The sequence below is a fragment of the Glycomyces sp. NPDC050141 genome (genome assembly GCF_055586545.1).
This window is the reverse complement of sequence record NZ_JBVJHZ010000040.1, coordinates 1-53,430: the sequence shown is the minus strand read 5'-3', so window position 1 is coordinate 53,430 and position 53,430 is coordinate 1. Positions and strand designations below refer to the sequence as shown.

53 protein-coding genes, 2 pseudogenes and 1 riboswitch are annotated in these 53,430 nt (G+C 69.3%); of the genes and pseudogenes, 31 read left to right on the top strand and 24 right to left on the bottom strand.

The features are described from left to right. Positions 1–122 precede the first annotated feature (122 nt). From ACZ60M_RS20780 to ACZ60M_RS20745, 8 genes and pseudogenes are all read right to left on the bottom strand, one after another. Entirely contained in the window at positions 123–2,048 is a 1,926-nt protein-coding gene (locus ACZ60M_RS20780; protein WP_465420437.1) for a protein kinase domain-containing protein, read from the bottom strand. Positions 2,049–2,131: 83 nt separating this feature from the next. After that, the gene (locus ACZ60M_RS20775; RefSeq protein ID WP_465420435.1) at positions 2,132–3,367 is read right to left on the bottom strand and encodes a metal-dependent hydrolase family protein; all 1,236 of its coding nucleotides are present in this window, start codon (positions 3,365–3,367) and stop codon (positions 2,132–2,134) included. A 109-nt stretch (positions 3,368–3,476) separates the two neighbouring features. Then, positions 3,477–3,629: a hypothetical protein gene (locus ACZ60M_RS20770; RefSeq protein WP_465420433.1), complete on the bottom strand. Its 153-nt coding sequence runs from the start codon at positions 3,627–3,629 to the stop codon at positions 3,477–3,479. Between the two features lie 252 nt (positions 3,630–3,881). Beyond that, on the bottom strand, positions 3,882–4,769 hold the full coding sequence (gene sucD, locus ACZ60M_RS20765; RefSeq protein WP_465420431.1) for a succinate--CoA ligase subunit alpha: 888 nt from the start codon (positions 4,767–4,769) through the stop codon (positions 3,882–3,884). Between the two features lie 4 nt (positions 4,770–4,773). Then, positions 4,774–5,952, bottom strand: a complete 1,179-nt coding sequence (sucC, locus tag ACZ60M_RS20760) for an ADP-forming succinate--CoA ligase subunit beta (protein WP_465420430.1) — start codon at positions 5,950–5,952, stop codon at positions 4,774–4,776. 679 nt (positions 5,953–6,631) lie between these two features. Then, positions 6,632–7,036: pseudogene (locus ACZ60M_RS20755) on the bottom strand (cobalamin B12-binding domain-containing protein); the annotation flags it as partial. 115 nt (positions 7,037–7,151) lie between these two features. After that, on the bottom strand, positions 7,152–8,171 hold the full coding sequence (locus tag ACZ60M_RS20750) for a hypothetical protein (protein WP_465420428.1): 1,020 nt from the start codon (positions 8,169–8,171) through the stop codon (positions 7,152–7,154). Between the two features lie 126 nt (positions 8,172–8,297). After that, positions 8,298–8,720, bottom strand: coding sequence for a MarR family winged helix-turn-helix transcriptional regulator (locus ACZ60M_RS20745; protein WP_465420426.1), 423 nt, complete (start codon positions 8,718–8,720; stop codon positions 8,298–8,300). Between the two features lie 86 nt (positions 8,721–8,806). Between ACZ60M_RS20745 and ACZ60M_RS20740 the strand changes: the two genes are divergently transcribed. Then, positions 8,807–10,252 carry an MFS transporter gene (locus ACZ60M_RS20740; RefSeq protein ID WP_465420424.1) on the top strand — a complete coding sequence of 482 codons (1,446 nt, stop codon included), beginning with the start codon at positions 8,807–8,809 and terminating at the stop codon, positions 10,250–10,252. A 75-nt stretch (positions 10,253–10,327) separates the two neighbouring features. On the opposite strand, the gene ACZ60M_RS20735 is transcribed toward ACZ60M_RS20740, so the two are convergent. The 3 genes from ACZ60M_RS20735 to ACZ60M_RS20725 form a co-directional block, all read right to left on the bottom strand. Continuing rightward, a complete protein-coding gene (locus tag ACZ60M_RS20735; protein ID WP_465420422.1) occupies positions 10,328–12,799 on the bottom strand; it encodes an ABC transporter permease in 2,472 nt (823 codons plus the stop codon). 169 nt (positions 12,800–12,968) lie between these two features. Then, positions 12,969–13,736, bottom strand: coding sequence for an ABC transporter ATP-binding protein (locus ACZ60M_RS20730; protein ID WP_465420420.1), 768 nt, complete (start codon positions 13,734–13,736; stop codon positions 12,969–12,971). After that, positions 13,733–13,957 carry a hypothetical protein gene (locus ACZ60M_RS20725; RefSeq protein WP_465420418.1) on the bottom strand — a complete coding sequence of 75 codons (225 nt, stop codon included), beginning with the start codon at positions 13,955–13,957 and terminating at the stop codon, positions 13,733–13,735. The genes ACZ60M_RS20730 and ACZ60M_RS20725 overlap by 4 nt, the downstream gene beginning before the upstream one ends. Before the next feature lie 182 nt (positions 13,958–14,139). Between ACZ60M_RS20725 and ACZ60M_RS20720 the strand changes: the two genes are divergently transcribed. After that, positions 14,140–15,447: a sensor histidine kinase gene (locus ACZ60M_RS20720; RefSeq protein WP_465420416.1), complete on the top strand. Its 1,308-nt coding sequence runs from the start codon at positions 14,140–14,142 to the stop codon at positions 15,445–15,447. Then, a complete protein-coding gene (locus ACZ60M_RS20715; protein WP_465420414.1) occupies positions 15,435–16,082 on the top strand; it encodes a response regulator transcription factor in 648 nt (215 codons plus the stop codon). Before ACZ60M_RS20720 ends, ACZ60M_RS20715 begins: the two co-directional genes overlap by 13 nt. 34 nt (positions 16,083–16,116) lie before the next feature. On the opposite strand, the gene ACZ60M_RS20710 is transcribed toward ACZ60M_RS20715, so the two are convergent. Next, entirely contained in the window at positions 16,117–16,554 is a 438-nt protein-coding gene (locus ACZ60M_RS20710) for a thermonuclease family protein (protein ID WP_465420412.1), read from the bottom strand. A gap of 115 nt (positions 16,555–16,669) precedes the next feature. Between ACZ60M_RS20710 and ACZ60M_RS20705 the strand changes: the two genes are divergently transcribed. From ACZ60M_RS20705 to purH, 6 genes and pseudogenes are all read left to right on the top strand, one after another. Beyond that, positions 16,670–18,058, top strand: coding sequence for a cell division protein PerM (locus ACZ60M_RS20705; protein ID WP_465420410.1), 1,389 nt, complete (start codon positions 16,670–16,672; stop codon positions 18,056–18,058). Further along, positions 18,045–18,656: a phosphoribosylglycinamide formyltransferase gene (gene purN / locus ACZ60M_RS20700; protein WP_465420408.1), complete on the top strand. Its 612-nt coding sequence runs from the start codon at positions 18,045–18,047 to the stop codon at positions 18,654–18,656. Before ACZ60M_RS20705 ends, purN begins: the two co-directional genes overlap by 14 nt. 75 nt (positions 18,657–18,731) lie before the next feature. Next, complete coding sequence (locus ACZ60M_RS20695) at positions 18,732–19,016, top strand: hypothetical protein (RefSeq protein WP_465420406.1); 285 nt, start codon at positions 18,732–18,734, stop codon at positions 19,014–19,016. Further along, positions 19,013–19,312 carry a ribbon-helix-helix domain-containing protein gene (locus tag ACZ60M_RS20690; protein ID WP_465420404.1) on the top strand — a complete coding sequence of 100 codons (300 nt, stop codon included), beginning with the start codon at positions 19,013–19,015 and terminating at the stop codon, positions 19,310–19,312. Before ACZ60M_RS20695 ends, ACZ60M_RS20690 begins: the two co-directional genes overlap by 4 nt. A gap of 32 nt (positions 19,313–19,344) precedes the next feature. Further along, a pseudogene (locus ACZ60M_RS20685) lies at positions 19,345–19,785 on the top strand (VanZ family protein); the annotation flags it as partial. Between the two features lie 132 nt (positions 19,786–19,917). Further along, positions 19,918–20,081: riboswitch (ZMP/ZTP riboswitch) on the top strand. A 26-nt stretch (positions 20,082–20,107) separates the two neighbouring features. Beyond that, a complete protein-coding gene (gene purH, locus ACZ60M_RS20680; protein WP_465420403.1) occupies positions 20,108–21,685 on the top strand; it encodes a bifunctional phosphoribosylaminoimidazolecarboxamide formyltransferase/IMP cyclohydrolase in 1,578 nt (525 codons plus the stop codon). 47 nt (positions 21,686–21,732) lie between these two features. On the opposite strand, the gene ACZ60M_RS20675 is transcribed toward purH, so the two are convergent. Further along, positions 21,733–22,062, bottom strand: a complete 330-nt coding sequence (locus ACZ60M_RS20675) for a hypothetical protein (RefSeq protein ID WP_465420401.1) — start codon at positions 22,060–22,062, stop codon at positions 21,733–21,735. Positions 22,063–22,256: 194 nt separating this feature from the next. On the opposite strand from ACZ60M_RS20675, the gene ACZ60M_RS20670 reads away from it, so the two are divergent. After that, positions 22,257–22,613 carry a TFIIB-type zinc ribbon-containing protein gene (locus tag ACZ60M_RS20670; RefSeq protein WP_465420399.1) on the top strand — a complete coding sequence of 119 codons (357 nt, stop codon included), beginning with the start codon at positions 22,257–22,259 and terminating at the stop codon, positions 22,611–22,613. A 60-nt stretch (positions 22,614–22,673) separates the two neighbouring features. On the opposite strand, the gene ACZ60M_RS20665 is transcribed toward ACZ60M_RS20670, so the two are convergent. After that, positions 22,674–22,934: a hypothetical protein gene (locus tag ACZ60M_RS20665; RefSeq protein ID WP_465420398.1), complete on the bottom strand. Its 261-nt coding sequence runs from the start codon at positions 22,932–22,934 to the stop codon at positions 22,674–22,676. Continuing rightward, positions 22,931–23,956, bottom strand: a complete 1,026-nt coding sequence (locus ACZ60M_RS20660; RefSeq protein ID WP_465420396.1) for a hypothetical protein — start codon at positions 23,954–23,956, stop codon at positions 22,931–22,933. The genes ACZ60M_RS20665 and ACZ60M_RS20660 overlap by 4 nt, the downstream gene beginning before the upstream one ends. 474 nt (positions 23,957–24,430) lie before the next feature. Here ACZ60M_RS20660 and ACZ60M_RS20655 point away from each other — a divergent pair, with 474 nt between their 5' ends. From ACZ60M_RS20655 to ACZ60M_RS20635, 5 genes are all read left to right on the top strand, one after another. Continuing rightward, positions 24,431–24,871, top strand: coding sequence for a YbaB/EbfC family nucleoid-associated protein (locus ACZ60M_RS20655; RefSeq protein ID WP_465420394.1), 441 nt, complete (start codon positions 24,431–24,433; stop codon positions 24,869–24,871). Continuing rightward, the gene (locus tag ACZ60M_RS20650) at positions 24,871–25,227 is read left to right on the top strand and encodes a hypothetical protein (protein WP_465420392.1); all 357 of its coding nucleotides are present in this window, start codon (positions 24,871–24,873) and stop codon (positions 25,225–25,227) included. The genes ACZ60M_RS20655 and ACZ60M_RS20650 overlap by 1 nt, the downstream gene beginning before the upstream one ends. After that, entirely contained in the window at positions 25,227–25,946 is a 720-nt protein-coding gene (locus tag ACZ60M_RS20645; protein WP_465420391.1) for a WXG100 family type VII secretion target, read from the top strand. The genes ACZ60M_RS20650 and ACZ60M_RS20645 overlap by 1 nt, the downstream gene beginning before the upstream one ends. A 320-nt stretch (positions 25,947–26,266) precedes the next feature. Continuing rightward, the gene (locus ACZ60M_RS20640; protein WP_465420390.1) at positions 26,267–26,800 is read left to right on the top strand and encodes a hypothetical protein; all 534 of its coding nucleotides are present in this window, start codon (positions 26,267–26,269) and stop codon (positions 26,798–26,800) included. Between the two features lie 3 nt (positions 26,801–26,803). Continuing rightward, positions 26,804–27,169 carry a hypothetical protein gene (locus ACZ60M_RS20635; RefSeq protein WP_465420388.1) on the top strand — a complete coding sequence of 122 codons (366 nt, stop codon included), beginning with the start codon at positions 26,804–26,806 and terminating at the stop codon, positions 27,167–27,169. Positions 27,170–27,665: 496 nt separating this feature from the next. Here the strand turns inward: ACZ60M_RS20635 and ACZ60M_RS20630 are convergent, their stop codons facing one another. Beyond that, complete coding sequence (locus ACZ60M_RS20630) at positions 27,666–28,244, bottom strand: 2'-5' RNA ligase family protein (RefSeq protein WP_465420386.1); 579 nt, start codon at positions 28,242–28,244, stop codon at positions 27,666–27,668. Continuing rightward, positions 28,244–29,260: a tryptophan--tRNA ligase gene (gene trpS, locus ACZ60M_RS20625; RefSeq protein WP_465420384.1), complete on the bottom strand. Its 1,017-nt coding sequence runs from the start codon at positions 29,258–29,260 to the stop codon at positions 28,244–28,246. Before trpS ends, ACZ60M_RS20630 begins: the two co-directional genes overlap by 1 nt. 118 nt (positions 29,261–29,378) lie before the next feature. Here trpS and ACZ60M_RS20620 point away from each other — a divergent pair, with 118 nt between their 5' ends. From ACZ60M_RS20620 to galK, 4 genes are read left to right on the top strand one after another with little or no spacing between them, the layout of a single operon-like run. Then, a complete protein-coding gene (locus tag ACZ60M_RS20620) occupies positions 29,379–30,209 on the top strand; it encodes a DeoR/GlpR family DNA-binding transcription regulator (protein ID WP_465420383.1) in 831 nt (276 codons plus the stop codon). Next, positions 30,206–31,300: a galactose-1-phosphate uridylyltransferase gene (gene galT / locus ACZ60M_RS20615; RefSeq protein WP_465420381.1), complete on the top strand. Its 1,095-nt coding sequence runs from the start codon at positions 30,206–30,208 to the stop codon at positions 31,298–31,300. Before ACZ60M_RS20620 ends, galT begins: the two co-directional genes overlap by 4 nt. Continuing rightward, a complete protein-coding gene (galE, locus tag ACZ60M_RS20610; protein WP_465420379.1) occupies positions 31,297–32,268 on the top strand; it encodes a UDP-glucose 4-epimerase GalE in 972 nt (323 codons plus the stop codon). Before galT ends, galE begins: the two co-directional genes overlap by 4 nt. Next, complete coding sequence (gene galK, locus ACZ60M_RS20605; RefSeq protein WP_465420377.1) at positions 32,255–33,451, top strand: galactokinase; 1,197 nt, start codon at positions 32,255–32,257, stop codon at positions 33,449–33,451. The genes galE and galK overlap by 14 nt, the downstream gene beginning before the upstream one ends. A gap of 19 nt (positions 33,452–33,470) precedes the next feature. Here the strand turns inward: galK and ACZ60M_RS20600 are convergent, their stop codons facing one another. Beyond that, complete coding sequence (locus ACZ60M_RS20600; protein WP_465420375.1) at positions 33,471–33,983, bottom strand: hypothetical protein; 513 nt, start codon at positions 33,981–33,983, stop codon at positions 33,471–33,473. A gap of 132 nt (positions 33,984–34,115) precedes the next feature. Between ACZ60M_RS20600 and ACZ60M_RS20595 the strand changes: the two genes are divergently transcribed. From ACZ60M_RS20595 to ACZ60M_RS20565, 7 genes are all read left to right on the top strand, one after another. Further along, the gene (locus ACZ60M_RS20595; protein ID WP_465420373.1) at positions 34,116–34,463 is read left to right on the top strand and encodes a hypothetical protein; all 348 of its coding nucleotides are present in this window, start codon (positions 34,116–34,118) and stop codon (positions 34,461–34,463) included. 210 nt (positions 34,464–34,673) lie between these two features. Further along, positions 34,674–35,771, top strand: a complete 1,098-nt coding sequence (locus ACZ60M_RS20590; RefSeq protein WP_465420371.1) for a BMP family lipoprotein — start codon at positions 34,674–34,676, stop codon at positions 35,769–35,771. 30 nt (positions 35,772–35,801) lie between these two features. Beyond that, complete coding sequence (locus tag ACZ60M_RS20585) at positions 35,802–37,382, top strand: ABC transporter ATP-binding protein (RefSeq protein WP_465420369.1); 1,581 nt, start codon at positions 35,802–35,804, stop codon at positions 37,380–37,382. Further along, a complete protein-coding gene (locus ACZ60M_RS20580; protein ID WP_465420367.1) occupies positions 37,379–38,662 on the top strand; it encodes an ABC transporter permease in 1,284 nt (427 codons plus the stop codon). Before ACZ60M_RS20585 ends, ACZ60M_RS20580 begins: the two co-directional genes overlap by 4 nt. Before the next feature lie 5 nt (positions 38,663–38,667). Next, positions 38,668–39,942, top strand: coding sequence for an ABC transporter permease (locus ACZ60M_RS20575; RefSeq protein ID WP_465420366.1), 1,275 nt, complete (start codon positions 38,668–38,670; stop codon positions 39,940–39,942). A gap of 2 nt (positions 39,943–39,944) precedes the next feature. Then, entirely contained in the window at positions 39,945–40,331 is a 387-nt protein-coding gene (locus ACZ60M_RS20570; protein WP_465420364.1) for a cytidine deaminase, read from the top strand. A gap of 87 nt (positions 40,332–40,418) precedes the next feature. Beyond that, positions 40,419–41,693, top strand: a complete 1,275-nt coding sequence (locus ACZ60M_RS20565) for a thymidine phosphorylase (RefSeq protein WP_465420362.1) — start codon at positions 40,419–40,421, stop codon at positions 41,691–41,693. Positions 41,694–41,747: 54 nt separating this feature from the next. Here ACZ60M_RS20565 and ACZ60M_RS20560 read toward each other — a convergent pair whose 3' ends face one another. The 3 genes from ACZ60M_RS20560 to ACZ60M_RS20550 all read right to left on the bottom strand — a co-directional run bounded on the left by ACZ60M_RS20560 (position 41,748) and on the right by ACZ60M_RS20550 (position 45,731). Further along, positions 41,748–42,179, bottom strand: a complete 432-nt coding sequence (locus ACZ60M_RS20560; protein WP_465420360.1) for a hypothetical protein — start codon at positions 42,177–42,179, stop codon at positions 41,748–41,750. A gap of 88 nt (positions 42,180–42,267) precedes the next feature. Then, entirely contained in the window at positions 42,268–45,348 is a 3,081-nt protein-coding gene (locus ACZ60M_RS20555; RefSeq protein WP_465420359.1) for a caspase, EACC1-associated type, read from the bottom strand. Further along, entirely contained in the window at positions 45,348–45,731 is a 384-nt protein-coding gene (locus ACZ60M_RS20550) for an effector-associated constant component EACC1 (RefSeq protein ID WP_465420357.1), read from the bottom strand. The genes ACZ60M_RS20555 and ACZ60M_RS20550 overlap by 1 nt, the downstream gene beginning before the upstream one ends. 201 nt (positions 45,732–45,932) lie before the next feature. Between ACZ60M_RS20550 and ACZ60M_RS20545 the strand changes: the two genes are divergently transcribed. From ACZ60M_RS20545 to ACZ60M_RS20530, 4 genes are all read left to right on the top strand, one after another. Beyond that, the gene (locus ACZ60M_RS20545; protein ID WP_465420355.1) at positions 45,933–46,811 is read left to right on the top strand and encodes a peptidoglycan-binding domain-containing protein; all 879 of its coding nucleotides are present in this window, start codon (positions 45,933–45,935) and stop codon (positions 46,809–46,811) included. A gap of 121 nt (positions 46,812–46,932) precedes the next feature. Continuing rightward, positions 46,933–47,565, top strand: coding sequence for a hypothetical protein (locus ACZ60M_RS20540; RefSeq protein ID WP_465420353.1), 633 nt, complete (start codon positions 46,933–46,935; stop codon positions 47,563–47,565). A gap of 92 nt (positions 47,566–47,657) precedes the next feature. Next, positions 47,658–48,356, top strand: coding sequence for an NADPH-dependent F420 reductase (locus tag ACZ60M_RS20535; protein ID WP_465420352.1), 699 nt, complete (start codon positions 47,658–47,660; stop codon positions 48,354–48,356). A 113-nt stretch (positions 48,357–48,469) separates the two neighbouring features. Beyond that, positions 48,470–49,279 (top strand): CPBP family intramembrane glutamic endopeptidase, encoded by an 810-nt coding sequence (locus tag ACZ60M_RS20530; RefSeq protein WP_465420350.1) that lies wholly within the window; start codon positions 48,470–48,472, stop codon positions 49,277–49,279. A 54-nt stretch (positions 49,280–49,333) separates the two neighbouring features. On the opposite strand, the gene ACZ60M_RS20525 is transcribed toward ACZ60M_RS20530, so the two are convergent. Continuing rightward, positions 49,334–50,695: an MFS transporter gene (locus tag ACZ60M_RS20525; RefSeq protein ID WP_465420348.1), complete on the bottom strand. Its 1,362-nt coding sequence runs from the start codon at positions 50,693–50,695 to the stop codon at positions 49,334–49,336. Positions 50,696–50,758: 63 nt separating this feature from the next. Here ACZ60M_RS20525 and ACZ60M_RS20520 point away from each other — a divergent pair, with 63 nt between their 5' ends. Beyond that, entirely contained in the window at positions 50,759–51,391 is a 633-nt protein-coding gene (locus tag ACZ60M_RS20520) for a TetR/AcrR family transcriptional regulator (protein ID WP_465420346.1), read from the top strand. A 49-nt stretch (positions 51,392–51,440) separates the two neighbouring features. Here ACZ60M_RS20520 and ACZ60M_RS20515 read toward each other — a convergent pair whose 3' ends face one another. Then, entirely contained in the window at positions 51,441–51,812 is a 372-nt protein-coding gene (locus ACZ60M_RS20515; RefSeq protein ID WP_465420344.1) for a lactococcin 972 family bacteriocin, read from the bottom strand. Between the two features lie 178 nt (positions 51,813–51,990). After that, positions 51,991–53,220 (bottom strand): S8 family peptidase, encoded by a 1,230-nt coding sequence (locus ACZ60M_RS20510; protein WP_465420342.1) that lies wholly within the window; start codon positions 53,218–53,220, stop codon positions 51,991–51,993. Between the last annotated feature and the right edge of the window lie 210 nt (positions 53,221–53,430).

Genomic DNA, 53,430 nt, shown 5'->3' with positions numbered 1-53,430 from the left:
CCCCCCCCCCCCCCCCCCCCCCCCCCCCCCCCCCCCCCCCCCCCCCCCCCCCCCCCCCCCCCCCCCCCCCCCCCCCCCCCCCCCCCCCCCCGCCGTCGTCGTCTGCGCGGTTCGGCCCAAGGTCAGTCGAGTTGCCACACTCTGACAGTGCCGTCGTCGTATCCGACAATCGCGGTGCGGCTGCCCGGGACGGAGGCCAGTGCGACCGGCCGGGGTTCGCCGGTCGCGTCGAGCCGCATGCGGTCGCCTGTCGCGGTGCTGATGACGGTGGCCTGCTCGTCGTCGATGGCGAGTATCGACTTGTCGGGCAGGAGGCGGATGTCGTGGGCCGCGTCGGTCGGCGCGAGCGGCGCCGGTTCGCCGATCGGGGAGTAGGTCCACAGGTCGAGTTGGTAGTAGCGCTGGTCGGTGTCGTTGTAGACGAGTCCGCGCGGGCCGCCGTCTTCGCCTTCGGCGAACCAGAGGCCGCCGGTGCGGGCGGTTTCGGGGTCCCATTCGGGGTGGGGCGGGACGCGGCCGATGACGGTGCCGTCGGCGGGGTGGTGGAGGGCGACGGAGCCGTCGGGTTCGGCGTGTGCGACGGCGAGTTCGCCCCGGTTGGGGCCGAGGACGGCGTGGTCGATGAAGCCGGGCTGGAAGACCATGCCCTGGCCGGTGACGCCGGTGTCGAGGTCGACTGTGGCGCAACCCATCGGGGTCATGGCGGTGAGGAACGTGGATTCGTTGTGCTGGTGGGGTGCGTATGCGGCGGCGACGGCGTCGAACGTGCCGGTGCCGATCCAGGTGAGTCCGGCGGCGTCGGCGATGTGGACGCCTGACGTGCGGTCGACGGCGATCACGCGTTCGCCGCCGCCCGGGGCGGGCGCGAGGAGCAGGGCGATGACGGGCTGCTCGGTCTCGGTCGATCCGATGGCGGTGCCGTCGGTGAGGTCCCATTGCCGCAGTTGGGTTCCGGCGGCGGTGTAGGCGATCGGCCCGTGTTCGCCCGCCATGGCGACGATCGCTTCGACCGGTGCGTCGTGGGCGGCGATCACGAGACCGTCGTGCCGGACGGTCGTAGTGTCCACGTCAGGCTCGGGCGGTGCCGCGTCATTGTTCCGGGTCCCGTTGAGCCACCATGCGACTCCAGCCGCCCCGGCGGCGACCGGAGCGGCGATCATCGCCGCGATGAGGGTGCGGCGGCGGGGCTTCGGGACGGGAGGCGGTAGCGGCAGGGTCGCGTCGACTGGCTCCGGGTGGTCGCCGCGGCAGGCGGCGGCGAGGTCGGCCGTGTCGCGCCACCGCCGCTCCGGGTCTTTTTCGAGGGCCCGCATGACCACGGCCCGGGTCTCGCCGGGGACGGCCTCGGGGAGTTCGGGCGGTTGTTTGTGCAAGTGGCCGTGGACGACCGGGGAGAGGCTGGGGCCGGTGAACGGCGGTTTGCCGCTGAGGCATTCGTAGGCGACGACGCCGAGGGAGTACTGGTCGCTGGCGGGGGTGAGCGGTTCGCCGTCGATCTGCTCGGGGGAGGCGTAGGTGAGGGTGCCGAGCCGGACGTCGGGGCCGGTCAGCGCGGTCTCGTCGGGGAGCAGCGCGATACCGAAGTCGACGAGCCGGGGGCGGGAGTCGGAGCCGACGATGATGTTGGCGGGCTTGATGTCGCGGTGGATGACCCCGGCGCGGTGGGCGGTCGCGAGGGCGTCGGCGATGTCCGCGCACAGGCGCATCGCGGTCTCCGGCGGGAGCGGGCCGTCGGCCAGGACAGCGCTGAGCGGCCTGCCTTCGACGTACTCCATGACCAGGTAGGAGCGCCCGTCGGGGCCGGTGTCCTCGCCGAAGTCGTGCAGGGCGGCGATGCCGGGGTGGTTGACGCGGGCGACGGCTTGGGCTTCGCGCACGAACCGCGCGTGGGCCGCTTCGGCGCCTTCGAAGCCGCCGCGGTACAGGAGTTTGACGGCGACGTCGCGGTGCAGACCGGTGTCGAAGGCGCGCCACACCTCGCCCATGCCGCCGGTGCCGATGCGTTCGTCGAGCCGGTACCGGTCGGCTATCAGCTGGCCTGCGGGCATCGGGTTTCCTCACGGGGCGGCTCGGCGTGCGAAGGGGTGCGTTCCGGTCAAAGCTTAAACGCCCGGTTCGCGCGAGTCCAGGCTCAGGCGGAGAGTCGGTCGGCTTTCACCTTGCCGCCCTGCATGATCAGCCGCAGGTTCGCCTCGGGGTCGGTGAGGGCGGCGAGGTCCTGGAGGGGGTCGCCGTCGATGACGAGGAGGTCGGCGAGGGCACCGGGGACGATCTGGCCGAGGCGGCCCGACTCGCCCAGGAGCCTTGCGGCGGTGACGGTAGCGGACCGGATGACATCGGCGGCGGGGAGGACCGCGCCGCGGATCGTGAACTCCTGCAACTGGTGTCGGCGCATCCCGCCGAGGAGGTCGGAGCCGTAGCAGAGGTTGACGCCGGACCGGTGGGCCAGCTCGAGGGCCCGCAGGCCCGCTTCGAGGACGATCGGGTTCTTGTCGCGGCTGGCCGCCGGGAGCCCGTAGTCGGCGCCTTCGACCGCCATGCGCTGGTAGGTCACCAAGGTGGGCACCAGGAACGCGTCGCGCTCCAGGAACAGGTCCACACTGGACTCGTCGATGAGGTTGCCGTGCTCGATCGACCGCACCCCGGCCGCGAGGCCGCGGTTGACGGCCCGCGCGGTGTAGGCGTGCCCGGCGACGTACCGGTTGGCTGCCTCGGCCTCCTCGACGATCGCGCGGATCTCCTCGACCGAGAACTGGGTCGAGTCGATCCGGTCGGTCGGCGACGCGACGCCGCCGGAGAGCATGACCTTGACGTGGTGCGCGCCGGTGCGCAGCTGTTCGCGTGCGGCCCTGCGGACTTCGTCGACGCCGTCGCAGACGGTGCTCAGGTCGGGGCAGCACTGGTGGTCCTCGCGGACGCTCCGCCCGCGCGGGCGCCCGTCGCCGTGCCCGCCGGTCTGCGAGAGCGCCTTCCCGCCGAAGTACAGGCGCGGGCCGTCGACGACGCCCTCCGCGAGCGCCTCATGCAGGCCGAAGTCGGCGCCGCCGGGGTCGCGCACCGTGGTGAAGCCCCGGTGCAGCATCTCCCGCATCTCCTTGGCGGCCTTCAGCGCCACGTACGCGGGCGACTCGTCGGCGAGCCCCGCGAGGTTCGCGGTGTGGGCGTTGACGTGCGCGTGGCAGTCGATGAGGCCGGGCATGAGGGTCTTCCCGGCGAGGTCGACGACGCGGGCGCCTTCGGGGGTCTCCAAGTCCGGCCCGACGGCGTCGATCGTCTCGCCGCGCACCAGGACCCGCTGGTCGCGGACGAGTACGCCCGCGGCGGTGTCGAGCACGGCGGCGCCGGTGAACAGCACGGTCTCGGTCATCGACCTCTCCTCACGGATCAGCGCGACTGAACTGGCCGCGCGGCTAGTGCACGCACCAATATGCCCGACCGCGCTGGAGGACCGGCACCCGCCCGGCCGCTGCACCGCGTCACGGCATGAACGCGATCGGTGCGCCGAGCAAGGGGATCATCGGCAGGAGCGCCCACAGGGCCGTGCCGATGGCGGCCCAGGCGCCGCTTCGGGGCAGCAACTGGTCGTCGTGGTGCGGGCGGTGGCCGGGTTCGAGGGGCGCGTCGGGCATGCGGTCATGCTATCGATCGGGCACAGGGCCAGTGCGGTTCGTTACCGGTCCGGATGCGCGGCGGAACCGTATCGATATGGGGGAGCGGAGCAGGTTCGCGTTGGCGCGCTTCGATTCCGGCCCGGGCGGGCGTCGCGGCGCGGCCCGATGCAGGCCCGCGGATACGGCGAAGGGCCGGACGGCACCAGCCGTCCGGCCCCTCGTCTCACGTTGCACATTTACGGCTCGCAAGCGTCGCCGTGGCTGCGGCCCTTAGAGGTTCTCGATGACCTCGCGCATGAGGCGCGCGGTCTCGCTCGGGGTCTTTCCGACCTTGACGCCGGCGGCCTCGAGGGCCTCCTTCTTCGACTCGGCGGTGCCGGCCGAACCGGAGATGATGGCGCCCGCGTGGCCCATCGTCTTGCCCTCGGGGGCGGTGAACCCGGCGATGTAGCCGACGACCGGCTTCGTCACGTGGTTCTTGATGTACTCGGCCGCGCGCTCCTCGGCGTCGCCGCCGATCTCGCCGATCATGACGATCGCCTTGGTCTCGGGGTCCGCTTCGAACGCCGCGAGGCAGTCGATGTGGGTGGTCCCGATGACCGGGTCGCCGCCGATGCCCACCGAGGTCGAGAAGCCGAGGTCCCGCAGCTCGTACATGAGCTGGTAGGTCAGCGTGCCCGACTTGGAGACGAGGCCGATCGGGCCGGTGCCGGTGATGTCGGCGGGGGTGATGCCCGCGTTCGACTTGCCGGGGGAGGCGATGCCGGGGCAGTTCGGGCCCACGATGCGGGTCTTGTTGCCCTTGGCTTCGGCGTAGTTCCAGAAGGTCACGGAGTCGTGCACCGGGATGCCCTCGGTGATGACGATCGCGAGCTCGATCTCGGCGTCGATCGCCTCGACCACGGCGGCCTTGCAGAACGCCGGGGGCACGAACACGACGGAGGTGTTCGCGCCGGTCTCGGCGATGGCTTCGGCGACGGAGGCGAACACCGGCAGGCTCACGCCGTCGACGTCGACCTTGGTGCCGGCCTTGCGCGGGTTGACGCCGCCCACGATCTCGGTGCCGGCCTTGAGCATGCGGCGGGTGTGCTTCATGCCCTCGGAGCCGGTCATGCCCTGGACGATGACCTTGGAGTTCTCGTTGAGGAAGATCGCCATTGGACTAGGCCCCCTTGTTCGCGAGCTCGGCGGCCTTGTCGGCCGCGGCGTCCATGGTCTCGACCACGGTGATGAGCGGGTGGTTCGCCTCGGCGAGGATGCGGCGACCCTCTTCGGCGTTGTTGCCGTCGATACGGGCGACGAGCGGCTTGGTGACGTCCTCGCCGCGGTCGGCGAGGGTCTGGAGGGCGCCGAGGATGCCGTTGGCGACCTCGTCGCAGGCGGTGATGCCGCCGAAGATGTTCACGAACACGGACTTGACCTGCGGGTCCGACAGGACCACTTCGAGGCCGTTCGCCATGACCGCGGCGGAGGCGCCGCCGCCGATGTCGAGGAAGTTCGCGGGCTTGACGCCGCCGTGGTGTTCACCGGCGTAGGACACGACGTCCAGGGTGGACATGACGAGCCCGGCGCCGTTGCCGATGATGCCGACGGAGCCGTCGAGCTTCACGTAGTTGAGGCCGGAGTCCTTGGCGCGCTGCTCGAGCGGGTCCACGGACGACTTGTCCTCGAACTCGGCGTTCTCGGGGTGGCGGAAGTCCGCGTTCTCGTCGAGGGTGACCTTCGCGTCGAGCGCGAGGACCTTGCCCTCGGGCGTGCGCACGAGCGGGTTGACTTCGACGAGCGTCGCGTCCTCGGACACGAACGCGCCCCAGAGTTTGACGAACACGTCGACGAGCTGGTCGCGGAGGTCCTCGGGGAACCCGGCGCGGGTGACGATGTCGTCCGCGATCTCGGGGGTGACGCCGACGCCGGCGTCGATCGGGAGCTTCACGACCTTCTCGGGCGCGGTGTGCGCGACCTCTTCGATCTCCATGCCGCCCGCGGTCGAGGCGATGCACAGGAACGTGCGGTTCGCCCGGTCGAGGAGGTAGGAGAAGTAGTACTCCTCGTCGATGTCGGCGGTCACGGTGAGCATGACCTTCTCGACGGTGTGGCCCTTGATGTCCATGCCGAGGATGTTCGTGGCGTGGGTCTTGACCTCGTCGACGTTGTCGGCGAGTTTGACGCCGCCCGCCTTGCCTCGGCCGCCGACCTTCACCTGTGCTTTGACGACCACCCGGTCACCGAGGCGCTCAGCGAGCTCCACGGCCTCCTGCGTGGTGGTGGCGACGCCGCCGTCCAGTACCGGCACGTTGTGCCGGGCGAACAGTGCGCGGCCCTGGTATTCGTACAGATCCACTGTAGAGTCCGCTCCACTAGCTAGTCTTCTTTGACCGGGCCCGGGCCGCCCCGCCGGTGGGCGGGGATCGGGTACAGGTGCCCGTTCTCGCAGGGTAACCCTTAGCGAGTGCGCGGAGCGTACGGCGGGCGACCGGTGTGACGAGATCGAAGGTCGCACGGCGGCGGAGGCGGGCTGTGCGGGGCGTCCGGCCCCCGGGGTCGGGTGTGTCGGTTCGCCGTCGCCCCCGATTCGATTGTCGCGCGAGGGTGCGACATCCGGTTCGGGCCGGAACGCGGAGCGGGATTTCGGGGGAAAGAGGCGGGGACCGGACGCACCCCTCAGGCGTCCGGTCCCCTTAGCGGGAATCAAGCCCACCCCTCAAAGGCTTGACTCCCTTAGGCACGATGCCCTATCGCCACCCCTCAATCGACAGGGCATCGGCAGTATGTGGCACAGCTCTACAAACCGTGCATATTGCCGCGATCCGAACCGGAAGTGAACTCCCGGTGCCGCGGCGGTCTTTCTCAATAGCGGCCTTTAGGCCCGCTGCCGATGCGTCTTCCGCTGTATTGCACTGCGTCCGACACTATTAAGAACGAGGGCGCTCGCGGCCGGTTACGGGATTCTCAGAGAATTTTTTGGCGAGGGCGTTTTCGCAGGCAGAGGCCCATAACACGGTTGCGGGACGGCCCTGATCGGGTGAGGCGACATGTTCGCGCACCCATTCGGCGATCACCTGGGTCGAGGCCCCGGGACCGAATATCGCGGCCACTCCGGCTTCGCGCAGTTGCGCGGCGTCCTCGTCGGGAATGATGCCGCCGCCGAAGACGATGATGTCGCGCGCGCCCGCTTCGTCGAGTAGTCGCAGCACTCGCGGGAACAGCGTCATATGCGCGCCGGAGAGAATGCTCAGGCCGATCGCGTCGGCGTCCTCGGCCAGTGCGGTCGCGACGACCTGCTCGGGGGAGTTGTGCAGGCCGGTGTAGACGACCTCCATGCCCGCGTCGCGCAGCGCCCGCGCCACGACCTTCGCGCCCCGGTCGTGCCCGTCGAGCCCGACCTTCGCGACGACCACCCTGATCGGTGTGCCGGTAGCGGACATGGTTGTACCTCCTCGTACAGGAGGCCGCGGCACCCACGGCGCTCTTGGCGAACCGTGCGTGCCGCGGCCGTTGCTTACGAGTGAGCTTAGTCGCGACCGGCGTGAGGCGGTAGGCCTAACCGCCGTAGGGGGCCTGCGGCGGCTGCTGGCCCTGCTGCGGGTAGCCCGGAGGCGGCGGCGGGTACGCGCCCGGCTGCTGCTGGGGCTGCTGCGGCTGGCCGTAGCCGGGGGGCGGCGGCTGCTGCCCGTACGGCTGCTGCCCGTATTGAGGCTGCTGAGCCCCGGCGGGCGGGTAGCCACCGGCCATGGACGGGGCGCCCTTGATGTAGTCCTTGACCTCTTGCTTCGTGAAGTAGAGGAAGCTGGCGTAGCCGTAGACGCCGGCGTTGACCAGGTACATGATCAGCATGACCGGGAAGAGGAACGACGTGAGCACGCCGATGAGCGAGCCGCCGGCGCCGATCATCATGAGGATGACGCCGGTCAGGCGCAGCCCGGGCGAGGTGATCTTGCCCTTGGGGAGCGCCCAGCCGTACCAGCCGAAGGCGGCCGCGGCGAGCACGCTGATGACGAGGCCGCCCATCGCGATGAGGGGGCCGTAGACGGCGACGTTGACGATGCTGAAGACGAGGCCGACGCCCGCGCCGATCATCGCCATGAGGCCGATGTGCTTGATGCCGGTCGGCGCTTCGCCCTGCGGGATACCGGGCTGGGCCTGCGGGTAGCCCGGCTGCTGCGGCGGCGGGCCGGGGAACGGCGAGGGCTGCTGGCCGTACGGCTGCTGCTGGGGCTGCGGGATCGGGCCGCTGCCGAGCGGGTTCGGCGGCGGGGGCTGCGAGGCGGGCTGGAACCCGGTCTGCGAGCCGCCCTGCTGCGGCATCACCGTGGTCTCGGCGAAGGAGGCGACGTTCGGCTCCGCCGGGCCGGTCGGGTTGCCCAGCGGCGACGGCGGCGGGGGCGGGGTCGAGGCCCCGGCCGGTGCGCCGCCCTGGCGCTGGATCTTCATCGTGCGGTCGAGACCGGACTCGTCGGCCGGGGCGGGCGCGGGCGCGCCTGCTCCGGGAGCTGCGGCACCGGGCTTCAGCTTGAAGGTGCCGCCGTCCTCGTCAGGTCGTTCGTTCTCTGGGGGAGTCATTGCATCCACGCTCCACGGGCCGGATCGGTTGTGACTGCTCTCGCCTTCACCATACCGACCGGGGCTGGGAGTCGGGGAAAGCCGTCCAGCCCGAGGTGTGATCGCCACGCGCCCAGGGGTAGTGGGCTAGCAGGTCCCCGTGCGTTTCGAGTCGGCCGTGTCGACGAGGTGCTTGACGAGGACGGCCTTGTGCGTGGGCTTGGCGGCCTCGAAGCGCTCGCGGCCCGAGGGCGTGAGCATGAGGAAGTTGGCGCGGCGGTCGAAGTCGCACGCGGCGCGGGTTACGAGCCCGGCCTTCTCCAGGCGGGTGACGGTGCGGGAGAGGGCGCTCTGGCTGAGGTACATCTCCGCTTCGATGTCCTTCATCTTCGCCTTGCCCTCGGCCTGGTCGCCGCAGGTGCGGCCCAGGATCAGGAGCACCTCGAACTCGCTGAGCCCCAAGTCGTGCCGGGACTGCAGCTCGTTCTCGAGCTCGCACGATGTGTTGTGGTACACACGCAGTGTCTCAGACCACTTCGCGCACACGTCTACGCCTGAATCAGCCTCCATGACCAGGAGATTACCATGTCAAGACATTTAATGTCCACTCATTAGATGCGTTGACATTCAATGCACGGGCATGTAAGTTTCTCGGCATGACGATCACCGAATCCAAACCCCGCACCGACGACCTCTCCGACACCCCCGATCCCGAATCACATGCCCCGACCCGGTGGGGGCCAAAGCTCTGGGCCGTCCTGTTCGTCGCCGGCCTCGCGATGTTCCTCGACGCCCTCGACGTCTCCATGGTCGGCGTCGCGCTCCCGTCCATCGGCCAGGAACTCGGCCTCGAGACCAGCTCGCTGCAGTGGATCGTCAACGGCTACATCCTCGGCTACGGCGGCCTCCTCCTCCTGGGCGGACGCATGTCCGACCTGCTCGGACGCCGCAAGGTCTTCCTGACCGCGCTCGTGGTCTTCGGCATCGCCTCGCTCGTCGGCGGCCTCGTCGACAACGAGGGCCTGCTCATCGCCTCGCGCATCGTCAAGGGCGTCGCCGCCGCGTTCACCGCCCCCGCCGCGCTCTCGATCATCACCACCACGTTCAAGGAAGGCCACGACCGCAACAAGGCGCTGTCCTTCTTCACCGTCTTCGGCGCCACCGGCTACGCCTCGGGCCTCATCGTCTCGGGCCTGCTCACCGGCATCGACTGGCGCTTGACGTTCTACGTGCCCACCGTCCTGGTGGTCGGCGTAATCATCCTGGCCTTCTTCGTGGTCCCCAAGAGCGAGCCCGAGCACGGCCGCATCGACTTCGGCGGCGCCGCGCTCCTCACCGGCGGCATGCTCGCCGCGGTCTACACCATCGTCACCGTCCCTGAGACCGGCTTCACCGCCTTCACCATCGCCACCACGGCCGCCGCCGTCCTCCTGCTCGGCGCGTTCCTGGTGGTGGAGAACAAGATCCGCGAGCCGCTGATCCGGCTCGGCATCCTCAAGGTCAAGTCGATCGTGCGGGCGAACCTCGCCGCGATGGCGATCTTCGGCTCCTACATCTCATTCCAGACGATCGTGTCCCTGTACCTGCAGAACACGCTCGAATGGGGCCCGCTCGACATGGCCCTCGCGCTGGCTCCCACCGGTGTCATCGTCGCGATCCTGTCCCCGCAGGCCGGCAAGGTCATCGACCGCTTCGGCACCACGCCCATGATCATCGCCTCGATGACCTCGTTCGTCCTCGGCTACCTGTGGTTCATCCTCCGCGCCGGCGACCCGACCCCCGCGTACTTCGTGGACTACCTGCCCGCGTTCCTGCTGCTGGGCCTCGGCTTCGCCATCGGCTTCTCGGCGACCATGGTGCAGGCCACCGAAGGCATCGCGGACGACGAGCAGGGCCTGGCCTCCGGCCTGGTCCAGACCTCCGGCCAGATCGGCGGCGCGGTCGTCCTGGCCATCGCCACCGGCCTGATCTCCGGCGGCGTCGCCACCAACCTCGACCAGTACCGGCCCGGCCTGTACCTCGTGACCGTGGTCGCGATCGTCGGCCTCCTCGCCAGTGCCACCGCGCTGCTGGGCCGCCGCGCAGCGGTCGAAGCCGCCTAAGAACCCAATAAACACCCGCACAGTGGGGGCCACCGTTCTCGGTGGCCCCCACTGTGTTTCCCGGTTCCCTGGATTTCAGTCGACGGTCGCCAAGGCCATGGTCGGCGGGACCTTCAAGGCCTGGCTGGTGGGGATCGCGACGGCGGCGTACGCGATGCCCGTGGTGAGCAAGGCGACCGCCGGGATCGCCCACAGCGGGCCCTGCGGCCACGGCTGGCCCATGAACCCGAAGCCCAGCAAGGACATCGGGAGCACGGAGATGAGCAGGCCCGCGCCGACGGCGATGGCGGCGGTGATCAGGGCTTCGCGCCGGACCATGTGGCGGACCTGGTGCGGGGTCGCGCCGATGACCCGCAGCGCCGCGAACTCGCCGCGCCGCCGCGTGGTCGAGGCGGCGAGGCTGTTGCCGACGCCGAGGAGCACGTACCCGGTCATGGCGAGCATGACCAGGAGGTTGATCCACTGGTCGGGGCTGACCCCGCTGGGAGCGCGCAGCGCCGTGTCGCCAGCGTTCGCGGTCATGCCGGGTTGGGTTGCGGCCCAGGCGGTCGCGGCCTCGCTGCTGCCGTCGACGAGGACCGTGTCGTATAGGCGCGGTCCGCTGTGCGCGGCGAGGAGGTCGGTGGAGGCGATGAGGCCGCCGAACCCGAAGCCGCGTTCGTAGACGGCGACGACGGCGGCCTCGGCGGTGGTGCCGTCGGCGAGGACGAGTTCGAGGCGGTCGCCGACGCCGACGCCCCACAGCTGCGCGGTCCCGGTACTGACGGCGACGGTGTCGCCGTGCAGGTCGGCGAGGCTGCCTTGTTCGACGGCGGGGTCGATGACGCGGTCGGCGCCCGGCCCGAGCGCCAGCGCGGGCGTGACCTCGGCTTCGGTGTCGCCCATGAGGTCGTACTCGCGGATGACGGTGGTCGCGACGAGCGGCACGGCCGCTTCGACGCCGTCCTGCGCGGCGAGGTCGGCGATGTCGCCGGTGGTGAGCGGGCCGGTGACGGTGGCGTCGGCGGCCGACCCGGCGGCGATCTCGTCGGCGATGGTGCGGGTGAGCGTGGTCTGGCTGAACACCTGTGTGGTGGTGAGGCCGATGGCGAGCGCGAGCACGGTGACCGATCCGGCGGTGCGCAGCGCGTACGCGTGGCTGTTGTTGACCGCCAGCCACACCGGCGCGGCGGTGCTCCCGTTGAGGCGTTTGCGGGCGATCCCGGTGACCCCCTTGACGATCACGGGCCCGGCGAGGGCGAGGCCGATCACGGCCATCATCGTGGCGGTCGCGGCGGAGATGAACGCGGCTTCGTTGCGCACGAACAGCGGCAGCACCGACTGGGCGAGCGCGATGCCGAGCAGCGCGAACCCGGCGATGACGCGTCCGGTGCCGGGGCGTCGCGGTTCGACGCGGGACTCGGCAACCGCTTCGGTCGCGGACATCTTCGAGGCCCGGCGGGACGCGCCGCGAGCCGCGAGCTGGACGGTGACGAGGAGGAGGACGGCGGCGGCGAGGCCGCTGATCGGGCTGAGCGCCAACGGGAGTGCGGCAGGGACGAGCTGCGCTTCGGTGAGGACGGCGATGAAGCCGTCGGCGATGACGTAGCCGAGGGCGATGCCGGGGACGAGCGCGATGAGCGCGGCGGCGCTGGCTTGGGTGGCGATGAGGCGCCGGACTTGGCGCGGGGTGGCGCCGACGGCGCGCAGGAGTGCGAGGTCGCGGCGCTGGTTGGCGACGGAGACGGAGAGGGCTCCGGCGGTGATGAAGCCGACGAGGAGGACCACGGTGCCGGAGAGGGCCCCGGCGAGGGCGATGAGTTCGCCGCGGGCGGTGCCGCCCGCGATGGTCTCGGCGTCGCCGATGCGGTCGCCGGTGATGACGTTGACGCCTTGGCCCGCAAGGGCGTCGGCGAGGTCGGCGGCGACGGTGTCGGGGTTGCCGTTGATGGTGACGGCGATGAGGTCGACGCCGCCGGCGGGGTGCGCGGCGAGTGCGGTCGCGGTGGCGGCGTCGAAGTGGACGCCGGGGGCTTCGGTGAGGCCGGTGATGCGGTATTCGTCGAGGTCAGGGGCTATGTCGGACCCTGTTGTTACCGTGATGAAGTCACCGATAGTGAGGTTGAGTTGACGGGAGGTAGCGGTGTTGAGGGCGAGTTCGCCGGGACCGGCCGGGGCGCGGCCGTCCACAGGGGCTGTGGACAACGCGGCGGTATCCCAGTTGTGGCCGTCGAGGACGGTGCCGGTGCCGAGGTCGACAGGGAAGGAGAGATCAGCAACGGCCGCTTCGACGCCGGGGACGGCGGCGGCCTGAGCGGCGAGGTCGGCCGCGACGGGCACGCGCTCGCCGAAGGGCAGGTCGGGGTTCTCGGGGAGCGGGTAGGCCTGGTCGGCCGCGATGACGAGGTCGGCGGCGGCGAGCCGCTCGGCGGGCAGGTGTGAAGACGCGCCGGTCTCGGCGAGGACGGCAGTGGCGGTCACCATCGCAGCGCCGCCGAGCACCGCGCACGCGACGGCGATCAATCCGCCGATCCGCTTGCGGGCCATCGAGAGCGAAGGACCGAGCATGGGGAAGGAGGGAGATGCCTTGGCGGAGAAGCGGGAACGCCGGTCCGCAGACGGGCGCTCGTGTCGGGTCTTCGGCACGGTAAGGGCCTCCGTAGTCGGGTGAGCGCGGCGGGCGCGATGCGCGGCGGCCGGTGCGCCGCCGAACGATCGCTCGAAGTGTGGAGCACGGTCAGCGCTTGCGGAGTCCGGCGAGGAGCGCGGCAAGTTGCTCTGCAGTTGCTCCTGGCACGTAGTGCTCGATGCGGCCGTCGGCGACCACCGCGGTCGCGTGGGCTCGGGCGGCCGCTGCGGGGTCGTGGGTGACCATGACGACCGTCTGCCCGGAGCCGTCGACGAGCTCGCGCAGCAGGTCGAGGACCTCGGCGGCAGTGTCGAGGTCGAGCGCCCCCGTGGGCTCGTCCGCGAACACCACCTCCGGGCGGGCCGCGAGCGACCGCGCGATCGCCGCCCGCTGCTGCTGGCCGCCCGAGAGCTCCCCGGGGCGCCGGTGCAGCAGGTCCGCGATGCCGACGCGATCGACCAGGTCCCGCAGCCAGCGGTGGTCCGCCGGGGTCCCGGCCAGGCGCAGCGGCAGCGTCAGGTTCTCTTCCACCGTCAGCGACGGCAGCAGGTTGTACGACTGGAACACGAACCCGATGCGGCTGCGCCGCAACCGGGTCCGCTGGTTCTCGCTGAGCTTCGCGATCTCGGTCCCGCCGATCCGGACCTCGCCCGAAGTCGGCGTGTCGAGCCCGGCCGCGCAGTGCAGCAGCGTCGACTTGCCCGAGCCCGAAGGGCCCATGACCGCCAGGAACGAGCCGCGCCGCACCTCGAGCGAGACGCGGTCGAGCGCGGTGTGCGCGCCGTCGTAGACCTTCGAGACGTCGTGCAGCAGCAGCGCGGGCGGCCTGCCCGTGTCGGTGCGCAGGTCCGGGCGGGGCGCGGTGAGCGTGCTCATCGGCGTCCCCGGCTCTTCACGGCCCGGACGATGAGTGCGATGCCGCAGGCCAGGGCCATGGCCCCGAACGGGATCGCGACGAAGTGGAGCCCGATCGCCTGCAGGCCCGTGTTCAGCACGACCCCGGCGACGACGCCGATCCACAGCGCGACGGTCATGATCGTGAAGTGCCCGACGCCTTGCTGCGGCGGCGGTTCGGTGATGCGGTACTGGTCGTTCATGGCGTTGCCCTCCAACGGGATCGGATAAGGGAAACGCTATGGCGAAACGCGCTGCGGCCCAATGACGCTGACTGGCCGATTCACGGTGAGGCCTGGTGCAGGCCCGGAGGTATAGCCAGCACTACCGCCGATCCGCGAATCCCCGGGTAGGTTTCGAAGCCGACGCTGAGAGGAGGGCGCGGATGGTCCGCACGAGGCTGCGCCAGGCGAAGGCCTGGATCGACGCGCAGCTGCGCCCCGAAGGGGAGGCCGCCGACCTCGCGGCGCTCCTCCAGGCGTCCCTGCGCGCCACAGGGTGGGGCATCGTCGGCGCCGGGTTCGCGTTCCTCGCGCTCTACACGATCCCGCTGCTCCTGCTCACGGCCGTGCTCGCGTTCCTCGGCATCGGCCGGTTCCTCATCCGCCCGATGTCACGCTGGGTGCGCACCGTCGCAGGCCTCGAACGCGGGCGCCTGCGCCGACTCGGCCACGAGGTCAAGACCCCCTACCTCGGGCCCTACCTCGACCCGCCGCGCAACTTCCGCGAACTCAAAGCCGACCCGAGCGTGCGCCGCGACCTCACCTGGCTCGTCATCCACGGCACGTGGGGCCTCATCCTCGGCGCGCTGCTCCTGCAGATGCCGTTCACCGCCGTCCACGACGTCACCTACCCGCTGTGGTGGTTCCTCGCCCCCGACTCGGAGCAGTACATCCTCAACGGCCTGGTCGAGGCCGAGACCGCGACCGCCGCGCTCCTCGGCTGCGCCACCGGCGTCGCCGCGTTCGCCCTCTGGATACTGTTCGGCACCAGACTCCTCGACCTGCAGACCCGGCCCGGCACGGCGTTCCTCGGGCCCGACCCGGGCATGGACCTCTCCGAGAAGGTCGCCCGCCTGACCGCGACCCGCGCGGCCGCCCTCGACGCGCACGCGGTCGAGCTGCGCCGCATCGAACGCGCCCTGCACGACGGCGCGCAGAACCGCATCGTCGGCGTCAACGTCCTCATCGGCGCGGCCCGCCGCGAGATCGGACGCGACCCGGCGCGCGCCGACCAGATCCTCGAACGCGCCCAGGACACCGTCGAAGGCGCACTCGCCGAACTGAGGGCGGTCGTCCGCTCGATCCTGCCGCCGGTCCTGGAGGACCGCGGCCTGGCCGGGGCGCTGAGCGCGCTGGCCTCCGACTGCGCGGTGCCGTGCACCCTCGAAGTCGCGGTGGAGGGCCGGTGCCCGGCGAGCGTCGAAGCGACCGCGTACTTCGTGGTCGCCGAGTCGCTGACGAACGTGGCCAAGCACTCCCGCGCGACCAAGGCCTCGGTCGAGGTGCGGCGCAAGGGGAATACGCTCACCGTGACCGTGTCCGACGACGGCCGCGGCGGAGCCGACGCCGCCTCCGGTTCGGGGCTGGCGGGTATCGCGCGGCGCGTCGAAGCGCTCGACGGGACCGTGGCCGTGGCCAGCCCCGCGGGCGGGCCGACCGAGATCAGAGTGGAGCTGCCATGCGGATCGTGATCGCCGAGGACGACTTCCTCCTGCGCGAGGGCCTGAACCTGGTCCTGCAAGGCGAGGGTTTCGACGTCGTGGCCACCGTGGGCGGGCCCGAGGAGTTCCTCGCCGCCGTCGAGGAGCACCGGCCCGAGATCGCGGTCGTCGACGTCCGGATGCCGCCCACCCACACCGACGAGGGCATCAAAGCGGCCGTGGCCGCGCGCCGCGCCCACCCGGGCCTGGCCGTGCTCGTCCTCTCCGCCTATGTGGAGCAGAGCTTCGCCACCGACCTCCTCGCGGACGGCGCCCGCAGCGTCGGCTACCTGCTGAAGGAACGCGTCGGCCGCGTCGACGCCTTCGTGGAGGCCCTGCACCGGGTCGCCCAGGGCGGCACCGCGATCGACCCCGAAGTAGTCGCGCAGCTGTTCGCGCAGCGCCGCGCCGACGACCCCGTCGAGCGCCTGACGCCGCGCGAGAAGGAAGTCCTGTCGGTCATGGCCGAGGGCCTGGGCAACCAGGCGATCGCGCAGCGCCTCTTCATCACCGAGAACGCCGTGCACAAGCACATCCGCAACATCTTCCAGAAGCTCGACCTCACCCCGGACGACCAGACCGACCGCCGCGTCGCCGCCGTCCTCCACTACCTCGAACGCGCCTGAGCGGGCGCCCCCGAGGGGGTGCCCGCCCGGCGTGTCAGTCGTGGGCCTTCGAGGACCACATGCCTCGGCGCTCGGCCTTGGCGAGCTTCTCGGCCTTGCGCAGGGTGTCGCCGATGACGAGCTCCTGGTGGCGCAGGATGTACGTGTGCGCCATGCCCTCGGCGACCGCCAGGACCGCGTAGTTCATGCCGTTCTCCATCACGACGTGCATGAGCAGCCGGTCGTACTGGTCGTAGGCCGGGTCGCCCGGGTCGGTGAAGAGGTGCACGGTGCGGCCCTCGAGCTTGTTGCGCGCGTAGGCCTTCGCCTCGGCGCCCCAGTCCTCCTCCTCGCGGAAGCCGCCGGACTCGGGGGAGTTGATCCCCATGATGCGCACGCGCACCTTCTCGCCGTCGATGTAGGCGCGGAACGTGTCGCCGTCGACCACGTCGACCACGTCCACCGTCGCGTAGAAGTCGCCCGGACCTTCCATGTGGTGCCTCCTCCCGGCCGGCCCCAGTAGCCGGACGTTTCCTTGCCATCCTCGCATTCCGATGCCGTGGACGGGAACCGTGCTCGCCGTGCCCGGCTGTGACAGACTGGGCGGCGTGGAGCGACGACCGAACCGACGCCCTGGCAGAGCAGGGTCCGCGCAGCGGGAGACCGTTCGCATCAGCGTGTCCGGGGACGCCTCCGCCGACGCCGCGCCCCCGCAGCGCGGCCGCACCGCCGACACCGAAGTGGTCGACACCGCCGCGTACGCCAAGCGCACCAGGGCGAAGCGCCCGCGAGCGCTCCTCGCATCCGCGCTGGCCACGACCGTCTGGGCCGTCACCGTCGTCTTTACGCCGATCCTCGTGGTCGTCATCCTCGGCTGGTGGCAGGCCGGAGCCGAAGGCCCGGTCTCCCAAGTCGTCGCCGCCGCCGGGATCGCGTGGCTGTCGGGGCACGGCGTGCCCGTCGACATCGGACCGATGCACCTGAGCATCGCCCCGCTCGCGCTCACCATCCTCGTCTTCTGGCGCCTCGCGAAGGCCGCCGCCGGGACCACCCGCGCCATCGGCGGCCGCGACACCGCCGCCGTACGCGCCGCCGCCGGACTCATCACGATCCTCTACACCGGACTCGTCGCGGGCGCCGCCGCCCTGTGCACCACCGGGCCCTTCAAAGTCGACCTCCTCCAGGCGCTGCTGCACGCCGTCCCGCTGGTCATCATCGCCACCGCGTTCGGCGCGGCCCGCGAAGCCGGGGTCCTCCCGTGGGACACCGCCTCGGTGTGGATGCGGCGCGGCCTGCGCACCGGCATGATCACCGCCGGGGCGCTCCTCGCCTGCGGCGCGGCCGCCACCGGCGTCGCGTTCGCCGTACGCGGGCCCGTCGTCGCCGACACCATGGCGCTGTACGGGGACGAGTCCTGGATCGTCGCGCTCATGAGCCTCGTCTACCTGCCCAACTGCGCGGTCTGGGCCGCCTCCTACATCGCCGGTCCCGGCTTCGCCGTGGGCGCCGACACCGCCGTCCAGACCTCCATGGTCGAACTCGGCCCGCTCCCGGCCTTCCCCGTCTTCGCGGCCGTGCCCGGCGCGCCCCTGCCCGACTACGCGACCATCCTCATCGGACTTCCGCTCATGCTCGCGGCCGTCTTCGGCGTCATCCTCACCTACCGCTCGCCCGACCTGCGCGTCCCGCGCGTGACGACCGCCGGGATCGTGGCCGCCGCGACCGCCGCCCTCGTCCTCGGCGTCCTCGCCTACCTCTCCGGAGGCGCGGCCGGATCTAACCTCATGGCCGACATCGGGCCCGACCCGCTCGCCGTCGCCGGCGTCAGCGGCGTCCAGTTCCTCATCGGCCTCGTCGGCGCGGCCCTCATCGCCCGCCTCTTCGCCGTCCACCGCCGCGCCGCCGAAGCCGAGCTCGTGCGTCGGGACACGGTGGTCATCCCCGAACCCGCGCCGAGCCGCGAAGACGCGTTACCGTACTCACGTGACCTCACCTAAGCGGCTCGTCGTCCTCGTGTCCGGCTCCGGCTCGAACCTCCAGGCCCTCATCGACGCCTGCGCCGACCCCGCCTACGGGGCCGTGATCGCCGCCGTCGGCGCCGACCGCGAGGGCACCTTCGGCGTCGAACGCGCCGAAAAGGCCGGCATCCCCACGTTCGTCCACCGCGTCAAGGACTACGGCACCCGCGACGAATGGGACCAGGCCCTCACCGAGGACGTCGCCTCCTACGAGCCCGACATCGTCGTCTCCGCCGGGTTCCTCAAGCTCTGCGGCCCGCGCTTCCTCGCCGCGTTCCCCGGCCGCTACATCAACACCCACAACTCGCTGCTCCCGGCCTTCCCCGGCATGAACGGCCCCGGCGAAGCCCTCGCCGCGGGCGTCAAACTCGCGGGCGCGACCCTCTTCATCTGCGACGCGGGCGTCGACACCGGCCCGATCATCGCCCAGTGCGCCGTCCCTGTCGAGGACGACGACACCGTCGACACCCTCACCGAGCGCATCAAGGAAGCCGAACGCGCCCAGCTCGTCGCCTCCGTCGGCCGCATGGTCCAGGGCGGCTGGAAAGTGGAAGGCACCCGAGTCCGCCTCGGCTGAAAAACTCCCGTCCCGAGTGACGCGTCGGGGTGTCGCTGCGCCCTCAATCCGTTTACACTTGTATACATTGACGGCGTGGAAGAACGATACCGATTCGACGAGGCGTCTTACGACGCCATCACGGCAGCCGGTCTCCATTGGCTGGACGTGCAGGACGTACTGCACGGCAAGCCCAGGATGCGCGAGCACATCGGGGCGGTGCTGCGCGTCGCCGCGCAGGACCGCCGCCGCCGGTGGATCGGGGTGGCGCTCATCGAGGAAGAGGCGGACAACGAGTTCCTCGTCGTGTCCGCGAGGTTGCTGGACGCCGCTGAGATCGCAGGGATCGAGCGGGCCTTCCGGGAAGGAAGCAAGTCATGACGAAACGAGAAGAAGCGCTGAAGGCGCTCGAATCCCGCGACTGGTCCGGGGCCTACGTCGACGACACCAAGCGGCAGATCTCGGTCGTGTACTCGGTCCGCGTCGACCAGGAGCTCTCCGAGTGGATCGCGGCCGAGTCCGACCGGCGCGGGGTGAGCCCGAGCCTGGTCATCCGCGATGCCCTGACCGAGGCCAAGGCCGCCGAAGTCGCCGACCAGACCGTCACGCTGAAACTCTCCGACCTGCACCGGGCTGTCAACCGCCTGGTCCAGCCGATCAGCTACCGCACGGCATAGCAGCGAGGGTCGTGCTCGGCTAGGGTTCCGGCATGACTCCGCCCCTCGCCGTCAACTCCCTCGAAGCGAACACCCTCTACGTCGCCTTCGCGTTGCTGCCGTTCGCCTTCGCCGCCGCCTGGGCCCTCGCGGCCTGGCGCATCCGGCGCGGCCGACCGTGCCGGGAGGCGTGGCTGTACTCGCTCGCCGAGGTCGGCGCGGTCGTCGGCTCCGTGCCGCTGCTGTTCCTCGGCCTCACCTCGCGCGAAGGCGCGAACGCGCTCCAGCTCGTCCCGTTCGTGGACCTCGCCGACCTGGCCGGGGCCGGGCCGCGCCGCATCGTCGAGCAGCTGGCCGGGAACCTGTTCGTGTTCGCCGCCGCCGGCTTCTTCCTGCCGGTCCGCTTCAGGATCGGGCTCGGGACGCTCGCGGCCGGGGCGGTCGTGGCCGCCGTGGCGCTCGAGGCGCTCCAGTTCACGTTCCTCACCGGCCGGGTCGTCTCGGTCGACGACGCGCTGATGAACGCGTTCGGCGCGGTCCTGGCCGCGCTCGCGTCCCACCGCTGGTGGCGGGCCTCACCGTCGCGCGATGTGGCCGGTGAGCAGGCCGGAGCGGCCGTGTTACGCTCGGCTGGTCGCGACTGGCGAAGTCGTCTTCCGAAGTTTCCCGTGGCACGGACCGGGCAGCTCGTTGTTGAGGGGAAACCCGACGAAGACGCACTTGGGTGGAGCACCACCAGGGAGCGGCACTGCTGAACCTGTTACTGCGGTCGAACGCCTGGGCCGCAGTCATTAGACCATCAGGAGCAGTGCATTCATGTCCGAGCGGAAGCGCATTCAGCGAGCCCTCATCTCTGTGTTCGACAAGACCGGCGTCGTCGAACTCGCCGCAGACCTCCACAAAGCGGGCGTCCAACTCGTATCGACGGGCTCGACCGCCGCACGCATCAGTGAGGCCGGCATCCCCGTCACGAAGGTCGAAGACCTCACCGGTTTCCCCGAGATCCTCGACGACCGCGTGAAGACCCTCCACCCGAAGGTCCACGCCGGGATGCTCGCCGACGTCCGCCGCGAATCCCACCGCCAGCAGCTCGAAGAGCTCGGCATCGAGGCGTTCGACCTGTTCGTCGGCAACCTCTACCCGTTCCAGGACACCGTCGCCTCCGGCGCGGGCTTCGACGACATCGTCGAGAAGATCGACGTCGGCGGGCCCTCCATGACCCGCGGCGCCGCCAAGAACCACGCGAACGTCGCGGTCGTCGTCGACCCCGCCGATTACGACCTCGTGCGCACCGCCGCCGTCGAGGGCACCACCGCCGCCGAGCGGCTCCGCCTGGCCGCCAAGGCCTTCGCGCACCTCGCGACCTACGACGCGGCCGTCGCCACCTGGCTCTCTCAACAAATTGACGGCTCCGCTGGCTCCGCCGAAGCGGGGCAATCCACTGAGGACGTGCTCCCGGACTTCCAGGCCGTGCCGATGACCAAGCTCGCGGACCTCCGCTACGGCGAGAACCCGCACCAGCCCGCCGCCGTCTACGCCGCGCCGGGCGCGGCCGGGCTCGCGCAGGCCGAAGTGCTGCACGGCAAGGCCATGAGCTTCAACAACTACACCGACGCGGACGCCGCCTGGCGCGCTGCGCACGACTTCACCGAGCCGTGCGTCGCGATCATCAAGCACGCCAACCCGTGCGGCATCGCCGTCGGCGACTCGATCGCCGCCGCCCACCGCGCCGCGCACGAGTGCGACCCGGTGAGCGCCTTCGGCGGCGTCATCGCCTCCAACGGCGAGATCGACGCCGAGGCCGCCGCGCAGATCGCGGGGATCTTCACTGAGGTCGTCGTCGCGCCGTCGTTCACCGACGAAGCGCTCGCGATCCTCTCCGCGAAGAAGAACATCCGCCTGCTCCGCGCCCCCGAATGGGTCCCGGCCGACATCGAGCTCAAGCCGATCTCGGGCGGCGTGCTCGCGCAGCGCCCCGACCGCATCGACGCCGACGGCGACGACCCGGCCAACTGGACCCTCGCCACGGGCGACGCGGCCGACGAGGCGACCCTCGCCGACCTCGCGTTCGCTTGGCGCGCGGTGCGATCCGTGAAGTCGAACGCGATCCTGCTCGCCTCCGGCGGCGCCTCGGTCGGCGTCGGCATGGGCCAGGTCAACCGCGTCGACTCCGCGAAGCTCGCGGTCGAGCGCGCGGGTGAGCGGGCCACCGGATCGGTCGCGTCTTCTGACGCGTTCTTCCCGTTCGCGGACGGCCTCCAGATCCTCATCGACGGCGGCGTCAAGGCCGTCGTGCAGCCGGGCGGTTCGGTCCGCGACGAGGAAGTGATCGCGGCGGCGAAGGAAGCCGGGATCACGATGTACCTCACCGGGACCAGGCACTTCACGCACTAACCGAGTGAGAGGGCCGCACGGGAGAACCCGTGCGGCCCTTTACTTGTCTAAGACGCCCAGGTCACGCACGAGCTGGGAACGTAGCCCCACTCGTCGCCCGCGTAGTTGACGTACGCCCACTCGCTCGTGGCCGCGCCGCACGCGGTGTAGGACTGGCCGGGGACGAGGGCGCAGTCGGCGTCGTAGGTGCGGCCCGCGACCACGGAGCCGACCGTGCCGCCCGACGTGCCGGGCTCGGCCCAGACCGCGCGGTTCTCGTCGGCGACGGCCGAGCAGACCGCGGTCGCGGCCGGTTCGGCCTGCGCCGCGGCCGCCGTCCCCAGGGTGAACGCCGTTGCGGCCACGCAGGCGCCGAGCGCCATCATCATTCGTTTCACGGTCCACTCCATTTCAGTCGACTTGCGGGGATTGCCCGCACCACAAAGACGCTGGCATGAACTCCGTGCCCGTGTCGACGGGTGGACGCCGTTCGTCGGGTTTCTTACGATCCCCGTTCCAGCTGAGAGAACTCACAGGTGGAGAGCCCGTCTGCGGTTAGGCATACATGGCCGATTCACGATAGGTTGATGTCATGATGCAGATGCTCTGTCCGAAATGTCAGAACCCCATGCACCAGTACGAGCGCAACGGCGTAGTCGTGGAGCAGTGCTCCGAGTGCAAGGGCATTTTCCTCGACCGCGGCGAGCTCGAGCACTTGATGAAGTTCGAGCAGTCGTTCCACGCCGGCCCGCCCGCCGCCGTCGCGCCTTCCGGCCCGCCGCCGCGCGACCCGCGCTACGACGACCGCCGTCACGACGACCGCCGCTACGACGACCGGCGCCGCGATGACGACCACCGCCGCGACCACTACGACGACCACCGCCGCGACGACTACTACTACAAGAAGAAGAAAAAGAAGAGCGTCTTCGAAGACCTCTTCGACTTCTAGCCCAGAGAAGCGACGCAAAAGGACCGAGCGGCCCCGCCGCCCGGTCCCTGTCGTCTGCCCTCAGCCTTCACAGTCCTTGACCGAGGCGTTCCAGATGCGGACGGCCTCCGCGATGAGAAGCGGGCAGTGCTTTGCGGCCCAGTCGGCTTCAAGCGGGGCCGAGACGCGGAGCGCGGGCTGGTCGGTGTCGAGGCGGATCACGGACCCGATCGCTTCGTCGTCGCAGGTGATGCGGGCGCGGGCCTGGATCGGGATGAGCGAGAAGCGCAGCGGCCGCTCGGAGATCTCGATGGTCTCGACGCACTTGGCGGGTTCGGTCATCGCGCCACCTGCCATCCCGCGACACTGCGGCCGTGCGCGGCCCCGGCGAAGAACCGCGACGCGGACGAGACCTGCACGGTTCGCTGCTGCGGCACGGCCGGTACGGGAGCCGGACGCGTCGCAGCAGCGGAAGCGGCCCAACGCGGTCGGACCTCCTGGCCGAGCGGAACGGGCATCGGCACGAGGCCGCAGCCGACGACCCACAAGCACCAGCGCAGCACCCACATCAGTCGTTCCCGGAGGTAGGGCTTCTCGGGCGCGAAGTGCGCAGCGTGCAGCGCGGCGGAGCCGACGATGAACCGGTCGAACGCGGCTTCCCTCATGCGCGAGAACCGGAACGGTTCGGGCTCCTCGTTCTCGTTCGCGCTCTCCCAGAACCGGTTCCGGCCTCGCGAATCTTCGTTGTCGCGCGGTTCCTCGTCGCTGGGCCCAGGACTCGGCCGCCAGGAACGCGGCGGCGTCGGCCCCCGGCCGGGGCTGGGACGGTCGCCGTCGCCGTCGCGCGGCAGGTCGCGCCGACGCTGCCACGGCGGGTCCGCTTGCGGCGGTTCGGGTTCCGACTCCTCGACCTCGCGCGCTTCGATCCCGGGGTACCAGGCGTTCCCGGGGTTCACCCATCCCTCGGCGGGAAGCGGGTCGGGGGTCTCGTCGCGGCGGTGACGTCCGGTCCGCCGGTCGGGGTACCAACCGGGAGAGCCGAACGGACCGGGGTCGAACGGGTCGTGGGGGCGGTTGGTGTCGATGATCCACGTGTCGCCTGGCTTGTGGCGCAAGTGCATCGGCTCGTAGCGGGGGCTGCGCGGGTCGGAGTCCGGGGCGTCGAGATCGCATGAAGACGGGTTGTGCTGGTAGCGATAGGCGCCCGGGCACATCGGGTCGGGTTCGCCGTCGGCGAGGAAGAGCCGCCGCCCGGCCCAGTCGTAATAGCCGTCGCCGTCACCCGACCCGGTGATCTCGGTGAGCGGAGCGCCGGGACCGAGGGAGTCATGCTGGTAGAACGCCTGCTGAACCAGCACGCGCATGCGCGCCTGGTTCACCATCGTCGCGTTTTGATGAGTTGCGCTACGCCTGTTTTCGCGTAGGGTGGACTGTGCCATCGGAGGGCTTCCTTCCGTTGGGTGAAAGGTGGGCCGCCGATTGATTTTGCGGTCGTGAGGCGGCCCACCGGCCATATTCGATTGTCGTGAGAAGACGCGCACTGCGCGCTCTTGGACTATCGCACGGATGTCGCCTTTCGTGAAGGTCCGACACGCCCCGAATCCGCCTGCTGCGCTTACGTGTCTAGACGATTTGGGTTACGACGATTTCTGGGCCCCCGGTCTATAACCCTGACACCCGGGTACGACACCCTTCCGCCCGCACAATGCGAGGCCACCGATTTGAGGGTATTCGCGAGCGAGGTCACGTCTGCGGCTAGTTTGCCTGTACCCCACCGGTTTGTGCAGCTCCAGTATTCTGTGAATGCCCGTAAACCCCACGGCCAGAACGGAACAGAAGTGCCCACAACTGGATCCCCTAGCCCCTTCGCGAACTTCGGCGACCCGAACACGCCCCGCCCATCGTTCACCGGCGGCGACGCGCAAGCACGCATGGCCGAGCTCCAGGAACGCATGCAGCAGTCGATGTCGGCCACGAAGGACATGGCCGAAAAGCTCGGAGCCCTCCGAGTTGTCGCTACCGACGAGTTTGAGACTGCCGAAGCGACAGTCGACTCCACCGGCGGCCTGGTCGACCTTCGACTGTCGGCCCGCGTGCTCAACCAGCATCCTGCTGACACCGCCCGCATGATCATGGAAGCCGTCCAGGCCGCGAAAACCCAACTCGCCGAACAGACCCGCGAGATCGTCGCCGACACCATCGGCTCCGACTCCGAATCGGGCAAAGCCGTCTTGGCAGGCCTCGACAAGCGCCTGCGCCTGGACGAGGAGACGAACTGATGGACGGTTTCCTCCCCAACTTCCAGCAGATCACCGGCCTCTACCCGGGCTTCGAGGTCGACCCGGAATCCCTGCGCGACTACTCGGCCCGCCTGGAAGCGTTCAAGGACCGGTTCGCCGCGCTCCAGGTGGCCTCGGACTCTATCGAATACGACGTCGGTGCGCTCGCGCCGTTCTTCGCCCCCTCGCTGGAACCGCTGCTCGATATGAAGCACGCCGCGGCCGCCGAACTCATCCCCGAAGGCGCCGACACCCTCGACACCCACATCGCCGCCCTGAACCAGAGCGCGGATGCCTACGAGGGCGCCGACTCCGCAGCCGGAAGCGAACTGGACACCATCGAGGGGGAACTGTAATGAGCGACAACGGACTCATCGCCGACGCCTACCACTCACCGACTTCGCCGACCAAGGGGTTCGGCCTTTTCGACGCGGCCGACGACATGGTCGCCGCGATCGACAGCAAAGGCTGGATGGACAACGCGCTCGCCGGGGCTGGAGCGACATTCGAAGTCCTCTCCTACCTCGACCCGATCGGGACGTTGGCATCCTCAGGCGTGTCGTGGATCTTGGAGCAATGCCAGTGGACCAACGACCTCCTCCACGAACTGTCCGGTGACGCCGATGCCCTGCTTACCCACGCCGGGACCTGGACGAACATGGCCAACGAGGCCTGGGCGATGGTCTCGGAAATGCAGTCGCTCATGGAATCCTCAACCGGCGAGTGGACTGGGAAGGCCGCTGACGCGTTCCGCGATCTCCACACCCAGTACCTGACAGCGCTCGACGGCATGGGATGGGTCTTCGACGGGATGCGGGCCGCGACCGAAGGGGCCGCGACCCTCGCCCAGATCAGCTACGAACTCATCCGCGACGTGATCGCTGAACTGGTCTCGCTCCTGCTGATCCACATCCCCATCTGGCTCGGCCTGATCGCCGCCTCTGCCGGTGTCGCAACCCCGCTGTGCATCATCGACGCGATCGGCATCATCGCCGGCTTCGCGGGTCTGGCTTTCTCCCTGGTCACCGCAGCGGTCCAATCCATCATGGCCTTTCACACCATCCTCACCGCCTGACCTCCGACACCCCACACGCCCTCACGCAGAGAACAGGACCCCCCGCCTTCATGCGCAAGCTCCTACTCTTCGCCGCCCTCATAGCGGCAACCGGCCTCTTCAGGCACGGCGGCGGAACTCCGAGTCCCACAACCCCTGGCAGCACTGGCAATTCGACCGGCGCCTCCGATCCAGGAGGCCCAAGCGGCCGAAACCTCGGGGGCACCGGAAGCGGCGGCATCACCGGAACCGCAGCAGCAGTCAGAACCGTCCTTGTAAGCACCAAAGCCAAGGTCGGCGGCAACTCCACCGCTAGTACGCCTATCGGTGCGACCGACCCCTTGAACACCAACGATTCTGGTTCGACCACAAGTAGTGGCATGTACGAATCCGGCGGGGATCCGATGGCTGAACTCGGTCCTGGCAGGGAAACTCATCCAGAAGAATGGGATCGTCTTATCGCCGAAGCGGAGTCTCACGGAGTTGAAATCATCTATCGTTCAGACGCAATCGCTTATAACCCGGGGTCGTCTCCCGGAAATCCGGGCCAGCTATTGCTGGACCCAAATGCCTCGTTTTCTGCGCTACAGCATGAAATGAGTCATTTCTACGACGACCGCGACGCAGGATGGCTTGGTATGCGGGGCGCTAATGATCGAGAGTTCTTGGGAAGCTCGGAATATCGCGCTTATCAGGTTGAGATAGATTCGGCTAGGTCTATGGGCCTGGATGATATTGAAGCTCAACTTATCGAGCTCCGGGATCAAAGAATGAGTGATATCGCAAAATGGCCCGAGGAAGCTCGTGTAATCTCTGATGATATCGTGGATCGGGTGTTCGGGGATTTGGATTTCGATTGGAATGATTGGAAATAGGAAATGTTTGAAGAAGACGAATATTTCGGCCCGAAATCCAGCGCTGAGCTGATTGCAAATGCCGAGAACTCGGAAGTTTCGATTATCGTTCGAGGTAGGTCGATCGTTCAAATCGGGATGAGGGCAAATGGAAATGAAAGCCTCACCAGGAAACTTTCGGAATGGGCTGTCAGCCCTGAGTTTCAACATGCAGACTGGGTTGGTAGTGTCTCTTTGGCCTGGGTTTCAGTCTGTGCTCTTGCATACTCCGATCCAACTGAAGAAGGACGGAGTAAAGTGCGCTCGATTCTAAGTCAATGGGATCCTGAAGAAAAAGGGTCGCTGTTGAGCTGGGCGAAGCGCGAATCCTGGTTCAAAGGCGTCAGCTAGCGTCGGTCTTAAATGGCGTATCGCGACTTTCAGTTCGCCCCGCGGGAGTCGTTTAGCCTCAGTTATGACGTTCCTGGTCGAGAGCCTGTGAGAAAGCGGTTCGGTGAGAAAGGGAAGGCGGACTTTCCCGTGATGGATGAGGTGGAAGTAGTCGCTCGTGTCCGCGAATATATCCAGGCAAGGCACCCTGACTATCCGACTGATGCGCTGGGTGCGGCGAGGTTTGAAATTGGCTGGACAGTGTTCGCGCGCCATGAATCGGAGGATCTCAGCTCGCTCCGTGTCGGAATGGCGGTATTCCTCATTGGGGATTCAGGCGTGATCATGAAGGCGTCAGGGAGTCGGCCTCCGCATGAGCGGGTTGCCGAGTTCATGCGTCGGTATGGCGACGGTTCCTTATCGTGGTGAAACCGCGCTCTCTCGGGTGGGAATCGAGGTGGTCGACCCGGAGAACGACTATGACCCTTACTTGCTCGAGGTCGTCAAGGTCCCTGGGCTAGGTGGGGGATAGAGGGAAAGTCACCTTTGGGGTCCAGGGGATGGGGGCTCCGGCGAGGGTTTCTCCGGTCCAGGCTCCTGGGCTGGGGTGGGTGTAGAGGGTGAAGGCGTCTACGCGGAACCTGGCTTCGAAGCGGGACATCGAGTTGAAGGCCTGGTCGAGGGCGAAGGCCGGTACGTTCTGGGCGATCGTGATGTGCGGGTGGTAGGGGAACGAGCGTTCGCGTTGGGTTGGGCCGCTTCGGATCGCTGATTCCAGTTGTTCGCAGACCGCGATGCCTTCGGCGACGGCTACGAAGACTACGTCGGTAACGGGGCGGAAGGTTCCCGTTCCTCGCAAGTGGAGGGTGAAGGCCGGGCAGGCCGCGGCGACCGCTTCCAGGTGGGCCTTGAAGGCGTCGAGCGTGCCTGCTGGGATCTCGGTGGGGCCCAACAGGGTCAGGTGTGCCGGGACTATGCCGCCGAGGGGGTCGCCGGAGGCGATCCGGGCGTCGTCCAGGGCCTGCCGCCAGGGGGCGGGCACGGGGATCGCCACGCCGACGGTGACGCCCCGTGCGGTCGGGCCGGTCGGCGCCACTAAAGCGCCACCGGCGGGTAGAAGCCGACCTTCTTGTAGGCCTTGGCGAGCGTGCGCGAGGCGACGTGGCGGGCCTTCACCGCGCCCTCGGTGAGGATGCGGTCGAGCTCGGCCTTGTCCGCCAGGAACTCCTTGGTCTTCGCACTGATCGGGCCGAGGTACTCGGCCACGACCTCGGCGAGGTCGGTTTTGAAGTCGCCGTAGCCGCGGCCCGCGTACTCAGCCTCGAGCTTCTCGATCGTCGTGGCGCCCAGTGCGGCGTAGATGTTCATCAGGTTCGACACGCCCGGCTTGTGCTCGGGGTCGTACCGCACCTCGGCGTCGGAGTCGGTGACGGCGCTCTTGATCTTCTTGCGCATCTGGTTCGGCTCGTCGAGGAGGTACAGGCACCCGCGCGGCGACGGCGAGGACTTCGACATCTTCTTCTCGGGCTCGGCGAGGTCCTTGATCGTCGCGGTCTCCTTGACGATGTAGGGCTCGGGCACCGTGAAGGTCTGGCCGTACGTGGTGTTGAACCGGATCGCGAGGTCCCGGGTCAGCTCGAGGTGCTGGCGCTGGTCCTCGCCGACCGGGACCTGGTCGGTCTGGTACAGCAGGATGTCGGCGGCCTGGAGGATCGGGTAGGTGAACAGCCCGACGGTTGTGCGTTCTTGTTTGGCCGACTTGTCCTTGAACTGGGTCATGCGCGCCGCTTCGCCCATGCCGGTCTCGGTGTTCAGAATCCAGGCGAGCATCGCGTGCTCGGGCACCTGGGACTGGATGAACAGCGTGCACCGCTCGGGGTCGACGCCCAGCGCCAGGAGCTGAGCGGCGCTCACCCGTGAGCGCTGGTGCAATACCTTTGGGTCGTGATCGACGGTGATCGCATGCTGGTCGACGACGAAGTAGAACGCGTCCGTGGAGTCCTGCATCGCCACCCACTGCCGGATCGCGCCCAGGTAGTTCCCGAGGTGGAACGAGTCCGAGGTCGGCTGAATCCCGGACAGGACGCGCGGTTTGCGGTCGGCAGTGGTCATGGACCGATTCTGACATCCACGTCGCGAAGGCGGCCACCCGGTATTGCGGCGCCGCCGATCCTGATGTTTAATTGTGTTGGATCTTGAGCACTCTGCTCTCGAAACATGAGGAGGCGGCATGCTGGCGCAACAGCGACAGAGCCGGATCGCCGAACGCGTCCACCGAACCGGTGCGGTCCGCGTGGCAGAGCTGGTCGAAGAGTTCGGCGTGTCCGACATGACCATCCGCCGCGACCTCGAGACCCTCGCCGACCGCGGCCTCGTCGCCAAGGTCCACGGCGGCGCCACCGCCGTCGACTTCGGCTCCACCGCCGAGCCCGGCTTCGCCGTCAAGCAGGTCCGCCAGGAAGCCGAGAAGCAGGCTATTGCGGATGCTGCGGCAACCCTGGTCGGTCCTGGCCAGGCGATCGCTCTTTCCGCGGGGACTACTACCTGGACCCTCGCCCACCGGCTGACCGAGGTGCCGGACCTGACCGTGGTCACCAACTCCGTTCCTGTCGCCGACGTGTTCTACCGCGCCGGGCGCGCCGACCAGACCGTGATCCTCACGGGCGGGGTGCGCACGCCTTCAGACGCGCTCGTCGGCCCGTTCGCGGTGGCCTCCCTCGAGAAGGTCAACGTCGACACCGTCTTCCTCGGCGTCCACGGCATGTCCCTGCGCGCCGGGTTCACCACCCCCAACCTCCTCGAAGCCGAGACCGTCGCGACCCTCGCCGCGAAGGGCCGCCGCCTCGTGGTCGTCGCCGACCACACCAAGTTCGACGTCGTCGGCATCGCCACGATCGCGTCCATCGACGACGCCGACGTCATCGTCACCGACTCCCTCCTCGACGAGGAGGCCCGGCGCCAACTGCGCGAACACGTCGACCAGGTCGTGCTCGCACCCGTCCCAGCGGAACACCACGGCCCCGGGAAGCAACGCACGAACACCACCGAGAAGAGACCATGACCGCGATCCACACGGAGTCCGGCGACCTCGCCGACGGCCGCCAGATCCTCTATTACTCGGCCGGGCCGCAGACCAGCCGCGCCGCCTACGCCGACAAGCGCGACCTCGGCGACCGCGTCAGCGCCGGCCAGGTCCGCTACGACCGGCTCCGCGACGAATGGGTGGCCGTCTCCGCCGGGCGCTCGAACCGCCCGCAGCTGCCGGTCTCCTGCCCGCTCTGCCCGTCCTCGGGCGACGAGCTGACCGAAGTCCCCGCGCCCGACTACGAGGTCGCGGTCTTCGAGAACCGCTTCCCGAGCTTCGGCGGCTTCGCCGAGCCCGGCCCGCTCCCGCCCGCGGAAGTGGGCCCGGAGATGGAGATCGCGGTCCCGGCCTCCGGCCGCTGCGAGGTCGTGGTCTTCTCCGACGACCACAACGCCTCGCTCGTGGACCTCGGCCCCGAACGCGTCGAGCTCGTCGTCAAGGCCCTCGCCCAGCGCACCGCCGAGCTCTCCGCGCGCGGCGACATCGCCCAGGTCTTCTGCTTCGAGAACCGCGGCGTCGAGGTCGGCGTGACACTCCACCACCCGCACGGCCAGATCTACGGCTACCCGTACGTCACCCCGCAGACCCGCAAGTTCATCGCCGCCGCCAAGCGCCACAAGGCGACCACGGGCCGCGACCTCTACGAGGACATCCTCGCGTCCGAGTCCGCCGGCCCGCGGGTCATCGCCGAGAACGAGCACTGGATCGCCTTCACGCCCTACGCGGCGCGCTGGCCCTTCGAGGTGCACGTCTACCCGAAGGAGCGCTTCGCCGACCTCGCCGAGCTGCCCGAAGGCCACATCGAGTCCTTCGCGCCGCTGTACCTCGAGGTCCTGCAGCGCTGCGACGCCGCCTACCCCGGCGAGCAGATGCCGTACATGGCCGGCTGGCACCAGGCGCCCGTCGGCGAGGACCGCGAGTGGGGCCGCCTGCGCCTCGAACTCGTCTCGATCCGCCGCGGCCCCGGCCGCGTCAAGTTCCTGGCGTCCTCGGAGTCCGTGATGGGCGGCTGGGTCCACGACCTGGGCCCCGAGACGTCGGCCGACATTCTCAAGGGAGCGCTGTGAAATATCTGGTTACCGGCGGCGCCGGTTACATCGGTTCGATCGTCGCCACGATGCTGCTCGAAGCCGGCCACGAAGTGGTCGTGCTCGACAACTGCTCGACCGGCGACGCCTCCCGCGTCCCCGCCGGGGCGGTGCTGGTGGAGAAGGACGTGCGCGACGCCCGCGAGGTCCTCGACGCCACCTTCGACGGGGTCCTGCACTTCGCGGGCCTCATCGCCGCGGGCGAGTCGATGCAGAAGCCCGAGATCTACTGGGAGGCCAACACGGCCGCCACGTTCGCGCTGCTCGACGCCATGCGCGAGGCGAACGTGAAGACCCTCGTGTTCTCCTCCACGGCCGCCGTCTACGGCAACCCGCTCGAGGTCCCGATCCGCGAGGACGCCGTCAAGGCCCCCACCTCCACCTACGGCGCGACCAAGCTCGCCAGCGACATGGCGATCGCCTCCGAGGCCACCGCGTACGGCCTCGCCGCGGTCTCCCTGCGCTACTTCAACGTCGTCGGCGCCTACGAGGACCGGAGCGGGATCTGGCACGGCGAGAACCACGAGCCGGAGACGCACATCATCCCGATCGCGTTCGAGGCCGCCGCCGGGAAGCGCGAGTCGTTCGGCCTGTTCGGCGAGGACTACCCGACCCCGGACGGCACCTGCGTCCGCGACTACATCCACGTCGCCGACCTCGCCGACGCGCACCTCCTCGCGCTCAAGGCCGCCGAGGCCGGAGAGCACAAGATCTACAACCTCGGCAACGGCAACGGCTTCTCCAACAAAGAGGTAGTCGCCACCGTCAAGGCCGTCACCGGGACCGACTTCCCGGTGAGCATCGGCCCGCGCCGCGCAGGCGACCCGGCCGAACTCGTCGCCTCCTCGGAGCGCGCGCACACCGAACTCGGCTGGAAACCCAGCCGCGACACCCTCGACCGCATGGTCGCCGACGCCTGGAAGTACTACCAGCATGCCCACTCCTGACCGCCCGCCCGTCGCCCACCGCCACCCGAACGGGAATGGCTTCGCCATACAGGATTCACACGCCACGGAGCTCGCCGAGACCGCCGCGGCCGCCTTCCGCGACGTGTTCGGCACCGAACCCGAAGGCCTGTGGGCCGCGCCCGGCCGCGTGAACCTCATCGGCGAGCACACCGACTACAACGAGGGCTTCGTGATGCCCTTCGCGCTGCCGTTCTACTCGGTCGCGGCCGTCGCCAGGGCCGACACGTGGGAGTTCCACTCCACGTACGGCGACGGCGACACCGTCCGCGCCGACTCCCTTGAAGGCGTCGAAGGCTGGGCCGGGTACCTCGCGGGCGTCGCGTGGGCCATGAACGAGTCAGGCTACCCGGTCGAGCCGGTGCGCATCGCCATCAACTCCGATGTGCCGCACGGCGGCGGCCTCTCTTCTTCGGCCGCGCTCGAATGCTCGGTGATCATCGCGCTGGCCGAGATCTTCGGCCACGAGATCGACCGCACCGAGCTGGCGCGGATCGTGCAGAAGACCGAGAACGAGTACATGGGCGCGCCCACGGGCATCCTCGACCAGTCCGCTTCGCTGCTGTGCACCGAAGGCAACGTCATGTTCATGGACTGCCGGGACTTCTCGCGCGAGCAGGTCCCCTTCGACCTGGCCGCCGAGGACCTGACGATGCTCGTCATCGACACGCAGGCCCCGCACCGGCACGTCGACGGCGAGTACGGCCTGCGCCGCGCCGACTGCGAGGAGGCGGCCCGCCAGCTCGGCGTCCCGTTCCTGCGCGACGCGCCGAAGCACGCGAAGCTCGACGACGAGCGCCTGAACCGGCGGATGCACCACATCCTCACCGAGAACGAGCGCGTGCTCGAGACCGTCGCGATCCTGAAGCGCGGCAACGTGTCCGGGATCGGCGACCTGCTCACGGCCTCGCACGTGTCGCTGCGCGACGACTACGAGGTCTCCTCGGTCGAGCTCGACTCGGCCGTGGACGCCGCGCTCGGCGCCGGCGCCCTGGGTGCCCGCATGACCGGCGGCGGCTTCGGCGGCAGCGCGATCGCGCTCGTCGAGTCGGCCGCTGCGGCGAAGGTCGAAGCGGCGGTGCTGGAAGCGGCGGCCGCCAAGGGCCTGCCGACCCCGCGCGTCTTCGTGGCCCGCGCGGCGGCAGGCGCGCACCGCGTCAGCTAAGCGAGTGTGAACGGCCGGGCTATACAGCCCGGCCGTTTTCGCACCATGCCCTCATGGCGCGGGTCGACACGAGCGCGATCACGCCGCAGTGGAGGAGCACGCCTAGGAGGCAGGCCCCGGAGATCTGGGACGCGATGTCAGCGTCGAGTTTGAACGCGGCGACCGTCCCGACCAGGCAGGCCGCGACGGCCCCGGTCTCGACGAGCACCGCGGTCTTGCGCGCCCATTCGCGAGCCTGCCGCAGCGATACGGCGACGACGATGTGGAGCACGGTGAGCGTGCCGAGTACCAGGGCGGCGACCGCCGCCTGGGCGGTCTCGCCCGCGGGGGCGTCCTCGGCGGCGAGGTTGAAGACGAGCATCGCAGCGGCGATGAAGAAGCAGCTGCCCAGGGCGGTGGCGAAGAGCCACAGGGCCGCGAGGGCGGCCAGCCCCGAGCCGGGGACGGGCCCCGGGTCGGGCGCGTACTCCTCGGCCTCAACTTGTTCGGCGGGCCCTTCCGGCAGCGCGGGCTCGGATTGCGGTTCGGCCATCGCGGGCCTCCTCGGGGGTGGGGGTCCACCCAGGATATTGCGCGCGGTCGCGGGCGTGGGTCCCGTGTGATCGGTGCTCGGGTCCGGCCGCTCGCGCCATCGCCCGCGCGGCGCTCTGGAATACTCCGGCGCATGGAATTCGTCCACTTGCTGCTGCGCTACCTCCACCTGCTCGGGTTCGCGGCCGTCTTCGGCGGCTGGCTCGTGTCCCTGCTCTCGAAGAGGTTCAACTTCAACTCGGCGATGCTGTACGGCATCGCGGTCCAGCTCGCCACGGGCATCGTCCTGTACGGCATCGTCGCCTCCGAGGGCGACGCCAACCACGCCAAGCTCGGCGTGAAGTTCCTGCTCGCGCTGATGCTCGCAGTCATGATCGCGATCCCGGTGTGGAAGAAGCGCGAGAAGGTCGCCGCGGGGCACTTCTACGCGACGGGCGCGCTCATCGCCGTGACCGCAGGTGTCGCCGTCTTCTGGACGTAGCGCCGCCCCGGAATTCACCTACTTGTGACCGTCCGAAGGCCCCCGGAGCTGCAATCGCGCCGTAGCCCGGGTGAAACACCAGTTCACCGTGGATCTCAGTCATAGGATGTTTCGGTAACGAAATAGTCAAGGTCGGTGTCAAAGGCCACCGGGTGCGGCCATGATTATGCGGGTATCGACTTACCCCTTGGATTGTCAAAGGAGACCGAGATGGCTGTCAAGCCGTTCAAGCTGGCCCTGGCGGGCGTTTCCGCCGTCGGCCTCGCCGCCCTCGCCGCTTGCGGTGAGGCCCCGTCCGAGAACGGCAGCGGCGACAACGCCGACGCGTCGTTCTCCGCCTGCATGGTCACCGACTCCGGTGGCATCGACGACAAGTCCTTCAACGAGTCCGCGTGGGCCGGCATGGAGTCCGCCGCGGAGGAGAACTCCGACATCGCGGTCACCTACAAGGAGTCCTCCTCCGAGGCCGACTACGACCCGAACCTGCAGGCCTCGGTCGACGACGGCTGCGACTTCATCGTCGGCGTCGGCGGCCTGATGGCCGGCAACGTCACCACCGCCGCCCTGGCCAACACCGAGGTCGGCTTCGCGATCGTCGACGGCTCCCCGATCGACGCGAGCTTCGCGCCGGTCGAGACCGAGAACGTGTACTCGATCCAGTTCGACACCGCGCAGTCCGCGTACCTGGCCGGCTACATCGCCGCTTCGCAGACGAAGACCGGCACCGTCGCCACCTGGGGCGGCATGCAGATCAACCCGGTGACCATCTTCATGGACGGCTTCGCCGAGGGCATCGCCAAGTACAACACCGACAAGGGCGCCGACGTCAAGCTCCTGGGCTGGGACAAGGAAGCCCAGACCGGCACCTTCCTCGGCAACTTCGAGGACGCGGCCGCTGGCAAGAGCACTTCGGACACCTTCATCTCGCAGGGCGCGGACATCCTGTTCCCGGTCGCCGGCCCCGCCGGTATCGGCGCGCTGACCGCCGCCGCCGACAGCGACACCGTCAACGCCATCTGGGTCGACACCGACGGCTTCGAGTCGACCGAGTACGGCTCCGAGCTCATCACCTCCGCCGAGAAGGCCCTCGACGTGGCCGTGAAGGAAGCCGTGCTCGCGGCTTACAACGACGAGGCCGGCAACGGCACCTACGTCGGCACGCTCGCCAACGACGGCGTCTCGATCGCTCCGTACCACGACTTCGAGTCCGTGATCTCGGAGGAGACCAAGGCCGAGGTCGACGCGCTGCGCCAGGGCATCATCGACGGCTCCATCGTCCTCACCTCCCCGGCCAGCCCGGTCTCGTAACCGCCGGAACGCTTCGAAGAAGGACGTGCCTTGCGACTTGAACTGAAGGGCCTGACGAAGAAGTTCGGCTCGTTCACCGCTGACGACGACATCGACCTCGTGGTCGAGCCCGGCCAGATCCACGCCATCCTCGGCGAGAACGGCGCGGGCAAGTCGACGCTCATGAACATGCTCTACGGGATTCTCACGCCCACCAGCGGCGAGATCCTCATCGACGGAGAGCCGGTCTCCTTCAACGGTCCGGGCGACGCGATCGCCGCCGGGATCGGGATGGTGCACCAGCACTTCAAGCTCGTCGGGCCCTTCAGCGTCGCTGACAACGTGCAGCTGGGCCGGGAGCACACCCAGGGTCTGGGGGTGCTCTCGGCCAAGGCCGCGCGCAAGGCCGTACGCCAGGTTTCGGAGGAGTACGGCCTCAAGCTCGACCCCGACGCGATCTGCGAGGACCTGCCCGTGGGCGTCCAGCAGCGCGTCGAGATCGTCAAGGCCCTGTCGGGGCCGAAGACGGAACTGCTCATCCTCGACGAGCCGACCGCGGTGCTCACGCCCGCGGAGATCACCGAGCTCCTGCAGATCATGCGGAACCTCGCTGAGGCAGGCACGTCGATCCTGTTCATCTCCCACAAGCTCAAAGAGGTCCAGGCCGTCGCGGACACCATCACGGTGATCCGGCGCGGCAAAGTGGTGGCCGAGCTGGAGCCGACCGCTTCGGAGGCCGAGATGGCCTCGGCGATGGTCGGCCGCGCCGTGACCCTCCAGGTCGACAAGACCCCGGCCGAGCCGGGCGAGGCGCGCCTCGAAGTCAAGGACCTCACCGTCGTCTCCGACGCGGGCGTGAAGGTCCTCGACGGGCTCGGGCTCACCGTCCACTCGGGCGAGATCGTGGGCCTGGCGGGCGTCGAGGGCAACGGCCAGACCGAACTGGCCCGCGCGATCCTCGGCCTCATCAAGCCCAACGATGGCCGCATCGCGATCGACGGCAAGGACGTGCACGGCACGGGCCCGGCCCACCGCATCGCGGACGGCCTGGGCTACATCCCCGAGGACCGCGGCCGCGACGGCGTCATCTCGGAGTTCTCGGTCGCCGAGAACATCGTCCTCAACCAGTACCGCGACGCGCCGTTCAGCAAGCGCGGCGCGGTGAACGCGGGCGCGGTGCGCAAGCGCGCGGTCGACTCGATCGCCGAGTTCGACATCCGCACCCAGTCCCCGGACGAGCCCGTCTCGGCGCTCTCGGGCGGCAACGCGCAGAAGGTCATCATCGCCCGCGAGTTCTCCCGGCCCCGCCGGTTCCTCGTCGCGGCGCAGCCGACCCGCGGCGTCGACGTCGGCGCGACCGAGTTCATCCACTCGCGCCTGGTCGCCGAGCGCGACACCGGCACCGGGGTCCTGCTGATCTCGTCCGAACTGGACGAGATCTACGCCCTGGCCGACCGCATCGCCGTGATCTACAACGGCCGCATCGTCGGCGAGGTCGCCCCCGACACGCCCCGCGAGGTGATCGGCCGCCTCATGGTCGGCGCCGACATCGCACCTGAGACCACCGCACCCGAGACCACCGCGGCCGACGAGGCCGAGACCGACGAGGAAGCCAACGGAGGTGACCGATGAGCACGGATACCAAGGCCCCGGCCCCCGAACAGCCTGAGGCGGGCGAGACCCCGGAGTCGAAGCCGAACTTCATGCGGCTCTTCGGCCGCTACCTGACCGAGGCGAACTCGGTCATGGTCACGGTCTACTCCCTGCTGCTGGCGTTCCTCATCGGCGGCATCCTCCTGGTCCTCTCGGACGAGTACACGCGCAGCACGTACTCGTACTTCTTCTCCCGGCCGCAGGACGCCTACTACGCCACCCGCGACCTCGTCGCCCAGGCCTACCTCTCGCTGTTCGAGGGCGCGATCCTCAACCTGAACACGCTCGACAAGTTCGCCGCCGGGACCGCCGACTTCGGCGACCTGCTGCGGCCCCTGTCGGAGACGCTCACCTACGCGACGCCGCTGATCTTCACCGGCCTCGCGGTCGGCCTCGCCTTCAAGGCCGGGCTGTTCAACATCGGCGCCCAGGGCCAGATGATCTTCGGCATCCTCGGCGCGCTCGTCGTCGGCTTCAGCCTGGACCTGCCGATCTGGCTCCACCTCCCGCTGGCCGTCCTCGCGGGCGCCGTCGCGGGCGGCCTGTTCGGCGCCATCCCCGGCGTCCTCAAGGCCAGCACCGGTGCGCACGAGGTCATCTCCTCGATCATGCTCAACAACATCGCCGCGCTGTTCCTGGTGTGGGCGCTGGGAACCGGCTTCCTCCACTCGGAACTGAGCACGCAGCTCATCTCCAAGTCGGTGCACGAATCCGCGACGCTCCCGACGCTGCTCTCCGGACTGAACGAGTCCCTCCGCGTCAACCTCGGGCTCATCATCGGCATCGGGGCGGCGGTCCTGGTGTGGTGGCTGCTGTCGAAGTCCACCTTCGGGTTCCGCATCCGCGCGGTCGGCTTCAACGAGCACGCCTCCGCGACCGCGGGCATGCACATCGGCCGCACCTACACGACCACGATGGCCGTCTCCGGCGCCATCGCGGGCCTCGCGGGCGCGACCTTGTCGCTCGGCGTGTACTCGACCGGCGTCACCGCTTCGACCCCGCTCGAGTACGGGTTCGACGGCATCACCGTGGCCCTCCTGGGCCGGGCCAAGCCCGGCGGGATCGTCGCCGCGGCGCTCCTGTTCGGTGCGTTGAAGGCGGGCGCGCTCTCGGCGCAGCCCGACGTCCCGGTCGACATCTCGACACTGCTCCAGGCGATCATCGTGCTGTTCATCGCCGCTCCCGCACTGGTCAAGGCCATCCTGCACCTGCGTACGCCGCGCGGCGGCCTGGTCACCCTCGAAGCGAAAGGCTGGTGAGCCCCATGGCAGTGGACACCATCGCCGCTCCGGCGCTCGTCGACGACCGCGCCGTGGAACGCCATCTCAAGGGCGGCGTCACGTTCGCGATCCTCGGCGCGTTCCTCCTCGTCATCGCCCTGGCGGTGCTCGACGGGGACCGCACCACCACGATCGCCTTCGACAAGACCATGACCGACGTCGAGTGGGCCCTGCCCACGCGCGGCGTGGTCCTGTTCCTCGGCGCGCTCACGGCGGGCGCGGGCGCGTGGATGCTCGCGGGCCTGCCCCGCCGCCGCCACAAGCTCGTCTCGGCCGTCGCGGTGACCGCGTTCGTGCTGGGCCTCCTGTTCTGGTCCTACTCCCAGCCGGGGACGGTGTTCCGCGCCGAGTCGATCCTCGCCGGGGCGCTGTTCCTCTCCATGCCGTACATCTTCGGCGCGCTCTCGGGCGTCGTGTGCGAACGCTCGGGCGTCATCAACATCGGCATCGAGGGCCAGTTCCTCATGGGCGCCTTCACCGGCGTCCTGATCGCCAACGTCACCGGGAACGTCTACGCGGGGATGCTCGGCGCGATGGTCGCCGGGTCCCTCTCGACCATGCTCCTGGCGCTGCTCGCGACCAAGTACCAGGTCAACCAGGTCGTCGTCGGCGTCATCCTGAACCTGCTGGCGCTCGGCTTCACCAGCTTCATGTACGACCAGCTGAAGAAGTCCGAAGGCCTCAACGACCCGTTCACCGTCTCCACGGTCAACTGGGGCCCGCTCGCGGACATCCCGGTCCTCGGCCCGGTCCTGTTCCAGCAGAAGCTGTTCGTGTACGTCGGGCTCGTCCTGGTCTTCGTGGTCTGGTTCCTGCTCTACCGGACCCGCTGGGGTCTGCGCACCCGCGCGGTCGGCGAGCACCCGGCGGCCGCGGACTCCATGGGCGTCAACGTCAACCGCCTGCGGTACTGGAACGTCGTCGCCGCCGGTCTCCTCTCCGGTTTCGGCGGGGCCTGGTTCACCATCGCGAACTCGCTGGCGTTCAACAAGAACATGACCGCCGGGCTCGGCTTCGTCGCGCTCGCCGTCATGATCGTGGGCCGCTGGAACCCGCTCGGCGTCCTCGCCGGGGCGCTGATCTTCGGTTTCACCACCCAGATCGCCCGCGACCTCGACGCCGCCGGAAGCGCGCTCATCCCGGGCGACTTCCTGAAGATGCTGCCGTACGCGGTGACCCTCGTGGTCGTCGCCGGACTCATCGGCAAGGCCAAGGCCCCCGCGGCCGACGGCGTGCCGTACAACCCGGGAGACAAGTAGCCATGGCCGACATCGACTGGGACGCGCTGCGGGACAAGGCCCGCCAGGCCATGGCCAATGCCTACGCCCCGTACTCGAAGTTCCCGGTCGGTGTCGCCGGACTCGTCGACGACGGCCGGATCGTCTCCGGCTGCAACGTCGAGAACGCCTCGTACGGCCTGACCCTGTGCGCCGAGTGCGGCATGGTCTCGGAGCTCGCCGCCACGGGCGGCGGGCGCCTGGTCGCGATCGCCTGCGTCGACCGGGCAGGGGAACCCCTCACCCCCTGCGGCCGCTGCCGCCAGCTGCTCTACGAGCACGGCGGCGCCGAGTGCCTGGTGGACGCCGCGCCGGAGCCGACGACCGTGGGGGCACTGCTCCCGGGCGCGTTCGGCCCCGAATACCTGTAGGGCGAGGGCGGGGCTGTGCCAATTTATGGCTCGCAAGCAGCGCCAAGGCTGTCCCGCCGTCTCGAATTCCATTGTGAGGGAAATCCAATGATCACCGCTGTAGACGTCATCCGCACCAAACGGGACGGCGGCGAACTCTCGACCGCCCAGATCGACTGGGTCATCGACGCCTACACCAAGGGCGTCGTCGCCGACGAGCAGATGTCGGCCCTGGCCATGGCGATCTTCCTCAACGGCGCAGAGCCGCGCGAGATCGCCGACTGGACGGCCGCGATGATCCGCTCGGGCATCAAGCTCGACCTCTCGGCGGTCGGCAAGCCCTGCGTCGACAAGCACTCCACGGGCGGCGTCGGCGACAAGATCACGCTGCCCTTGGCTCCGCTCGTCGCCGTCTTCGACGTGGCGGTCCCGCAGCTCTCGGGCCGCGGCCTCGGCCACACCGGCGGCACCCTCGACAAGCTCGAGTCGATCCCCGGCTTCCAGGTCGACATGACCGAGGCGAGCGTCATCGAGCAGCTCAAGGACATCGGCGCGGTCATCTGCGCGGCCACCGGCGACCTCGCCCCGGCCGACAAGAAGCTGTACGCCCTCCGCGACATCACCTCCACTGTGGAGGCGATTCCGCTCATCGCCTCGTCGATCATGTGCAAGAAGATCGCCGAGGGCGCCGACGCGATCGTCCTCGACGTCAAGGTCGGCTCGGGCGCGTTCATGAAGGACTTCGCCCAGGCCCGTGAGCTCGCCGAGACCATGGTCCGCCTCGGCAAGGACCACGACGTCGACACCCGCGCGCTCCTGACGGACATGTCGATCCCGCTGGGCCGCACGGCAGGCAACGCCCTCGAGGTGCGCGAGTCGGTCGAGGTCCTGGCCGGCGGCGGCCCCGAGGACGTCGTCGAGCTGACCGTGGCTCTGGCGAAGGAAATGCTCGCTGCAGCGGGCCAGCCCGACGCCGACCCGGCCGCCGCCCTCAACGACGGCCGCGCGATGGACAAGTGGCGCAAGATGATCAGCGCCCAGGGCGGCGAGGTCGACGCCCCGCTCCCGGTCGCCCGCGAGTTCGAGGAGATCACCGCCGACGCCGACGGTTTCGTCGCCGAGATGGACGCCTACGCCGTCGGCGTCGCCGCCTGGCGCCTCGGCGCCGGCCGCGAACGCCAGGGCCAGCCGGTCCAGTTCGGTGCGGGCATCGAGATCCTGAAGACCGTCGGCGAGCCGGTGAAGGCGGGCGAGACCGTCTTCCGCCTCCACACCGACACCCCCGAGCGCTTCGCCGCCGCCAAGGAGACCCTTGCCGGCCAATGGAAAGTCGGAGCCGAACCCGCCAAGCGCGGCCCGATCATCCTCGACCGCATCGTCTAACAGCAAGCATGTAGAAGGGCGGCACCGCTTTTGCGGCGCCGCCCTTCGGCGTTTTCAGGTTTGGGCCGCGCGACGTGCCCGACGGTCGAGGACCGAAGCGGCGACGAGCAGTCCGGCAGGCACGTACACGAGCATGAACCCGCTCGGCCCGACCAGCCAGATGCAGAACGACACCCAGGCCACCAGTGTGAGCGTGAAGGGGAGCCCGATGCGCTGCCGCTGCCTGCCCATCCGGATCATGAACAGCCCCAACAGGATCACGGGAACAACGAAGCTCCCTGGCAGCGCCCAGAAGAGCGCGACGGATTCAGGATCGGCGTCGCCGCGCTGGAGCGACCCGTCGAACCATGCGCCCCAGGGCGATACGGGAGCGAAGACGACGGTGTGAAGCACGGCGATGGCCACGACCGACCAACCGGCGATACCGGTCAGGCGTGCCGCTCCGCGCGAAGCACGGCGAATCAGGGGAAGCGTAGTGCTGGACATGCCACGACCCTACGAAAAGTGGTGCCATGCACGCCTCACCCGCGAGTGTCGGCATCCTCCCCCTAGCGGGGGAGCGAACTCGCAGCCCCTACTCGCCCGACTGCCGCCGATGCAGCGCCTCTGCGACCTTGACCAACCCTTCGATCCGCTCCGCACTGTGCGGCATCGACAGCGCCAGCCGCTCGGCCTTCGCGGGCGACGTCTCGCTCAGCGTGTCGAGCAGCGCCGACTGAACTCCGAGCCGCGCCTGCGGGTCGCCGATGAGCCCCGCCATCCGCTCCGCCCGGCGGGCATCGACTGGCGCCATGGCCGCCACGGCCTTCGCGAGGTACGCGTTTCGCTCGTCCCATGATCCCGGCAGCCTGCCAGCAAGGCGCTCTGCCTGCCCTGGGACGGCCGCAGCCGACACCACCATCGTGGAGGCAAGCGCAGTCAGGCGGTCTTCCTCACTCGTAGCCGGAGTCAAGTCCACCAGATGCTCAGCAGTCGCAAGCAGCCAGGACGCGTGTATCGGTGCGAACTCCATGTAGACCGACGCGATCTCGGTCAACGCCTTGCTCTTCTCGATCGCATCGGTAACAAGTTCCTCCGCTGTCTCTTCGGCCAAGCGCAAGATCTGCTCGGACTCGTTGCTCCGGTCCGCTGCCCAGACACGCGCAGCGGCGACGAAAGCGGTGATCCTTTGGGGAAGGTATTGCTCGTCGTTCGGAATGGCGCTCGCGATCGCGGCGGCGCGGCCGGGATCTTCGGCAGCGACCGCTGCTGCGACGGTCGCCATGGCGGAGGCCCTGAAGAAAGGGGTGGAAATGCTCCGGGCAATGTCGTCCGCTGTTCCGATCGACCGAGGGATCATGGCTTCTACGACTGCGGCGAGGGCAGATCCCTTATGGATGGAGTCCTGAATTCCTTCCGAGAGTCGAATCGCCCGGTCGGGGTCGGTCTTGGCCAGTCCTTCCGCGATGTCGCTGAGATGGTCGTCCGAGTCGCTGTCGGGTGCGAACCTCGCGATCAGGTCGTCGACCCGGTCCGGTGCCGTGGAGCTGATGACCGTTGTCGCGTCGGTGAGCGCGATAGCGCGCCACGCCCCTTCTCGCGGTGTCGAATCGATGATCCGCATGGCGTCGTCGGGGTCGATCGCCGCATACGCCTCGGCAAGCCTCGCCAGGTGCCGACTCCGCTTGTCGAAATCCGAGACCGACACGATGACGCGTTCAGCCTTGGCCGCCATATGCTTCGCCGACTTCATGTCGACGGGCGCTGCGCGGCCCGCCGCCCGGATCAGTTCCCCGCAGATCTGCTCCTCTTCGGGATGGAGGTCCAGCAGCCTCGCGGCGACTTTCGGCTCGGCGGTTGCGAGATTCACGGCGGTCTCCGCGAGCTTGTCGAGCTTGTCTTCGGGCACCTGATCGACGGCCCGCTCGATGGCGTGGAGCAAGTGGTCCGCGTATGCAGGTGGATGCAGGTGGGCGGTGTCGATGTGGAGCATGAGGGCGTCGAAGAGTTCGGTCCAGTCCTCCTCGGTCTGGCAGCGGAGCTCCGCGAGTTCGAACAGCCGGTTGGCGGTCTGCCGGTCTGCGGCGAGCATCGCGGTGGCGCCGAGGATGATTTCGAAGGCCGTGATGTCCTCGAAGGCACTGCGGGGCAGGAAGTGCCCGTCGGCCTTGAAGTAGTCGGCGGCGAATGCGGGGTCGAAGGGCGCCAGCAGCAGTCCGGCCTCGGCTCTCAATGATCGCTGCCTCAACGGATCGGCTTGGCTCCCGATGCAGTTGAGTAGGCCGGCTTCCACGAAAGGTCGCATGTCAGAGGAGTGTGCCGCCGCTGCGACCGCGACGTGGCGCACCGTCAGTCCGGTTGCGGACCAGTCCAGGCCGGTGACCTTGTCCTCCTCGGCGTCGATGAGGATCCCCAGGAACCGCGCCAGGACCCGGACGGATGCCGTGCTGCTGTGGATTACCCTCGCATGGCTTGCCGCATCTTGGATCATGGCCTCGGCAAGGGGCTGCCGCGACTCCGGGAGCGCCCCTGCGAGGGCGAGTGCGGCGCCGACGCGGGACGGGGTGCGGTCGGGGAGTCCCCTGACGAACTCGGCCGCCAGATCGGGATCCGTTGCGGCGAAGCCGATAGCCGTGGCCTCGGCGATCGGTTGGTGGAGCGGACTGTCATCGAGCCGCTTCAGGACGGCCTGCGGCCACTGCGGCGCGATTCGGGCGGCCTGCTCGAAGAGGTCTCTGAGCGAATCGGCGGGCTCAGGGCCCACGAGCGGGCCGGACACCAGCGAGGTGGCCGCTTCGTTGAGGAGCGTCCAGAGCCTGGTCCGGGGCTCGGGCAGGTCCAGCTGGGGCGCGGAGGCGGCGGGCTGGGCCTCGGGTTCTTCTTCGAACTGCAGGAGTTCTTCGATCTCCTCCGGCAGCGCGATCTCGTTGACCGGTGCGGGGAGGGGTGCCGGAGCGATCGGGTTGTGCCGCTTGGCGAGGACGATGGCGCCTTCGCCGTCGAAGTAGAACTGGGGGCTGGAGTTGCCTGCGGGGGTGAGTTCGGTTTCGACGTAGTCGTAAAGGCTTTGAGCGGTCAGGTGGTCGTCGGCTCGGGCGTAGCGGAGGCCGGTGACGAGGGCGTTGGTGAAGGGGCTCGTGCCGCCGGGGCCCGTGGCGTCGAGGGCGAGTTCGTTGGCGCTGGCGCTGGTGATGACGCAGCGGCCGCTGCCGGTGGCCTTGATCTTGAGTTCGCCGCCGCGGAAGGCGCCGCTGTGGCAGCAGTCGAGGATGGTGACCGTGGAGGCCGCGGGGGAGGCCTCGATGAGTGTGTCGATGTCGTCCTTGTACCGGAGCGCGGTCACGGGCAGGGCGTTCACGCGGGTGTCGCTGGCGCACAGGTGGAGACGGCCGAGGAGGTCGAGTTTGCCGTGGCCGCTGTAGTAGAGGAACAGGACGTCGTCACGGGTGGCGTCCTCGATGAAGAAGCGGTGCAGCTCTTCGCGCAGGCTCTGCACGTTCCGGTCGATGAGGGGTTCGATGTCCTCGGCCGCGAACATGCCCGACTGCGGGTCGGCCAGCGCCTCGCACAGGGCGTCCACATCGGCGCGCGGGCCCTGCAGTCTCGGGAGGCCCTGCGGGTCGCGGCGGAAGACGGCGTTGCCGATGAGCAGGGCCCGGTAGCGGCGGTCGGGCATCAGCGGCCTTCGATCATGCGGCCGATCGACTCGCTCAGTGCGGTGAGCGACTGCTGGTCGATGTTCTCGCCCGTGAGGGTGAACCGTCGTTCCTTACCGTCCTCATCGGTCCATACGGCGGTGATCGAGCGGGTCTTGTCGCGGCCGAGCCAGGCGCGGAGAATCTGGACCGCCGAGACGAGCGCACCCGAGGTGCCGAGCGCGAGGATCACGTCGACCGCCGCGCCCTTGGTTCCGCCCGTGGGCTCGGAGCGCATTGCGACAGAAGCGGTCTCGCGGCTCAGGTCGGCGTGGAGGGCGGCGACTTCGCGTCGCCACTGGGGGCTGTCGGGGGCGTATTTAGCAGTCTCCGGGGAGATCGCGACTTCGACGGTCGAGGACATGGCCACCTCTCTGACGAGTGTCGCTCAATGATATTTGCCCGCCGCTCAACGTGTCAGGCCGTGAAGGGGCGCGACCCCCAAGATGAAGTTTTGTTTCACTGAAGGACTTCTCAACGAAAGATTTCTCCGATATGGTCTCGTTACACGACACCTGTCGCGTCGATCACCCCTCGGTGCGAAGCTCCAGGAAGGGACCCAAAGATGACCTCCGAAGCAACACCCGACACCCACTCCCGGCGCCAGCTCCTGCGCCGCGCGCTCATCGCAGCGGGCGGCATCAGCGCCGCGACCGTCCCGGCCGTCTTCACGGCAAGCGCCGCCGAGGCCGCCGCCGTGGTCGACATGGAGCTCGTGCTCGTCGCCGCGATGGTCGACCCGCCGAAGTCCGGCACGGGCACCACGCTCACCGCCGGGCCGCACGTCAAGGTCGTGGAGCAGGCGCTCGACGCCAAGAACTTCCTCGCCGCCTCCTCGGTGGACGGCCACTACGGCACCACCACCGTCACCGCGTACGCGAACTACCAGAAGTCCTTGGGCTACACCGGACTCGACGCCAACGGCATCCCCGGCCCGACCTCGCTCACCAAGCTCGGCACCGACACCGGCCTGTACACGGTCACCCGCCAGATCAGCGTCGGGTCGAGCACCGACACCTACGGCGGCAAGCGCGTCAACACCCGCACCAAGAACATGCTCGCGGCCGCCGACGGCAAGCTCTCGTGGAGCATCACCCTCACCCAGGGCTCCTACACGACCGGCAACCCCGACTCCGCCGGGACGCACGACGGCGGCGGCGTCGTCGACATCGCGGTCGGGTCCATGAGCACGACGCAGCGCTGGCAGACCGTCAAGGCCCTGCGCGACGTCGGGTTCGCGGCGTGGCTGCGCACGCCCGAGCAGGGCTTCAGCTACCACATCCACGCGAACGCGGTGGGCGACACGGACATGGCCGGGGTCGCCCAGGCGCAGGTCCACGACTACTTCTACGGCAAGAACGGGCTCGCCAGCCACGCGGCCGACAACACCCCGGACGCCTACAAGGGCTCCTTCACCTGGTGGGAGAAGTACAAGCGCGGTTAGCCGACGACTCCGGGCGCGGTGCGAGACTGCACGCACCGCGCCCGGCTCACTGCGGCGCCGCACGCCTCACGCCGGACTTCGAAGGCGTGTTCCGTTGCCGGCCTGGGAGTATCGTTCGAACATGGATGACGGGTTGAACCTCGCCTTGCAAGTTGCAGGGCTGTTCGTCGCGATCTTGAGCGCCTACCTCGCCTACCGGCAGTTTCATCAGGGCAGGCAGCCGGAACCAGTGGTGAGGCGACCAAGCGGCACGGGGGTCGAGCCGGCTCCTGAGGTCTTCTACTGCAGGCCTCCGCCCGACCCCGCTGTCTGGGTGATCCCAGCTACCTGCATGCTTTTCGGCTTCGGCGCCATCTTCGGCGGGCCCCCGGATCTTTCGGAGGGCGCCGAGCTGGCAAAGGCCGTCCTTGGCGTCTGCCTGCTTGGGTTGGGGGTGCACCTGCTCGGGACAGCGACGGCGGCGTGGAAGGTCGAGGTGGATGCGAGCGCGATCGTGGTGCGTGCGGGTCGAAGGTCCGTGCGGCGTTTCGACTGGGCGAGGGCCGAGAAGGTAGCGATCAGCCAAGTAGGAACAAGGCGTTACCTGGTTTTCGTCCCCAAGGCCGGGAATGGTGTCGAGCCGGGGGTCGGCTTGTACCCCTCGGAGGCAGGCCGAGGCTACCGGCTGTGCGTGCTCTCCGAAGTCCGGCCTTCGGAAGCGGACTTCGTGACGGCTCTGGAGCGTCACGCAGGCGGCCGCTTCGTTCGGCAGTGACGGCGGGCCTTCCGGCTCCAGGCTTGCCGCGATGGCGCGTATCACCGCAAACCGGGGGAATGGCCGCCGCCGGGTGCTCGTTGTGAACGGTTATGAGCACCATCGGATTCATCGGCAGTGGAAACATCGGCGGCACGATCGCGCGTCTCGCGGTCGCGGCGGGCCACGACGTTGTCCTCAGCAACCGGCGCGGGCCCGACTCGCTCGCCGGGCTCGTGGCGGAACTCGGCCCGAAGGCCCGCGCGGCGACGCCCGCCGAGGCGGCCGCGGCGGGCGAGTTCGTCGTCGTCACGGTCCCGCTCAGCGCCTACAAGACCGTCCCGGTCGAGGAGCTGCGCGGCAAGGTCGTCATCGACACCAACAACTACTACCCGCAGCGCGACGGCCAGTTCGCCGAGCTCGACGACGAGTCCACCACCACGAGCGAGCTGCTGCAGGCGCACCTTCCGGAGTCGCTCGTCGTCAAGGGCTTCAACAACATCTTCTTCAAGCACATCGCCGAGCTCGCCCGCCCGAGCGGCGACGCGGAGCGGTCGGTCCTCCTGATCGCCGGAGACGACGCGGACGCGAAGAAGACCGCCACGGGCTTCCTCGACTCGATCGGCTGGGACGCTTACGATGTCGGCCAGCTCGCCGAGGGCTGGCGCTTCCAGCGCGACACCCCTGCTTACGGCGGCGCGTACTTCGCGCAGAAGCCGGCGGACGGCAACTTCGACGTCCCCGCGAAGCAGGCCACGGCCGAGGTCTTCGAGCCGCTGCTCAAGGCCGCCAAGCGATACCGCGACATGTAATCGCAGTTGAACTGAGTTGGGCCGACGCGGAACGCGTCGCCCCTTTCGCGTGTCAGGTGCGGTGTCAGTCCGGCGACAGGGCCGCGACAGCGCGGCCGACGATGCTTTCGGACATGAACGAAATGCAGCACTCCGAGGCCCCGAAGGCCCGCCCCGCCAACCGATTCGTCGCGAAACTGCTCGCCGACCGCCACTCCGTTCCTTTCTCTATCGCCCTGCACCTGGTCCCCGGCGCGTTGATCGTCGCCGTGTACGCCCTCGTGGGTGCCCCGATCTCCCACGCGATCGGCGCCCCGATCTTCGCCGCCTGGGCCATCGCCCTGGCCGTCGTGCTCTTCCCGCTCTGGTTCGGCCTGTTCTGGCTGGGCAAGAAGCAGACCGGGAAGTACACGATGCGCGGCGGCGTCGTCCACTACCGGGACAAGCCCTTCAAGCGCGGCAAGATCACCCTGATCGGCATCGGCTTCATGCTCTACATGACCGTCGTGTCGCTCTCCCTCGCCCCGCTCGACGTGTTCATGTACGACAACTTCTTCTCCTGGGTCACCTTCGAGGGCTCCGGCGGCTCCGGCACCTCCTACCTGGACGCCTACGAGCTGAAGACCGTGATCGTCACGCTGCTGATCTGCGGCCCCTTCACCGGGTTCCTGCTGCCGCTGATCGAGGAGTACTACTTCCGCGGGTTCCTGCTCCCCAGGCTCCCGCAGCTGGGCCGCTGGGCCCCGCTGTTCAACACGGTCCTGTTCTCGATCTACCACTTCTGGGCGATCTGGACCGTCCCCTCCAAGATCCTGTTCCTGCTCCCGGGCATCTGGTTCGTCTGGGGCAAGCACGACATCCGCGCCTCCATCTGGATGCACCCGGGTTCGGCGCTCCTGATGACCGTCGTCGGCACCATCCTCTACACCACCGGAGCCATGTAGCACAACGAAAGACCGAGGGGCGCCGTCCATCTGGACGGCGCCCCTAAGCGTGTTTCACCGCTGGGAACTTGCGCGGTTCCCGTTGGCCAGCAGGGCGACCAGGCCCAGTACTCCGATCACGGCGATCCCCGCGATGACGCCTCTCATGCCGGTGAGGGAGTAGCCCGCGAGGCCCCACGAGAGGGTCGCGAGGGACGGCGCGACGGCGATGGCGGCTTGGCGGACCAGGCTGAGCGTTCCCGAAGCCGTCGAGACCAGATGCGGCGGGGTCGCTGCGAGGGTCATCGCGGTCTGGGCGCTCGCGTAGAGGCCGACCCCGATGCCGACTACGGCGATGCGCCAGAGGATCTCGATCATCATCCACTCCGGATTCAGGAACGCGATCGCGGCGGCGCCGACGGTCATCACGGCCATGCCGAGGGCCGCGGTGGGGCGGGCGCCCCAGGAGTCCGTGAGCCATCCGGCGGCGAGGCTGGTCGCGGCCATGGTGGCGGCGAGGACCATGCCGGGCAGGCCGACTTCGGCCGCGTCGACGTGCAGTTCCCGGGTGAGGAAGAACGGGAGCATGAGCATGAGGACGAGCTGCACGGACGACTGCGCGGCGAGTGAGAGCAGCGGCCCGCGGGCGGCGGTGAACAGTTGGCGGACGTCGCGCCCGGAGTCGGTGCGGAGCCAGGCGAGGACCGGCGGGACCGCGATGAGCAAGAGCGCCAACCAGACCGGGTCGACCTCGACGGCGAGGGTCATGGCGAGGAGCGTCGCGGCGGCGGCCGTGAAGAGGTAGGCGACCTGGGGCAGGGCGCTGCGGTCGGGGGCGCGGAGCGGGACCGTGCGGGGCGCCCGGGCCGCGATCGCGAGGATCGCGACCGCGACCGGGATGTTGAGGAGGAACGCTGCGCGCCAGCCGAACTGGTCGGCGAGGAGCCCGGCGAGCACCGGTCCGGCGATGCCGCCGACGGGGCCGATCGCGAAGACCAGGCCCATGGCGCGGCCGCGCAGGGCCGGGGCCACGGATTCGGCGGCGATGAGCGGGAGGAGCACGAAGGTGACCGCCGCGAACCCGCCTTGGACGAAGCGGGCGGCGATGAGCCAGCCGATGTCGGGCGCGAGCGCGACGCCCGCGCCGAGGGCCGCGAAGCCGCCGACCGAGAGCAGCAGGGCCGGGCGGCGGCCGACGTTCGCGAGCCAGGTTCCGGCCGGGATGACCAGGGCGATAGCCGGGAGCGTGAACCCGAGGACCGCCCACTGGGCGGCGGCGGGCGAGACCCGGAAGTCCTCGGTGATGGCGGGGATGACGGTGGCGACGGTGAACACGTCGATGTTGATCATGAAGAGGATCAGCCCGGCGGCGACGACCATTGACCAGCGGTTCGGATGGGGCGCAACGGGGGTGCTTGTTGCGGGCGCGTAGTTCATCGGGATGGTTTCCTTCTTAAACTTCACTAGGTGTGAACTTAGTAAACTACACACCATGAGAAGTTGCAACGGCCTGACTCGGGCGTCACAGTGAGCCCCGCCGAGCCGCAGAACGCGCGCGGCCGCCGGACCCGGGCCGCGCTGCTCGAGGCGATCTTCGCGATCGTCGAGTCCCAGGGCTTCGAAGGCCTGACGATGAACGCCGTCGCCGACCGGGCCGGGGTCTCGCGCCGCGCCGTCTACCTGCACTTCCGGTCGCGGGCCGAGCTGATTCCGGCGCTGCACGACTACGCGGTCGAGCACCTGGGGCTCGCGGACTCCCTGGAGCGGATCTGGGCGCAGGAGACCCCCGAAGCGGTGCTCGACGAATGGGCGAGGCACCTGACCCGCGTCAACCTGCGCGCCAAGGGCGTCCACCGGGCCATCCGCAACACCCGGCACAGCGACCCGGCGGTCGAGGACTACCAGCGCGGCGTCGCCGAACGCCAGCAGCAGAACTGCCGCATCGTCATCGGGCGCCTGGAGAGCGCAGGGAGGCTCGACTCGCGGTGGGGCGCGGAGGAGGCCGTCGACATGCTCTGGGCGCTCATCGCCACCGACATGATGGAGTCCCTCGCCGACGACTGCGGCTGGGACACAGAGAAAGTCGCCGAACGGCTCGGGTTTCTCCTGCGGCGCACCTTCCTCGCCGACTGAACGCGCCGCGACCCCGGCAGCCGAGCTGCCGGGGCCGCGTTCGCACGGACTAGCTGGCGTCCGGGTTGTACTTGACGTGGCAGGTGAAGGCGTGGCCCGCGACGGCGTAGGCCCGCGCCGTCGCCCCGGCGTCCTGGACGTCGCGGGACTCGTCGTTGCCGATCGAGGCCCAGGCGCTGTGCCGGTTCGAAGGGTGGAAGTAGTTCGAGTAGCAGCCCTTCAGGCCGCTGCCGTCGAGGCCCCAGCCGTAGCACCAGGTGCCGCCGCCGACGTCCTCGCACTTGTCGTCCTCGGTCGCCTCGCGGACGATCACGCGGCTCTCGTCCGCGTCCCCGGCGCCCCCGGTCCCGGCCTGGGCCGCGCCAGTGCCGACGAACAGCAGAGCGGCCGCCATGACGGCGGCCGCGGTCGCTTGCTTCACGCGCTTCATCGCACGTTCCCCCTGGTGGTTGAGATGCTGGCAGCCCTGAGCGGCTCCCGCACCAATCACATCACCGGAATCCTTGCCGCTCAGGCCTTTCCCGCGCCTGTCCGGAATCCGACACGACGAAGGGGCCGGAGCGTTGCCGCCCGGCCCCTTCCCTCCTCTTCCTCGGGTGTTAGCCCAGGAAAGCCGTGTTCAGCAGCAGGTTCGGGCTGCCGTTCGGGTCGGTCACGGCGTCCGGGACGGCGCCTTCGGTGAGGGCCGTCGCGACCTCGTCAGGGGTCGCGCCCGGGTTCGCCTCGAGGAACAGGGCGGCGACGCCCGCGACGTGCGGGGCGGCCATCGAGGTGCCCGAGATGGTGTTCTCGGCGTCGTCGGCGTCGATCCACGCGGAGGTGATGCCGACGCCGGGGGCGAGGATGTCGACGCACTCGCCGAAGTTCGAGAACGACGCGGCGGCGTCGTCTTCATCGGTGGCGCCCACGGTGATCGCGCTCGGCTCGGAGCCCGGGGACACGTCGCACGCGTCCTGGCTCTCGTTGCCCGCGGCGATCGCGAAGGTCACGCCCGACTCGACCGCAGCGGCGATCGCGTCGTTCAGGGCCTGGCTGAAGGAACCGCCGAGGCTCATGTTGGCGACGGCCGACTCGCCCGCGTTCGCCGCGACCCAGTCGATGCCGCCGATGATCGCCGCGTACGAACCCGAGCCCTCGCAGTCGAGGACGCGGACGGGGCGGATCGTGACGTCCTTCGCGAGGCCGTACGTGGAGCCGCCGATGGTCCCGGCGACGTGCGTGCCGTGCCCGTGGCAGTCGGTGGGGTCGGCGTCGTCGTCGATGAAGTCGTAGCCTTCGCCGATGCGGCCCTCGAACTCCTGGTGGGTGAGGTTCACGCCCGTGTCGAGCACGAACGCCTCGACGCCCGCGCCGGACTGGGTGTACTCATAGGACTGGTCGAGCGGGAGCGCGTCCTGGTCGACGCGGTCGAGGCCCCACGACGGCGGGTCGGCCTGCACCTCGGAGGCGTAGGCCGTCTGGTTCTGCTCGACGTACGCGACCGCGTCGTCGGCGGCGAGTTCGAGCGCTTCGCTCTCGCTCATCTCGGCCACGTAGCCGTCGACGAGGCCGAGGGTGTCCTCGACGTCCACGGTGACCCCGAGGTCGTCGGCGAGCGCGTCCAGTCCGCTTGCGGCGCTGACGGTCTGGTCTTCCATGACGACGATGTACTCGCCCGCGATCGCGTCGGGGGAGTCGGCGCCGATGATGAGGTCGCTGGCGTCGGGTGCCGGGGGTTCGGCGGCACCGGCGAATGCCGAGGCCGCTACCAGCGAGCCTCCGGCCGCTGCTGCCGCGATGGCGATTGCGGCGGTGGTTCGGATGCGCCGTTTCGTTCCTGCCGTTGACAAGACGGAACTCCTTTTGTCGGGTGGGGGCGCCCGCCTGCTTGGGGGCGGCCGTCCCCGGGGGGAGGGTGGAGGGCCGGGCGGGGGGGGGGGGGGGGGGGGGGGCCCCTCCCCCCCCCCCCCCCCCCCCCCCCCCCCCTGGGGCAGGGGGGGGGGAGAGAGGAGGGCGACACTTCTCTACCCCCCCCGCGCCCACCCCCCCCCCCCACCACC

Bases quoted from the DNA above. Each gene is read 5' to 3' on its own strand.
- ACZ60M_RS20560 (WP_465420360.1), bottom strand. From the start codon at position 42,179: ATGTCCAGCACTACGCTTCCCCTGATTCGCCGTGCTTCGCGCGGAGCG.
- ACZ60M_RS20735 (WP_465420422.1), bottom strand. From the start codon at position 12,799: ATGCTCGGTCCTTCGCTCTCGATGGCCCGCAAGCGGATCGGCGGATTG.
- ACZ60M_RS20600 (WP_465420375.1), bottom strand. From the start codon at position 33,983: ATGGCCGAACCGCAATCCGAGCCCGCGCTGCCGGAAGGGCCCGCCGAA.
- ACZ60M_RS20620 (WP_465420383.1), top strand. From the start codon at position 29,379: ATGCTGGCGCAACAGCGACAGAGCCGGATCGCCGAACGCGTCCACCGA.
- ACZ60M_RS20730 (WP_465420420.1), bottom strand. From the start codon at position 13,736: ATGAGCACGCTCACCGCGCCCCGCCCGGACCTGCGCACCGACACGGGC.
- ACZ60M_RS20715 (WP_465420414.1), top strand. From the start codon at position 15,435: ATGCGGATCGTGATCGCCGAGGACGACTTCCTCCTGCGCGAGGGCCTG.
- ACZ60M_RS20720 (WP_465420416.1), top strand. From the start codon at position 14,140: ATGGTCCGCACGAGGCTGCGCCAGGCGAAGGCCTGGATCGACGCGCAG.
- ACZ60M_RS20690 (WP_465420404.1), top strand. From the start codon at position 19,013: ATGACGAAACGAGAAGAAGCGCTGAAGGCGCTCGAATCCCGCGACTGG.
- ACZ60M_RS20750 (WP_465420428.1), bottom strand. From the start codon at position 8,171: ATGACTCCCCCAGAGAACGAACGACCTGACGAGGACGGCGGCACCTTC.
- ACZ60M_RS20565 (WP_465420362.1), top strand. From the start codon at position 40,419: ATGATCACCGCTGTAGACGTCATCCGCACCAAACGGGACGGCGGCGAA.
- ACZ60M_RS20570 (WP_465420364.1), top strand. From the start codon at position 39,945: ATGGCCGACATCGACTGGGACGCGCTGCGGGACAAGGCCCGCCAGGCC.
- ACZ60M_RS20645 (WP_465420391.1), top strand. From the start codon at position 25,227: ATGAGCGACAACGGACTCATCGCCGACGCCTACCACTCACCGACTTCG.
- ACZ60M_RS20775 (WP_465420435.1), bottom strand. From the start codon at position 3,367: ATGACCGAGACCGTGCTGTTCACCGGCGCCGCCGTGCTCGACACCGCC.
- ACZ60M_RS20665 (WP_465420398.1), bottom strand. From the start codon at position 22,934: ATGACCGAACCCGCCAAGTGCGTCGAGACCATCGAGATCTCCGAGCGG.
- ACZ60M_RS20595 (WP_465420373.1), top strand. From the start codon at position 34,116: ATGGAATTCGTCCACTTGCTGCTGCGCTACCTCCACCTGCTCGGGTTC.
- ACZ60M_RS20780 (WP_465420437.1), bottom strand. From the start codon at position 2,048: ATGCCCGCAGGCCAGCTGATAGCCGACCGGTACCGGCTCGACGAACGC.
- ACZ60M_RS20710 (WP_465420412.1), bottom strand. From the start codon at position 16,554: ATGGAAGGTCCGGGCGACTTCTACGCGACGGTGGACGTGGTCGACGTG.
- ACZ60M_RS20770 (WP_465420433.1), bottom strand. From the start codon at position 3,629: ATGCCCGACGCGCCCCTCGAACCCGGCCACCGCCCGCACCACGACGAC.
- trpS (WP_465420384.1), bottom strand. From the start codon at position 29,260: ATGACCACTGCCGACCGCAAACCGCGCGTCCTGTCCGGGATTCAGCCG.
- ACZ60M_RS20745 (WP_465420426.1), bottom strand. From the start codon at position 8,720: ATGGAGGCTGATTCAGGCGTAGACGTGTGCGCGAAGTGGTCTGAGACA.
- ACZ60M_RS20725 (WP_465420418.1), bottom strand. From the start codon at position 13,957: ATGAACGACCAGTACCGCATCACCGAACCGCCGCCGCAGCAAGGCGTC.
- ACZ60M_RS20575 (WP_465420366.1), top strand. From the start codon at position 38,668: ATGGCAGTGGACACCATCGCCGCTCCGGCGCTCGTCGACGACCGCGCC.
- galK (WP_465420377.1), top strand. From the start codon at position 32,255: ATGCCCACTCCTGACCGCCCGCCCGTCGCCCACCGCCACCCGAACGGG.
- ACZ60M_RS20530 (WP_465420350.1), top strand. From the start codon at position 48,470: ATGAACGAAATGCAGCACTCCGAGGCCCCGAAGGCCCGCCCCGCCAAC.
- ACZ60M_RS20525 (WP_465420348.1), bottom strand. From the start codon at position 50,695: ATGAACTACGCGCCCGCAACAAGCACCCCCGTTGCGCCCCATCCGAAC.
- ACZ60M_RS20535 (WP_465420352.1), top strand. From the start codon at position 47,658: ATGAGCACCATCGGATTCATCGGCAGTGGAAACATCGGCGGCACGATC.
- ACZ60M_RS20580 (WP_465420367.1), top strand. From the start codon at position 37,379: ATGAGCACGGATACCAAGGCCCCGGCCCCCGAACAGCCTGAGGCGGGC.
- ACZ60M_RS20660 (WP_465420396.1), bottom strand. From the start codon at position 23,956: ATGCGCGTGCTGGTTCAGCAGGCGTTCTACCAGCATGACTCCCTCGGT.
- ACZ60M_RS20540 (WP_465420353.1), top strand. From the start codon at position 46,933: ATGGATGACGGGTTGAACCTCGCCTTGCAAGTTGCAGGGCTGTTCGTC.
- ACZ60M_RS20650 (WP_465420392.1), top strand. From the start codon at position 24,871: ATGGACGGTTTCCTCCCCAACTTCCAGCAGATCACCGGCCTCTACCCG.
- purH (WP_465420403.1), top strand. From the start codon at position 20,108: ATGTCCGAGCGGAAGCGCATTCAGCGAGCCCTCATCTCTGTGTTCGAC.
- ACZ60M_RS20555 (WP_465420359.1), bottom strand. From the start codon at position 45,348: ATGCCCGACCGCCGCTACCGGGCCCTGCTCATCGGCAACGCCGTCTTC.
- galT (WP_465420381.1), top strand. From the start codon at position 30,206: ATGACCGCGATCCACACGGAGTCCGGCGACCTCGCCGACGGCCGCCAG.
- ACZ60M_RS20590 (WP_465420371.1), top strand. From the start codon at position 34,674: ATGGCTGTCAAGCCGTTCAAGCTGGCCCTGGCGGGCGTTTCCGCCGTC.
- ACZ60M_RS20635 (WP_465420388.1), top strand. From the start codon at position 26,804: ATGTTTGAAGAAGACGAATATTTCGGCCCGAAATCCAGCGCTGAGCTG.
- ACZ60M_RS20550 (WP_465420357.1), bottom strand. From the start codon at position 45,731: ATGTCCTCGACCGTCGAAGTCGCGATCTCCCCGGAGACTGCTAAATAC.
- ACZ60M_RS20740 (WP_465420424.1), top strand. From the start codon at position 8,807: ATGACGATCACCGAATCCAAACCCCGCACCGACGACCTCTCCGACACC.
- sucD (WP_465420431.1), bottom strand. From the start codon at position 4,769: ATGGCGATCTTCCTCAACGAGAACTCCAAGGTCATCGTCCAGGGCATG.
- ACZ60M_RS20670 (WP_465420399.1), top strand. From the start codon at position 22,257: ATGATGCAGATGCTCTGTCCGAAATGTCAGAACCCCATGCACCAGTAC.
- ACZ60M_RS20545 (WP_465420355.1), top strand. From the start codon at position 45,933: ATGACCTCCGAAGCAACACCCGACACCCACTCCCGGCGCCAGCTCCTG.